The 54,524-nt window shown below is 30.7% G+C and carries 70 protein-coding genes and 1 pseudogene; 35 read left to right on the plus strand and 36 right to left on the minus strand.

Annotated elements, in window-relative coordinates; genetic code table 11:
* Nucleotides 1-17 precede the first annotated feature (17 nt).
* Nucleotides 18-392 carry a hypothetical protein gene (locus EU96_RS08890; RefSeq protein ID WP_032525642.1) on the minus strand — a complete coding sequence of 125 codons (375 nt, stop codon included), beginning with the start codon at nucleotides 390-392 and terminating at the stop codon, nucleotides 18-20.
* 47 nt (nucleotides 393-439) lie between these two features.
* Nucleotides 440-832, minus strand: a complete 393-nt coding sequence (locus tag EU96_RS08885) for a hypothetical protein (protein WP_032525643.1) — start codon at nucleotides 830-832, stop codon at nucleotides 440-442.
* Nucleotides 833-1,010: 178 nt separating this feature from the next.
* Between EU96_RS08885 and dusB the strand changes: the two genes are divergently transcribed.
* The gene (gene dusB / locus EU96_RS08880; RefSeq protein WP_032525644.1) at nucleotides 1,011-2,018 is read left to right on the plus strand and encodes a tRNA dihydrouridine synthase DusB; all 1,008 of its coding nucleotides are present in this window, start codon (nucleotides 1,011-1,013) and stop codon (nucleotides 2,016-2,018) included.
* Nucleotides 2,019-2,036: 18 nt separating this feature from the next.
* Complete coding sequence (locus EU96_RS08875) at nucleotides 2,037-2,291, plus strand: DUF2470 domain-containing protein (protein WP_032525645.1); 255 nt, start codon at nucleotides 2,037-2,039, stop codon at nucleotides 2,289-2,291.
* 27 nt (nucleotides 2,292-2,318) lie between these two features.
* Here EU96_RS08875 and EU96_RS10085 read toward each other — a convergent pair whose 3' ends face one another.
* Nucleotides 2,319-2,483 carry a translation initiation factor IF-2 N-terminal domain-containing protein gene (locus tag EU96_RS10085; protein WP_193741282.1) on the minus strand — a complete coding sequence of 55 codons (165 nt, stop codon included), beginning with the start codon at nucleotides 2,481-2,483 and terminating at the stop codon, nucleotides 2,319-2,321.
* 36 nt (nucleotides 2,484-2,519) lie between these two features.
* A complete protein-coding gene (locus tag EU96_RS08870) occupies nucleotides 2,520-2,756 on the minus strand; it encodes a hypothetical protein (protein WP_032525646.1) in 237 nt (78 codons plus the stop codon).
* A gap of 445 nt (nucleotides 2,757-3,201) precedes the next feature.
* Between EU96_RS08870 and EU96_RS08860 the strand changes: the two genes are divergently transcribed.
* The 4 genes from EU96_RS08860 to EU96_RS08850 are packed head-to-tail and all read left to right on the plus strand — an operon-like array spanning nucleotide 3,202 to nucleotide 5,046.
* Entirely contained in the window at nucleotides 3,202-3,621 is a 420-nt protein-coding gene (locus EU96_RS08860; RefSeq protein ID WP_032525648.1) for an acyl-CoA thioesterase, read from the plus strand.
* A gap of 42 nt (nucleotides 3,622-3,663) precedes the next feature.
* Nucleotides 3,664-3,861 carry a hypothetical protein gene (locus tag EU96_RS10690; RefSeq protein ID WP_032525649.1) on the plus strand — a complete coding sequence of 66 codons (198 nt, stop codon included), beginning with the start codon at nucleotides 3,664-3,666 and terminating at the stop codon, nucleotides 3,859-3,861.
* Nucleotides 3,862-3,901: 40 nt separating this feature from the next.
* Nucleotides 3,902-4,153 (plus strand): hypothetical protein, encoded by a 252-nt coding sequence (locus EU96_RS08855; protein ID WP_032525650.1) that lies wholly within the window; start codon nucleotides 3,902-3,904, stop codon nucleotides 4,151-4,153.
* Between the two features lie 20 nt (nucleotides 4,154-4,173).
* Nucleotides 4,174-5,046 (plus strand): restriction endonuclease, encoded by an 873-nt coding sequence (locus EU96_RS08850; RefSeq protein ID WP_032525651.1) that lies wholly within the window; start codon nucleotides 4,174-4,176, stop codon nucleotides 5,044-5,046.
* Nucleotides 5,047-5,051: 5 nt separating this feature from the next.
* Here EU96_RS08850 and EU96_RS08845 read toward each other — a convergent pair whose 3' ends face one another.
* On the minus strand, nucleotides 5,052-5,456 hold the full coding sequence (locus tag EU96_RS08845) for an MAPEG family protein (RefSeq protein ID WP_032525652.1): 405 nt from the start codon (nucleotides 5,454-5,456) through the stop codon (nucleotides 5,052-5,054).
* 677 nt (nucleotides 5,457-6,133) lie between these two features.
* A pseudogene (locus EU96_RS10605) lies at nucleotides 6,134-6,271 on the minus strand (PAP/fibrillin family protein); the annotation flags it as partial.
* Between the two features lie 172 nt (nucleotides 6,272-6,443).
* Here EU96_RS10605 and EU96_RS08835 point away from each other — a divergent pair.
* Nucleotides 6,444-6,728, plus strand: a complete 285-nt coding sequence (locus EU96_RS08835) for a DUF1330 domain-containing protein (protein WP_032525655.1) — start codon at nucleotides 6,444-6,446, stop codon at nucleotides 6,726-6,728.
* A 138-nt stretch (nucleotides 6,729-6,866) separates the two neighbouring features.
* Nucleotides 6,867-7,046: a hypothetical protein gene (locus tag EU96_RS08830; protein ID WP_032525657.1), complete on the plus strand. Its 180-nt coding sequence runs from the start codon at nucleotides 6,867-6,869 to the stop codon at nucleotides 7,044-7,046.
* A gap of 3 nt (nucleotides 7,047-7,049) precedes the next feature.
* Here EU96_RS08830 and EU96_RS08825 read toward each other — a convergent pair whose 3' ends face one another.
* Together EU96_RS08825 and EU96_RS08820 are read right to left on the minus strand one after the other, a co-directional pair.
* Nucleotides 7,050-7,229, minus strand: coding sequence for a hypothetical protein (locus EU96_RS08825; RefSeq protein ID WP_032525658.1), 180 nt, complete (start codon nucleotides 7,227-7,229; stop codon nucleotides 7,050-7,052).
* A gap of 411 nt (nucleotides 7,230-7,640) precedes the next feature.
* Nucleotides 7,641-7,820, minus strand: a complete 180-nt coding sequence (locus tag EU96_RS08820) for a hypothetical protein (protein ID WP_032525659.1) — start codon at nucleotides 7,818-7,820, stop codon at nucleotides 7,641-7,643.
* 233 nt (nucleotides 7,821-8,053) lie between these two features.
* Between EU96_RS08820 and EU96_RS08815 the strand changes: the two genes are divergently transcribed.
* The 3 genes from EU96_RS08815 to EU96_RS08805 all read left to right on the plus strand — a co-directional run bounded on the left by EU96_RS08815 (nucleotide 8,054) and on the right by EU96_RS08805 (nucleotide 9,547).
* A complete protein-coding gene (locus EU96_RS08815) occupies nucleotides 8,054-8,236 on the plus strand; it encodes a Nif11 family protein (protein ID WP_032525660.1) in 183 nt (60 codons plus the stop codon).
* Nucleotides 8,237-8,321: 85 nt separating this feature from the next.
* On the plus strand, nucleotides 8,322-9,092 hold the full coding sequence (locus EU96_RS08810) for a pilus assembly protein (RefSeq protein ID WP_032525661.1): 771 nt from the start codon (nucleotides 8,322-8,324) through the stop codon (nucleotides 9,090-9,092).
* Nucleotides 9,093-9,232: 140 nt separating this feature from the next.
* The gene (locus EU96_RS08805; RefSeq protein ID WP_032525662.1) at nucleotides 9,233-9,547 is read left to right on the plus strand and encodes a hypothetical protein; all 315 of its coding nucleotides are present in this window, start codon (nucleotides 9,233-9,235) and stop codon (nucleotides 9,545-9,547) included.
* An 18-nt stretch (nucleotides 9,548-9,565) separates the two neighbouring features.
* Here the strand turns inward: EU96_RS08805 and EU96_RS10090 are convergent, their stop codons facing one another.
* Together EU96_RS10090 and EU96_RS08800 are read right to left on the minus strand one after the other, a co-directional pair.
* Nucleotides 9,566-9,727, minus strand: coding sequence for a hypothetical protein (locus EU96_RS10090; RefSeq protein WP_193741283.1), 162 nt, complete (start codon nucleotides 9,725-9,727; stop codon nucleotides 9,566-9,568).
* A 96-nt stretch (nucleotides 9,728-9,823) separates the two neighbouring features.
* Nucleotides 9,824-10,198, minus strand: a complete 375-nt coding sequence (locus tag EU96_RS08800; protein ID WP_032525663.1) for a hypothetical protein — start codon at nucleotides 10,196-10,198, stop codon at nucleotides 9,824-9,826.
* Between the two features lie 179 nt (nucleotides 10,199-10,377).
* Here EU96_RS08800 and EU96_RS08795 point away from each other — a divergent pair, with 179 nt between their 5' ends.
* The 3 genes from EU96_RS08795 (at nucleotide 10,378) to EU96_RS0108900 (ending at nucleotide 11,520) form a co-directional block, all read left to right on the plus strand.
* Complete coding sequence (locus EU96_RS08795) at nucleotides 10,378-10,584, plus strand: hypothetical protein (RefSeq protein ID WP_025891758.1); 207 nt, start codon at nucleotides 10,378-10,380, stop codon at nucleotides 10,582-10,584.
* Nucleotides 10,585-10,733: 149 nt separating this feature from the next.
* Entirely contained in the window at nucleotides 10,734-10,976 is a 243-nt protein-coding gene (locus tag EU96_RS08790; protein WP_032525664.1) for a hypothetical protein, read from the plus strand.
* Nucleotides 10,977-11,112: 136 nt separating this feature from the next.
* Nucleotides 11,113-11,520 carry an OsmC family protein gene (locus EU96_RS0108900; protein WP_032525665.1) on the plus strand — a complete coding sequence of 136 codons (408 nt, stop codon included), beginning with the start codon at nucleotides 11,113-11,115 and terminating at the stop codon, nucleotides 11,518-11,520.
* Nucleotides 11,521-12,158: 638 nt separating this feature from the next.
* On the opposite strand, the gene EU96_RS08780 is transcribed toward EU96_RS0108900, so the two are convergent.
* Nucleotides 12,159-12,542: a DUF1499 domain-containing protein gene (locus EU96_RS08780; protein ID WP_032525709.1), complete on the minus strand. Its 384-nt coding sequence runs from the start codon at nucleotides 12,540-12,542 to the stop codon at nucleotides 12,159-12,161.
* Between the two features lie 869 nt (nucleotides 12,543-13,411).
* Between EU96_RS08780 and EU96_RS08775 the strand changes: the two genes are divergently transcribed.
* Together EU96_RS08775 and EU96_RS10095 are read left to right on the plus strand one after the other, a co-directional pair.
* Nucleotides 13,412-13,660, plus strand: a complete 249-nt coding sequence (locus EU96_RS08775) for a hypothetical protein (protein WP_032525666.1) — start codon at nucleotides 13,412-13,414, stop codon at nucleotides 13,658-13,660.
* An 83-nt stretch (nucleotides 13,661-13,743) separates the two neighbouring features.
* Nucleotides 13,744-13,890: a hypothetical protein gene (locus tag EU96_RS10095; RefSeq protein WP_193741284.1), complete on the plus strand. Its 147-nt coding sequence runs from the start codon at nucleotides 13,744-13,746 to the stop codon at nucleotides 13,888-13,890.
* Here the strand turns inward: EU96_RS10095 and EU96_RS08770 are convergent, their stop codons facing one another.
* A complete protein-coding gene (locus EU96_RS08770; protein WP_032525667.1) occupies nucleotides 13,891-14,676 on the minus strand; it encodes a metal ABC transporter permease in 786 nt (261 codons plus the stop codon).
* A 17-nt stretch (nucleotides 14,677-14,693) separates the two neighbouring features.
* Here EU96_RS08770 and EU96_RS08765 point away from each other — a divergent pair, with 17 nt between their 5' ends.
* Nucleotides 14,694-15,128, plus strand: coding sequence for a Fur family transcriptional regulator (locus EU96_RS08765; RefSeq protein ID WP_032525668.1), 435 nt, complete (start codon nucleotides 14,694-14,696; stop codon nucleotides 15,126-15,128).
* A 14-nt stretch (nucleotides 15,129-15,142) separates the two neighbouring features.
* Here EU96_RS08765 and EU96_RS08760 read toward each other — a convergent pair whose 3' ends face one another.
* Complete coding sequence (locus EU96_RS08760; RefSeq protein ID WP_032525669.1) at nucleotides 15,143-15,913, minus strand: ABC transporter ATP-binding protein; 771 nt, start codon at nucleotides 15,911-15,913, stop codon at nucleotides 15,143-15,145.
* Between the two features lie 128 nt (nucleotides 15,914-16,041).
* Here EU96_RS08760 and EU96_RS08755 point away from each other — a divergent pair, with 128 nt between their 5' ends.
* From EU96_RS08755 to EU96_RS08745, 3 genes are all read left to right on the plus strand, one after another.
* Nucleotides 16,042-17,166, plus strand: coding sequence for a metal ABC transporter substrate-binding protein (locus tag EU96_RS08755; protein WP_032525670.1), 1,125 nt, complete (start codon nucleotides 16,042-16,044; stop codon nucleotides 17,164-17,166).
* Nucleotides 17,167-17,250: 84 nt separating this feature from the next.
* Nucleotides 17,251-18,600: a CobW family GTP-binding protein gene (locus EU96_RS08750; RefSeq protein WP_032525671.1), complete on the plus strand. Its 1,350-nt coding sequence runs from the start codon at nucleotides 17,251-17,253 to the stop codon at nucleotides 18,598-18,600.
* Entirely contained in the window at nucleotides 18,588-19,661 is a 1,074-nt protein-coding gene (locus EU96_RS08745; protein ID WP_032525672.1) for a WD40 repeat domain-containing protein, read from the plus strand. Before EU96_RS08750 ends, EU96_RS08745 begins: the two co-directional genes overlap by 13 nt.
* A 17-nt stretch (nucleotides 19,662-19,678) precedes the next feature.
* Here EU96_RS08745 and EU96_RS10100 read toward each other — a convergent pair whose 3' ends face one another.
* From EU96_RS10100 to EU96_RS08730, 3 genes are all read right to left on the minus strand, one after another.
* A complete protein-coding gene (locus EU96_RS10100) occupies nucleotides 19,679-19,834 on the minus strand; it encodes a hypothetical protein (protein ID WP_193741285.1) in 156 nt (51 codons plus the stop codon).
* 860 nt (nucleotides 19,835-20,694) lie between these two features.
* Complete coding sequence (locus tag EU96_RS08735) at nucleotides 20,695-20,928, minus strand: hypothetical protein (RefSeq protein WP_032525674.1); 234 nt, start codon at nucleotides 20,926-20,928, stop codon at nucleotides 20,695-20,697.
* A gap of 31 nt (nucleotides 20,929-20,959) precedes the next feature.
* Nucleotides 20,960-21,196: a hypothetical protein gene (locus EU96_RS08730; RefSeq protein ID WP_032525675.1), complete on the minus strand. Its 237-nt coding sequence runs from the start codon at nucleotides 21,194-21,196 to the stop codon at nucleotides 20,960-20,962.
* A gap of 127 nt (nucleotides 21,197-21,323) precedes the next feature.
* Between EU96_RS08730 and EU96_RS08725 the strand changes: the two genes are divergently transcribed.
* The 5 genes from EU96_RS08725 (at nucleotide 21,324) to EU96_RS08705 (ending at nucleotide 25,828) form a co-directional block, all read left to right on the plus strand.
* Nucleotides 21,324-22,766: a circularly permuted type 2 ATP-grasp protein gene (locus tag EU96_RS08725; protein ID WP_032525676.1), complete on the plus strand. Its 1,443-nt coding sequence runs from the start codon at nucleotides 21,324-21,326 to the stop codon at nucleotides 22,764-22,766.
* Nucleotide 22,767: 1 nt separating this feature from the next.
* Nucleotides 22,768-23,709 (plus strand): alpha-E domain-containing protein, encoded by a 942-nt coding sequence (locus tag EU96_RS08720; protein WP_032525677.1) that lies wholly within the window; start codon nucleotides 22,768-22,770, stop codon nucleotides 23,707-23,709.
* Between the two features lie 11 nt (nucleotides 23,710-23,720).
* On the plus strand, nucleotides 23,721-24,578 hold the full coding sequence (locus EU96_RS08715; protein WP_032525678.1) for a transglutaminase family protein: 858 nt from the start codon (nucleotides 23,721-23,723) through the stop codon (nucleotides 24,576-24,578).
* A gap of 174 nt (nucleotides 24,579-24,752) precedes the next feature.
* Nucleotides 24,753-25,226 (plus strand): hypothetical protein, encoded by a 474-nt coding sequence (locus EU96_RS08710; RefSeq protein WP_032525710.1) that lies wholly within the window; start codon nucleotides 24,753-24,755, stop codon nucleotides 25,224-25,226.
* 83 nt (nucleotides 25,227-25,309) lie between these two features.
* Nucleotides 25,310-25,828 (plus strand): pentapeptide repeat-containing protein, encoded by a 519-nt coding sequence (locus tag EU96_RS08705; protein ID WP_032525679.1) that lies wholly within the window; start codon nucleotides 25,310-25,312, stop codon nucleotides 25,826-25,828.
* 9 nt (nucleotides 25,829-25,837) lie between these two features.
* Here the strand turns inward: EU96_RS08705 and EU96_RS08700 are convergent, their stop codons facing one another.
* Both EU96_RS08700 and EU96_RS08690 read right to left on the minus strand, forming a co-directional pair.
* A complete protein-coding gene (locus EU96_RS08700) occupies nucleotides 25,838-26,191 on the minus strand; it encodes a hypothetical protein (RefSeq protein WP_032525680.1) in 354 nt (117 codons plus the stop codon).
* 211 nt (nucleotides 26,192-26,402) lie between these two features.
* Nucleotides 26,403-27,272 (minus strand): carbohydrate kinase family protein, encoded by an 870-nt coding sequence (locus tag EU96_RS08690; protein WP_032525682.1) that lies wholly within the window; start codon nucleotides 27,270-27,272, stop codon nucleotides 26,403-26,405.
* Between the two features lie 41 nt (nucleotides 27,273-27,313).
* On the opposite strand from EU96_RS08690, the gene EU96_RS08685 reads away from it, so the two are divergent.
* On the plus strand, nucleotides 27,314-27,685 hold the full coding sequence (locus tag EU96_RS08685) for a DUF2834 domain-containing protein (RefSeq protein WP_032525711.1): 372 nt from the start codon (nucleotides 27,314-27,316) through the stop codon (nucleotides 27,683-27,685).
* Here EU96_RS08685 and EU96_RS08680 read toward each other — a convergent pair.
* Nucleotides 27,682-28,911: an MFS transporter gene (locus EU96_RS08680; protein WP_032525683.1), complete on the minus strand. Its 1,230-nt coding sequence runs from the start codon at nucleotides 28,909-28,911 to the stop codon at nucleotides 27,682-27,684. The two genes, EU96_RS08685 and EU96_RS08680, sit on opposite strands and share 4 nt — an antisense overlap.
* A gap of 2 nt (nucleotides 28,912-28,913) precedes the next feature.
* On the opposite strand from EU96_RS08680, the gene EU96_RS08675 reads away from it, so the two are divergent.
* Nucleotides 28,914-30,464, plus strand: a complete 1,551-nt coding sequence (locus tag EU96_RS08675; RefSeq protein ID WP_032525684.1) for an alpha/beta hydrolase — start codon at nucleotides 28,914-28,916, stop codon at nucleotides 30,462-30,464.
* Here the strand turns inward: EU96_RS08675 and EU96_RS08670 are convergent.
* The 10 genes from EU96_RS08670 to EU96_RS08630 all read right to left on the minus strand — a co-directional run bounded on the left by EU96_RS08670 (nucleotide 30,461) and on the right by EU96_RS08630 (nucleotide 38,580).
* Entirely contained in the window at nucleotides 30,461-31,483 is a 1,023-nt protein-coding gene (locus tag EU96_RS08670) for an ABC transporter permease (RefSeq protein WP_032525685.1), read from the minus strand. The two genes, EU96_RS08675 and EU96_RS08670, sit on opposite strands and share 4 nt — an antisense overlap.
* Complete coding sequence (locus EU96_RS08665; protein ID WP_032525686.1) at nucleotides 31,476-33,047, minus strand: ABC transporter substrate-binding protein; 1,572 nt, start codon at nucleotides 33,045-33,047, stop codon at nucleotides 31,476-31,478. Before EU96_RS08665 ends, EU96_RS08670 begins: the two co-directional genes overlap by 8 nt.
* Nucleotides 33,048-33,064: 17 nt before the next feature.
* A complete protein-coding gene (locus tag EU96_RS0108905) occupies nucleotides 33,065-33,316 on the minus strand; it encodes a hypothetical protein (protein WP_032525687.1) in 252 nt (83 codons plus the stop codon).
* 70 nt (nucleotides 33,317-33,386) lie between these two features.
* Complete coding sequence (locus tag EU96_RS08660; protein ID WP_032525688.1) at nucleotides 33,387-34,688, minus strand: homoserine dehydrogenase; 1,302 nt, start codon at nucleotides 34,686-34,688, stop codon at nucleotides 33,387-33,389.
* 44 nt (nucleotides 34,689-34,732) lie between these two features.
* Nucleotides 34,733-35,152, minus strand: a complete 420-nt coding sequence (locus EU96_RS08655; protein WP_032525689.1) for a SufE family protein — start codon at nucleotides 35,150-35,152, stop codon at nucleotides 34,733-34,735.
* A gap of 39 nt (nucleotides 35,153-35,191) precedes the next feature.
* A complete protein-coding gene (locus EU96_RS08650; protein ID WP_032525690.1) occupies nucleotides 35,192-35,749 on the minus strand; it encodes a 5-formyltetrahydrofolate cyclo-ligase in 558 nt (185 codons plus the stop codon).
* 9 nt (nucleotides 35,750-35,758) lie between these two features.
* Nucleotides 35,759-36,232 carry a crossover junction endodeoxyribonuclease RuvC gene (ruvC, locus tag EU96_RS08645; RefSeq protein WP_032525691.1) on the minus strand — a complete coding sequence of 158 codons (474 nt, stop codon included), beginning with the start codon at nucleotides 36,230-36,232 and terminating at the stop codon, nucleotides 35,759-35,761.
* A 5-nt stretch (nucleotides 36,233-36,237) separates the two neighbouring features.
* A complete protein-coding gene (gene bchI / locus EU96_RS08640; RefSeq protein ID WP_032525692.1) occupies nucleotides 36,238-37,326 on the minus strand; it encodes a magnesium chelatase ATPase subunit I in 1,089 nt (362 codons plus the stop codon).
* Nucleotides 37,327-37,447: 121 nt separating this feature from the next.
* Nucleotides 37,448-38,197 carry an RNA methyltransferase gene (locus EU96_RS08635; protein WP_032525693.1) on the minus strand — a complete coding sequence of 250 codons (750 nt, stop codon included), beginning with the start codon at nucleotides 38,195-38,197 and terminating at the stop codon, nucleotides 37,448-37,450.
* On the minus strand, nucleotides 38,194-38,580 hold the full coding sequence (locus EU96_RS08630) for a c-type cytochrome (protein ID WP_032525694.1): 387 nt from the start codon (nucleotides 38,578-38,580) through the stop codon (nucleotides 38,194-38,196). Before EU96_RS08630 ends, EU96_RS08635 begins: the two co-directional genes overlap by 4 nt.
* A gap of 54 nt (nucleotides 38,581-38,634) precedes the next feature.
* Between EU96_RS08630 and petG the strand changes: the two genes are divergently transcribed.
* Nucleotides 38,635-38,754 carry a cytochrome b6-f complex subunit V gene (gene petG / locus EU96_RS08625; RefSeq protein ID WP_025926645.1) on the plus strand — a complete coding sequence of 40 codons (120 nt, stop codon included), beginning with the start codon at nucleotides 38,635-38,637 and terminating at the stop codon, nucleotides 38,752-38,754.
* Here the strand turns inward: petG and rsmD are convergent.
* The 4 genes from rsmD to EU96_RS08605 form a co-directional block, all read right to left on the minus strand.
* Nucleotides 38,731-39,330, minus strand: a complete 600-nt coding sequence (rsmD, locus tag EU96_RS08620) for a 16S rRNA (guanine(966)-N(2))-methyltransferase RsmD (protein WP_032525695.1) — start codon at nucleotides 39,328-39,330, stop codon at nucleotides 38,731-38,733. The genes petG and rsmD overlap by 24 nt on opposite strands.
* Before the next feature lie 12 nt (nucleotides 39,331-39,342).
* Nucleotides 39,343-39,960 carry an imidazole glycerol phosphate synthase subunit HisH gene (gene hisH / locus EU96_RS08615; RefSeq protein WP_032525696.1) on the minus strand — a complete coding sequence of 206 codons (618 nt, stop codon included), beginning with the start codon at nucleotides 39,958-39,960 and terminating at the stop codon, nucleotides 39,343-39,345.
* An 11-nt stretch (nucleotides 39,961-39,971) separates the two neighbouring features.
* Nucleotides 39,972-40,295 (minus strand): thioredoxin, encoded by a 324-nt coding sequence (gene trxA, locus EU96_RS08610; protein ID WP_011376622.1) that lies wholly within the window; start codon nucleotides 40,293-40,295, stop codon nucleotides 39,972-39,974.
* A gap of 231 nt (nucleotides 40,296-40,526) precedes the next feature.
* On the minus strand, nucleotides 40,527-41,690 hold the full coding sequence (locus tag EU96_RS08605; RefSeq protein ID WP_032525712.1) for a GuaB3 family IMP dehydrogenase-related protein: 1,164 nt from the start codon (nucleotides 41,688-41,690) through the stop codon (nucleotides 40,527-40,529).
* Between the two features lie 179 nt (nucleotides 41,691-41,869).
* On the opposite strand from EU96_RS08605, the gene gyrA reads away from it, so the two are divergent.
* Nucleotides 41,870-44,467 (plus strand): DNA gyrase subunit A, encoded by a 2,598-nt coding sequence (gene gyrA / locus EU96_RS08600; protein WP_032525697.1) that lies wholly within the window; start codon nucleotides 41,870-41,872, stop codon nucleotides 44,465-44,467.
* 24 nt (nucleotides 44,468-44,491) lie between these two features.
* A complete protein-coding gene (gene crtL, locus EU96_RS08595; protein WP_032525698.1) occupies nucleotides 44,492-45,703 on the plus strand; it encodes a lycopene beta cyclase in 1,212 nt (403 codons plus the stop codon).
* A gap of 4 nt (nucleotides 45,704-45,707) precedes the next feature.
* Here crtL and EU96_RS08590 read toward each other — a convergent pair whose 3' ends face one another.
* Nucleotides 45,708-47,291, minus strand: a complete 1,584-nt coding sequence (locus tag EU96_RS08590) for a glycoside hydrolase family 57 protein (RefSeq protein ID WP_032525699.1) — start codon at nucleotides 47,289-47,291, stop codon at nucleotides 45,708-45,710.
* 227 nt (nucleotides 47,292-47,518) lie between these two features.
* Between EU96_RS08590 and EU96_RS08585 the strand changes: the two genes are divergently transcribed.
* Together EU96_RS08585 and EU96_RS08580 are read left to right on the plus strand one after the other, a co-directional pair.
* Nucleotides 47,519-49,147, plus strand: a complete 1,629-nt coding sequence (locus tag EU96_RS08585) for a 2-isopropylmalate synthase (RefSeq protein ID WP_032525700.1) — start codon at nucleotides 47,519-47,521, stop codon at nucleotides 49,145-49,147.
* Nucleotides 49,148-49,240: 93 nt separating this feature from the next.
* Complete coding sequence (locus EU96_RS08580; protein WP_032525701.1) at nucleotides 49,241-49,633, plus strand: hypothetical protein; 393 nt, start codon at nucleotides 49,241-49,243, stop codon at nucleotides 49,631-49,633.
* 8 nt (nucleotides 49,634-49,641) lie between these two features.
* Here EU96_RS08580 and EU96_RS08575 read toward each other — a convergent pair whose 3' ends face one another.
* Nucleotides 49,642-51,114, minus strand: coding sequence for an HDIG domain-containing metalloprotein (locus EU96_RS08575; protein ID WP_032525703.1), 1,473 nt, complete (start codon nucleotides 51,112-51,114; stop codon nucleotides 49,642-49,644).
* Nucleotides 51,115-51,188: 74 nt separating this feature from the next.
* On the opposite strand from EU96_RS08575, the gene folD reads away from it, so the two are divergent.
* The 3 genes from folD to EU96_RS08560 are packed head-to-tail and all read left to right on the plus strand — an operon-like array spanning nucleotide 51,189 to nucleotide 53,517.
* A complete protein-coding gene (gene folD, locus EU96_RS08570) occupies nucleotides 51,189-52,085 on the plus strand; it encodes a bifunctional methylenetetrahydrofolate dehydrogenase/methenyltetrahydrofolate cyclohydrolase FolD (RefSeq protein ID WP_032525705.1) in 897 nt (298 codons plus the stop codon).
* Nucleotides 52,086-52,121: 36 nt separating this feature from the next.
* The gene (locus EU96_RS08565) at nucleotides 52,122-53,024 is read left to right on the plus strand and encodes a polyprenyl synthetase family protein (protein WP_032525706.1); all 903 of its coding nucleotides are present in this window, start codon (nucleotides 52,122-52,124) and stop codon (nucleotides 53,022-53,024) included.
* Between the two features lie 13 nt (nucleotides 53,025-53,037).
* Nucleotides 53,038-53,517 carry a divergent PAP2 family protein gene (locus EU96_RS08560; RefSeq protein WP_032525707.1) on the plus strand — a complete coding sequence of 160 codons (480 nt, stop codon included), beginning with the start codon at nucleotides 53,038-53,040 and terminating at the stop codon, nucleotides 53,515-53,517.
* Here EU96_RS08560 and EU96_RS08555 read toward each other — a convergent pair.
* Nucleotides 53,514-54,524, minus strand: a 1,011-nt coding sequence (locus tag EU96_RS08555; protein ID WP_032525713.1) for a cobyrinic acid a,c-diamide synthase, incomplete at its 5' end; no start/stop codon positions are given. The two genes, EU96_RS08560 and EU96_RS08555, sit on opposite strands and share 4 nt — an antisense overlap.

Genomic DNA, 54,524 nt, shown 5'->3' on the forward strand with positions numbered 1-54,524 from the left:
CTTCTATTGTATTTAATCTATTCTTTAACTTCACTTTTTTTGGGTTCCTCTGATTTTACCTCTGCCTCTATTGTTTCCTTTTTAACTTCACTTTTTTTGGGTTCCTCTGATTTTACCTCTGCCTCTATTGTTTCCTTTTTAACTTCACTTTTTTTGGGTTCCTCTGATTTTACCTCTGCCTCTATTGTTTCCTTTTTAACTTCACTTTTTTTGGGTTCCTCTGATTTTAATTTTGAATTTTCTAAAGTTTTATTTTCTTCTTTACTTAAAAGGAACTTTAATATTTTTTTTAATAATAAGAGACCTTTTTCAATTCTTTTTGGACCTAAAATTGATAACAAAACAACCAGAATTATGAATATTTCAGGTGAATTTAAACCTAATAGTTTCATAAATTTTCACATTCTATTTTTATTTTAGTACATGCTTAATATTAAATCTAATTATTCTCAAAAGTTGGTAAATAAAGATCCCTATTTGATGCAATTAAGCCCTCTTCTTTAAAAAACATTTCTAATTCATTGAAATCATTTATATCTACATATTCTCCACAGTTATCTAATATATTGTTTTGAGTAAATTCCCACAAATTGTCTAAATATTCATCGTCGTCTGGGAAAGCTACAAATTTTAAATATGTATTATTTAAAGCATATTCACTAGCGAATTCAGAATCTAATCCTTCTCTTTTAGCATCACAAAAAACTTTAGCAAATCTTTTACCTACTGATGTCTGAGCAGTTGACAAATCTAAATTATTTTGGAACGCTTTGACATTTATTGGGGCAATAAAAAAGATTATTGGAAGAATAAGAGATATTAAAATAATCAAGTAATAATCTCCTTTATTTTAGAACTTTAATTCAATATAAACTAGCAAAAAATGTAAAGAATTAGGCGTATTTATGTAAAAGGACCTTTTATAAATATAAAGAAATAAAATAATAAAGGTAAGTTCAACTTTCAATTAGAATTTATAATAAATTAAAAATAAATAAATTTAAAATTATATGTCTTCAAATATAAAGCTAAAAGGAAAAGGTGTTACCAGAATCATTAAAAGTAAAGTAATGCTCTCGCCCCTAGCAGGAGTTACAGATAACATTTTTAGGCGACTTGTTCGTAAATGGGCACCTAACTCCTTACTTTTTACAGAAATGATAAATGCCACGAGTCTTAAAAAAGGATTTGGGACTCAAAAAATCAATCAAATAGGTTTAGAAGAAGGTCCAGTCGGAGTTCAAATATTTGATAATAGACCTTATGCTGTTTCCGAAGCTGCAAAACAAGCTGAGGACTTTGGAGCTTTTTTAATTGATATAAATATGGGATGTCCAGTAAAAAAAATCGCAAAGAAAGGGGGCGGCAGTGCTTTAATTAAAGACCGTAAACTAGCTGTAGAATTAGTAAAAAAAGTCGTAAAAGCTGTTAAAGTTCCAGTTACAGTAAAAACACGACTCGGATGGGATAGTAAAGAAGAAAATATAGAAGATTTTTTATTTAAGCTTCAAGAAGCTGGAGCAACAATGATTACAATACATGGAAGAACTAGAAAACAGGGTTTTTCTGGTAAGTCAGATTGGGAAATGATCGGGAGACTTAAAAAATTATTGGAAATACCAGTAATTGCTAATGGAGATATCAAAAATCCAGAAGATGCTCTTAATTGTTTAAAAAAAACAAATGCTGATGGTGTAATGATTGGAAGAGGAATTTTAGGATCACCATGGAAAGTAGGCGAAATAGATTATGCAATCAGAAACATTAAAAATTTTAAAGAACCAAATGTTGAACAAAAACTATATTTAATAATTGATCATCTTGATGAATTAATAAAAGAAAAAGGTGATCACGGCTTGTTAATAGCTAGGAAACATATTTCATGGACATGCAAAGATTTTAAAGGCGCTTCAAATTTAAGAAACAACTTGGTTAGAGCTGTTGATAAAAATGAAGTTAAAAAATTAATAACAAAAATGATTAATTCTTTTAATAATGAGAAAAATCCATTAACTTAAAATAAATTTTCTGTCCAAATGAAAATAATTAGTAAAGAAACAAGTAAAAGAATTTGTGATCATATGAACAATGATCATCTTGATTCAGTGCACAAATATCTTATTCATTATGGGAAGATATCAAGCTTTGAGAATGCTCATATGGCAGAAATTAGTAATAATTATATAAAAATCAATTACGATGGCCAATCAGCAATTATTAATTTTAAAAATGAAATATCTGAGAAAGAAATTCATTCAACTTTGGTATCAATGATTAAAGAGATTAAATAAAAAAATATTATTTATTTAAGAAAAAATCTAATTATTATTTTCATAATAATCAGTAATCTTTTTACATTCTTCAAATGTAAGCATACTTAATCTAGAAGTAGCTTTAAATTTTAGAATTGCACAAACCGCTAATAAATCAGAACTATCAACATTAAGCGCCTCAGAAAGTTCTAATACCCTTAGACCTTTCATTAGTAAGGAAAAATATCTATATCAAGAACTTTGAAATCAATGAGCTGCATTCTTACCAAAACCTGCTACGAATGGAAATGTTTGTTCATCACCAAATATATCTTCTGATGAGGACTTAGAAATAATAGTATTTTCATTATCCGGTTTAATTTCCTCAATTTCATTAGAAATAATATCATTGTTATTATTTTCAATTTCTTCTGCTAATGAATTACTCGTACTAGAAAATATTGAAAAAACTAATATACATAAAAATAAAATAATTCTTTTCATATAAATAATGTATTTAATACTATTTTCTTATGAAAATAAAGTTATTTTAAAAAAATAATTATTTTAAAACAAATCTATATAAATCAATTTTAAAAATATTCATCTTTTTAACTTATTTCTATTTTTAAATCTAATTAGAAAATAAAGACCTAGTAATAAAAGAATAGCAATTGAGTACTGATTAAGAAAAACATAAATCATATAAACGAGAAATGGGAATAAGCATGCCCTCTTGAAATTTAACTTTTGGTCTTTTGACATTTTTCTCCAATTTAAATATTCTTCCCATTGAAAAATCTTCTTCATTTTTCTACGACTATTATTTTTATTAAACATAAATTTATAAATATAATTTTATGATTCTTATTTTAATTAAGAATAATAACCTAAAATATCAAAATAAACCTTTTTCTTTTTAAATAAAATATATTTTTTTAATTAAAATATGAATTCAAAGCCAGTTTGGAAAATAGAAAAAATTGTTTTACCTCAACATGCAGACCATGCCGGAGTAATGTGGCACGGTACATATTTTAATTGGCTTGAAGAAAGCCGAATAAATGCACTTTTAAAAGTAGGGGTAAGCTATTTTGAACTAACAAAAAAAGGATTGGATTTACCCTTAATCAATACTTCAATAAATTATAAATTGCCTTTATTTCTTGGTGAAAAAATAACAATTGAGAGCGAATTTAATATTCGAAAAAGTCCAAAGATAAATGTAATTTCAAAATTTCTTAATAAGAAAAATCAAACCTTAACTATTGCTGAAGTCAATTTAGTGCTTATAAATAAACTTAATTTTTCTATAATAAGAAAAAGACCAGATTTCTTATCTGAAGCCTTTATTAGATTAAACGGTTGAAATTATTATCTTTTAATGGAATCATTTATTTAATTTTTAATTATGAATATATTTCAAGTTATTGACTCATACCAATATGAAATGGAATCAAGATATCAAGAAAAATCAATGCTTACAAATCTTTTTACAGAGAACAAATTCATAGGTTGGCTAGCACTGTTTATAATTTTTTTTTCCATCTTTGCAATTTTTGTTTTTCAATTTCTTGAATGGGAAAGTAATGACAATAATAAAAGTTAGGGAAATTTATTGCTTATAATTCAATTGAATGATTTTTAAAATGGCTATTTACTTAAAAATAACTAACTCGACAGAGGTTGTAAAAAAAAAGACATCAAAATGGCTTACAGATATTACACCTGAAAGGATTGATAGAAAATTAGTCGAGGATGAAGTAATCAAAGGCATTATTGAGCAATTAACATTAGAAGGTATTAAAGGAGAAATATCAGCAATTAATGGTTTTGAAGTACAAGAATCTGAGGTAATAACAAAAAATAATTTTGTTATAAGAAAAACTAAAACTTTTTAGACCGAAAATAAAAATCCTTAATGAAAAATATTTTTATTATCTTATTAATTTTTATCAGTTTTTCAATTTTTGTAATTATTAGGGATTATCAAATTAAAAAGAAAAGGCTTAAATTAAATAATGCCTTAAATTCAAATTTCTTTATTCAGGTAATTAATAATTTAATTGAAGAAAATAAATACAACTTGTTGGAGGAAAGGATAAGATTAAGAGATATTGATGCCTACGGTAACGAGGATTATAAAAAATGGATTGGCAATCCACCTCTTGATGAAAAAGCTATTGAGAAAAATATATTAAATGGCTCAAAACGATTTAGAGAAGGGATTCCATACTTTTGGGAAAAAGTAATATTAAAAAAATTTGGAAGTACAGAATTATTTTTCGAAAAGTGGATATCTTATTGTTCTGAAAATCCCAATATTGAAGATGAGATACAAGGAACAATTAGAAAGCTAGAAACTGAAGATTGGTTTTTATTCATAGCAAGTCAAATAGAGAAATCATGCCTAAAACTAATAGAAAACAATTACTCAAAAACAATTAAAGAAAACTACAAAAAAGGCATTAAATTTGAAAATCATTGTAAAGAAATTCTCAAACAACATGGCTGGGAGGTAAAAGAAACTCCTAATACTGGAGATCAAGGGGTTGACTTAATTGCATCAATTAATGATTTGAGAATATGTATTCAATGCAAAGATCATGAAAAAGCTATTGGGAATAAGGCCGTTCAGGAAATTTCAGCAGGTAAATTATTTTGGAAAGGTACTCATGCAATATTAGTTTCAAAATCAGGCTTTACAAAGTCTGCCCAAGAACTAGCAAACTCAAATAACGTAAAACTAATTAATGAATTTCAACTGAAAAATTTAGAAAAGTTTATTTTTTAAATAGTTTATATTAACTGGGTTAAACCCTCTTTGTAGAGTACTAGTGTTGCAAAAATCCCTGTAGCCCAAATTAGACCTCTAGCGGTTGGGATATTAAATATATATGCACCAATATATAAAAAACGTAAAATAGGATGACTCCATGCTGCAATAATTGCAATATTTGAATCAGTTAGGGTAATCAAACAAAGAAGGCATGCAGGTGCATGTAAGCAAATACTTTCCCAACAATTTTGATGACACCAAACTGCTCTTTTCCCAAAAGAGGGTAGTTCGTCAAAGAAAGCCCTTGGAGCTGACATGTTTTTAATAGAATATCCTGCTTTAATCCTTCCTATAGTTAATGGAATAATAGATAATAAAACTACACCCACTGAAAGAGAAAGGCTCCAGGCAAAAACTACTTGCATCCGATTATAGTAATATTATTAGATTAATAATTTCTGATTGTTATCGTGATAAATAAATCATTACCTTAGATAAAAATTCTCAAAGAATGATTTAGGTTATATTTGAAAAAAATTATTTTATGGATATCACAAAGCTTCTTTTAACTATTGGAATTAGTTTACTAATATATTTTGCTTTTCTCTTTTTAGGATTTTTTCTTAAAAATAAAAATCTAAAAGCTCAGAATCTACAGAAAGACGAATAACTGCGTATATTATCAAAATATTCAATTTTTCCTCAATATTTTTATATCTTTTTGGATATATTCTATGGAAATTAAATTTGATCCTAATAATAATTAATGGGATATTGAAAATTATTATACGGCAGCTTATATATGAAAAAATTCTCTAAATTTCTTAAAAGTTTTCTATTTATATCATTTTGGCTTATTTTATCTTCATTTTTAACCCAATATTGGAATACCTTTCATTGGAAATATATTTACTTAAACTTAAGAATATTTGATAAAGAATTTTGGTTTGTTGTAGAAAAGATTCTTTTTGGCTTTGATATTAGAAACTTTTTAAAAGAATCACTAAATTTCTTAAGTTATGAAATACCAAAAGACTCATTTAAATATTTTCCAATTTATTTCGTTTTAAAGTCTATTTGGATAAAGAATTGACTTAAATGTTTAAAAGCTTTTAATAAATTCCTTAAAATTTTTTAATAAAGTTGGTTTATTTATTTTTCTTAAGAGAAATAATTTGCCTTTATCACCTCTGTAAATTCTAATTCTATTACTTAAAAAAGTTATTTCTAACCACCCTTTTTGTTCATTACTTACCTAATTCATAGAATTTATATTTTTCCTTCCATATTTTGGACAATAGAAGTAAATTTAAAAATTCATCTTCTAATTTCATCTAATAACTGTTGAATAAAAAGATAAGAATAAATACTTACCTTAGTATGCTATATTCTACCCAGAATATGTTGATTTGATGACAAAGAGCTATTGGCTAAAGAAAATTTCAATTCCAAATGCTGATTTATTTCTGGAATATATAAGAACGGTGTTGCCATGGATTAAATCTGTTGGAGGAGTGATAGTAAAAAGAGATTTAATACAAGAATCAACCTCAAATGAATGGGATGGAGGACAGCTAGGGCTGGTAATAGAATTTGAATCAAAATTTGCTGCTAAAAAAGCTTTTTATTCAGAAGTTTTTCAAAAATATTTACAGACTAGAAATTTAATGGAACTTGTTACCATAAGTACTCTTTAAAAAAATTCAAGCTATAGAAATCTTAAACAAACCTCTTATAAGTATTTATTACTATTAAATTATTTATGTAATATTTATCACTTCATTATCAATTAGATATTTTGCAAAATTTGATTATAAAAATAATTTTTTAGTCAAATGAACTATTCAACAGAAAAAGATGATTATTTGATGAAAACACCATATACAAAAAAAATTCAGCAAAAATTTGAAAAGGTTAAGTCATTTTTAGAGCAAAATGGATTTAATTCATCATCAGAAAGCTTAATTCAAGATATTGTTAGTTCAGAAAAATATATTTCTAAAAATGGTTTATAAAAGTCAGAATAAATTAAGAGTCCTTAAGTAATAAAAACCACCTATTAAGACAGGTAATAATATTCCAATAAATAAAAATAGGGACTTTTTTGATTCGCCTTCAGATATAGGTATGATTTCTGGCTCTATTGAAAATCCATTCTGTCTACCACCACTTTCTGTTGTATAACCTTTTTTATTCATGAGAAAAATAATTTATCGAAATTATCTCATGTAAAAAGTTATTTAAAAAATCTTTTTACATTTAGAATTATACTAATCTCAAGTTCTATTAATTGATTTCGATCTGAGATTTCAATTTGGCTGCTTTTTTTAGCAGTCCTACTACTTCCTTTCGACCAGTTGCAAATTCAGCCTTATTAAGTAAATCACTATATTTTTTTGAGATTTCCCTGTGGTTCATTTTTATTGATAACTAATTTAAATTATAAAGTTACTAAAAATATTTTTTGTATAAAAGATATCAAAATAGAGATTTAGTACCTTTACCTATTTAAACTAAACTTTTTTCTTTGATTTAATATCTTATTTAATAACTTCTTTTTTACTACTCAATAAACCCTTTTAATCTACAAAAATTACCACTTTTTATAACTATTTGTAGTAGTTCACTAAGTCGATAATTAATATTGCTAATAATGAAAAACCTAAAATAATCGGTAAATAAGGAAATTTATTCAAAATTTTATTTAGTTGATTTTTCGATATTTTTTCCCCTTTTTTCTTTTCTCTAGGTGGCAAACCTAAATCTTCCCTTCTCTTAGCTTCTCCCATAATTTTTAAAAGTGATTAAAACTATTTTATACATTTAGAAATAGTAATGTATTATACGAGATTTAAATTATTAACCATTAATTTAGTATATATTTTGGATATATTTAAATAAAAACAAAAAATGATGGAAGTTGTTTGGTCAGTAAATATAATGATTGCAATTCTGATTATTGGTGTTGCGTGGATTCTTTACTACATATTCACTTATGATCAAAAATTTAGTTCCTAGATAAATGTCAGATAAAGATCTATGTAATTTTCTAAAAAAAATAGACCAACTAAATCAAATTGCTGAGCTTATTAAAAATAATCCGAGTAAAAAGTTTTCCCTTTCAAAATGCAAGAATCATGATGAAGTAATTAGATTAACCTCTTCATGGGGTTTTGATATTGGTAAAAGGTGGGGAGAATATTAATTGATATTATTACCAGCATTATTAAAATTGTCATCAACTTCAAATTAAATTCCTAAGATTAATCAATATTCCTTATATATGAGTTATGAGAGAAATTGAAGAGATAAAAGCAAATATATATAAAATAGCTGCTTTGACGGATAGGGGCCAACGACTAAATAAATTAGTTGCTCCTATGTATGAGGAAAAAGCAAATGAAATGGGAGATTTGGTTGAAACTCTTAAAAGTTTAAGTTTCGAAATATCAGAAAAATTATTATCTGGAGATTGGGAATTGATTTTTTCTAACGTTGAATTATTCAGAAGTTCTCCTTTCTTCCTTGCTATTGAAAAGGCATTAAATAATGAATTCAAAAGTAATCTTTTTTTTAAACTTCATCAATTACAAGTAGGATCCTTTGGAATATCTACTATTGGGAAAATTGGTCAAAAGATTGATTTTAATAAAAAAGAATTTATATCTACTTTTGACACTACGATATTTGGGCTCACAACAGTTCCTATCTTAGGTTGGTTCAAACTTTTACCTACTTTTGGTGGAAGAGTAATAACCCTATCAAGTGATTTAGTTTTAAAAAATAATTTACTTGATATGAACGTACAAAAGACTAAAGTTTCCAAAGTTGATGGACTTAATAAGATTCCATTATTTAGTGAATTACTGATGGATAGATGGTATCCAGTTAAAGAGGTATGGAATAAATTGCCTTGGAATAAAGAATCACCAAATTGCCAAGTCTCAATTATATTTTTAGATAAAGATATGAGAATTATGCAGGATATGTATGGGGCTATTTTTATTTATATAAGGCCTTCAATTTCTTTATTGAGTCAAAATACATTATCTAATAATTAATTGAAGTTTGACTAATATTCAATATTCTTAGTAATTTTCAGAAGAAATCTATTAAAAAAATTATTTTAAAGATTTATTAATAAATACATGTCGAGTGTCAAATACGAATAGGTTATGTTCGTAATGAACAATTTTTTATTATGCTTAGGAATCAAGAAAAAAGCTCACTTGTTAGAGGAATTTTTTTAATAGTGGGATGGGGCTTAGGTTTAGACCGATTCTATGAAGGAGATAAAAAAGGTGGTTTTTTATCAATCATAGGTTGGAGTCTCACATTTTTTAGCTTATGCTTTTTTAAATGCTCAGGATATGAATATGTTGATGGAGTAAAAAATTATTCAGAATATTCTCCTAATCCTTTAATAGTATTACCTTTACTTGCTGGAGCATATGGTGGCTTTCTAATAATTAAGAAGGCATTTAGATTAGCAAAACAATTTGAGAATGCTGAATAATACTACAAGTAAGGAAATTCAAGATAATAATCCAGTACCTTTCAAATAAAATTTAAATAAAAGAATTACTAAAAGGTTTATTATTGCTAAGGCTACCAATCCATTTCTGTTATTAACATCTAACTTCTTAACTAAATTAGAAAGATAAACTACTGGATTTTCAGGCTCTTTATTATCCAAATTTTATTTAAATATTAATTTGAGTCGAAAATATCACAGTTTCAATAGAAGAATCAATATTGTAAAGATGAATATCCAAAAAGAAAGAAATAATTTCTAATCCATAATTCCTGCATTTCTTAAAAAAGCTTTACCAATATTGCCAATCAAAAGAAATGCAGACAAATTAATTAAAAGGATTATTAATAATGCCAACATTTTGTGGTTTGGATTAGTTGAAATGCCATCAAATCCCTTATTAAGAACTCTTTCAAAAAGTGATTTAGCTTTGTTTAGTTTTTGTTGCGTTGAATCAAGATTAATTTTTTCTTTAGAAGAATCTTGATTACTTGCTTTCTCTAGGAATTCTGTAAAGGCCTTAATATTCTCTTCTTTTTTATTCCCCTCATAAAGATCTTTATTATCTTCATTAAGATTGGAGGACGATTCGATTGAATTATTTTCCTCAGGATTAAGATTTGAATCTTCCAAATTAGTAGTAAATGCTAGGTGTATATTACACCATAAAAAAAACCCACTCGATCAATTGAAGAGAGGGTTAGCTAAGGTTAAAGTTCTTATAAAGATAATAATTTATTTTAATTAACTTTGCTTTAGTAGCATTCTCTAATTTTAACTTAGTTTATAGTAAGCTTAATTTTCTATTAGATATGCTTGATGCGAATACTAAAAAAGCATGTAAAGATGATCCCTCAATAAGAGAAATTAAAATTAGAAATATAGAACATGCTATTGAACAAGCAGAATTAATGATAAAAGAATCAAAAATGAGCCAAGAAGAATTAATCTTCTTAAAAAGAAAAATATCGGACTCAAGACAGGATTTAGAGATACTTTATTTAATGAAAATTCAATAAATAAAATATTTATGTATAAATCTTTATTTCAATTACTGCTATTGGAATAACAGCAGCTACTTATATAGTTACTTAGTTCTCCCTGCTATTTAAATTCTTTGAATATTTTAGATACTAAATAAATTAAAATATTTTTAAAAAACAATTTTATGAATAAAGTCAAAATAGCAATTTCTGCAATATCGATAATCATATTATCCTTTATCGGAATAAAAAAATTAATTTATATAAATCAAGCTAAAGATTTAAAAAATAAAGAAGAATCGATCTTAAATGAATATACTCGTGTTTTAAGTGAATGCTTTGATCTAGAAAATAAAAATAAAAGAACTCTTAATAAATCAATTGAATTAGTTGAATATTGTTTAGAAGAATATGGATATAAAAACTGATTTCTAAATTTGAATGATGAATTTCTTTAATACTCCACTAATATGCAGAATAATGCAATTATTTTTGATCAATTAGCTTGGTATTCTCCATGATTTTTTGTTACTAATGATATTTTCCTAATTTACTGTTTTTAAAATGACTAAAGTCAAATGTTCTTATTTAGGAAATTTAAATTGTGAGGCTATTCATATACAGTCAGGAAGTCTTATTAGAACGGATGCACCTTTAGATCACTATGGTAATGGTGAAAGTTTCTCTCCAACAGATTTATTAGCAACATCTCTAGGTACTTGTCTTCTAACCATTATGGCAATTAAAGCTAAATCTAAAGGGTTTGATTTGGATGGTATTTATTTAAATATTGAAAAATTAATGACACAAAATAGCGAGAGAAAGATAAAAGAACTAATAATAGATATTTTCATCCCAGATAACACCCCTATTGGAAATATTAATTTTTTGAAAAAAGCTTCCGAAGATTGTCCAGTCACAAGAAATTTATCTGAAGAAATAGATATTAAAATTAGTTGGCATCATAAATAAATTACAAAATAATAACTACTTAAAAACTAATGAAATACTTTTTAGGAATAATCATTCTAGTTTTTGGAATCTATATAATTACTGATTTAGCCTTAAAGACTAGATATACAAGAAAAAGACTTTCTAATAAACAATAAAAATTTCTTATTTTTATTGTTTAATATCAAACAATTAGCTTAATTTTTATACATAGAAAAAAGTCTTATATTAATTTTATTTTTTAACTATATTCTGATCAATCAAACCAATAAAAGGGATCATGAAATTAACATTAATTCCAATAGTACACCAAATATAAGTAATAAGAAAAATTATTTTTATATATAAATTAGGGGGTAAGGTGAAAAATAGTTTGAAAAAACCTCCAATAAATAATACTAATATTCCAATTTGAAAAAGACCTTTGACTATCCATATAGGTCCATTTTTTTTAATGTTTTTATAAAACCAATAAAAAACGAAACCAAATAACAATAAATATATAAGATTTATAATCATCATTTTAAAGAAAAACTAACAAATTAGTCCTTAGAAAGGTGTGATCACAATTATCACTTTTTTAGCTGAGATATTTTTTGTAAAATTGAAAAGTTATACAAAAAAAAATAAAAATAATTTTTAATTCTCAAAACTTTATCCTAAAAGATTTTGGATTTTAATAAATCAACTCTTTTTTGATTTACTCCTAAGTCACTTTCTCCAACTCTTGATTCTGATCTTATTGATAAGATGTTAGATTTAGATAAAAAGGATACTTCTAAGTCGTCTATATACTTCATCCATTTACTGGTTACCTCCGCATGAAGATAATCTCCATCAATTTCTACTATCTCTGTTCTTGGAGTATTCTCGATTAATGTTTTAATCTCTTCAAAAGGTTCTTCAATATTGTTAACTTCCCATTCTTCTCGTACACAATGAGCTACTTCGATACAGGGTTTTAATTCTAAATGTGAGGCAAATGATGAAGAAGGGAATAAAAAGCTTGAACAAATTAAAATTGATAGAAAAATTATTTTCATTAACATAAGAATTTAATAAGGCTTAATCTAACGAATTAAATCTCTAATTTGTAATGTTGGTTCTATTTATTGTAGAAGAAAACATTTAATTCTTTATGTCCAGGTATTACAAAGTATTTTATATATTTCTAATAAATCAAAAAAAAAGATCCCTCAAAGAGAGATCTTTTAAAAAACTGATTTATATTTAGTGTTTCCTTGTTTCCACTAAATTAAATCAATTCCTCCTACACACAAATCTAATATCACACCTAAATTTGAAAAATGTAATACCTATTAGACCTCTATCTTAACTGTCACACTGCTAAAAAATACAAAAAGTACCCGAACAATTTCATTCGAGTACTTTTAAATTTATCAGAAAAAAGTGTGTGAGGAGTTTCTGATATATTTAATCTACTCCTTAAGTAATCTAAAAGGCTACAGTATAAATTACTAATTATTTAAATCCTTCAGTAAAATTTGGGGTTAATGAAAAAATAATCAGAAACATAAAAAATTCATGAAAAGCATTTATACAAAAACCATCTTTATAATCTCAGTAATTGCTCTTTTCTCAATAATAGTAGGAGTTGTCAAATATTCGCTTACTTATATTGAGAATAATCCCGAAAAATACTTACCCATAAATAAGTAAGACAAAATTAAGTATAAATTCACTTCAAAAAATCGATAAACTGTCTTAAATATGTCTTAAATATATAGATTGAGAAATGAAAATCAAAAATACTTCAGTTATTAATAAAAATAGTATTCCTTTAAATCAATTTATAAGTAATCATAAATATCAAATACTTGAGAATTACTGGAAGAAAAGAAAGAAAGAGTGTGATAAAAATCTTTCAAAATTTTGTTAACTGATGAGGATTATGAATTTTATTTTTTCTTTTTTATTAGCTTCTGTAATGTGGGTGCAAGTTCCTCAATGGGAAGCTGACTGGTCAAAATGTGCGGTAGATGTTCCCGATTCCTCATGTCACTGGTACGTAGCTGCTCCCGATAATACCTTTGGGGAAGGATTTAATTGGGAAAACGCTCCTTGGTTTGACGCTAATGGACTGCAGGATGTAGCTAAGATTGAGAAAGAATCAGTAGTAGAAAAGCTTCAAAAAAACTAAAGTTTCTATTTCATCAATTAACTTTTAAAAGTATTTAAATCTAATTGCCTAAGGGTTATGGTTTGAATAATTGAAAAAATTTAATGCGTTTCAAGGTAAGTCTCATAAAAAACGGAAAGGAATTTGATGAGGTTGTCATAGCTAATAATAAAAAAGAAGCTATGCAAGTAGCTTTAAAAAACAATCCAGAAGCTCAGGCATTGAAATCTGATTGGACATTTAAGATTTAATTATTTGCGCAGTTTAGGAATCAAAAGAGATGCTACACAAATAACACTAATTGCAGGCCCAGGCGACAGATTAAAGACTATAGAGAGAATAAAGCCCAGAAGTGAAATGCATAATCCAAAAAATGAAGACCTCATCATTGCAATTCTTAAACTATGAGCCTTATTTAGCCCTAACAAAGTTGGGGTAGAAAGAAGAGCAATTACAAGAATTACTCCCACCGCTGACATTGAACTAACAATTACTAATGCCGTCGTAAAACTCAAAGCAAGATTTAATAAAGAAACGTTTATACCACTTGCGGATGCACCTTCTGGATCTAATCCAACATAAACAACCTTTTCATATCCAAAAGTCATTAAGAGTATAAATACTAAAAAAGCAATTATTGTTCTAAGTAAATCTCCAAAATTTGCTGTCAATAAATCTCCAAATAAAACTGCCTCCAAATCAATCCTTATTTCTAGTAGAGGAATAATCAGGACTCCAAACCCAAGCATTCCCGCTAATATTGTGTTCATTATTGCTTCATAGTTTTCACTCTTTTTATTAGTTAAACTTTCCGCAATTACAGAACCTAAAAGACCACTGATCACCCCACCAATTGAGGGGTGAATTTTAAGCGCTAAGGCTAAAGCTAGTCCTGGCAAAACGCAGTGAGAAATTAAATTTACTTGAAGTAATCTCCTATGTGTTATTAATACAGTTCCCATTGCTGGACATAGAATTCCTGAAAAAATAGTTATTATTAAAGGAATAAGCCACCAACTGCTATTAATAAAAGACATTAATCTAAAGATTCGGTATGATCAAAAATACGGGACAAAAAAAGATTTCGGAAACAATGGTAACTAAGCCTGACATTACCAAAAGACAAGAGCAACTTCTTGAAGAACTTAATAAATGTGATGATGAACTGAGCGGTCAAGAGTTGCATAGACAATTGATTGAAAGCGAAAAAGCTATGGGACTGACAACTGTTTACAGGAATCTTCAAGTTCTTATAAAGCATGGTTTAATACGTTCAAGACATCTCCCAACTGGAGAGGTTCTTTACACTCCCGTAGATAGAGACATTCATCATTTGACCTGTGTTCAATGTGGTGAGACATCAAAAATGGAAGGATGTCCGGTAAAAGATATTCATACACCCAAAACAAATCCAAAGAAATTCCAATTGTTGTTTCATACCCTCGAATATTTCGGACTTTGCCAGAACTGCTATCAAGCACAAAGTTAAAACTAAATATTTTTTTAATCACAACAATTATTATCCTCAATTGAGCTGATATTTATATCCTCTAATTTATCTTTTATAGAATCAGGGCTTCCAGAGGCCAATACAGCTTTATCCAAAACAATAACTTGATCATAACTATTTAACGAGGTACCCCAATCATGACTGCTTACCAATAAAGAAAGACCAGCATCAGCAAGTTGACGAACAATTTTTAGAAAATCCTCCTTTGCAGGTGGATCTAAAGCTGCACAAGGTTCATCAAGAAGGTAAATTTTAGCTGGAGACATTAATGTTTTGGCTAATAAAGCTCTTTGTTGTTGTCCACCGGATAAAGAATCAAGCCTTCTGTTAGCAATATTTGCAATGCCGACTCTTTGCATTGTGGCCTCCAATTCACAGCATTTATTAATCCATGCATTAGGGTTGGCAAGAAGAGCTTTTATTTGAAAAGGACTACTTCTTTTTGATTTTGAGTAATTTATTTGTCCTAATGAAACTAGTTTTTCTACAGTTATTGGAAATTTCCAATTCATTGAGCTTCTTTGTGGCATGAGTGCCACCTGAGATCTTTGTCTAATTAACTTCTCCCCGTCAATTGTTATTTGGCCATTATCAGGAATACATTGTCCCTGCAATAATCTTAAAAGAGTAGATTTGCCAGCTCCGTTTGGTCCGACTAGAGCAGTCAATGTACCTGGTTCAACTGTCACGGAAACTTTACTTATAGCCGGGCTTACATTTTTCGCATACGAATAAGATAAATTTTCTGCTACGAGTAGTGACATTAATGCGTGAACTTACAACCCCATAATATTTTAATTATGGTAAATAATTTACTTTAAGAACATTTTATACCTAAACTTGCATATAAATATGAAAATGATTATCATTTTAAAATATCTATCATTTTTATATGTCAATTTTTAAGAGAATTTTTTCAAACTATATATCTCATAAAAAAGTATCTATCCGAAATTCACTCATCGCTAGTACGGCATTATTCTCAATAAATACAAACGTTGCCTTTGCTGAAAGTAAAAACTATGTAGCAGTTGAGCCTCTAACCTGCGATATCGTTAAATCTATAGCACTCCCTTCGGATGAAGTTACGTGTCTAGTAGACAGAAAACAAGATGTTCATGATTTAAAAATTTCGCCTAAACAGGCAAGATTATTAAAAAAGGCAGATAAAGTTTTTACTTTAGGGACAGAAATGACACCCGCAATGAGGAATTGGGTGAAGAAAAATAGCACTGTTGTTTTAGGTGTAAGCGCAATTGATATTGACGATCATAGTGACCATGATGACCATGATGATCACGATGACCATGGACACTCAGCAAAGAAACATAACGACCATGATGACCACGATGACCATGGACACTCAGCAAAGAAACATAACGACCATGATGACCATGATGACCATGATGACCACGACCATCATGATCACGGAGGCGTAGATCCACATGTCTGGCATGATCCTCATAACATCATCAAGATGAGTGAAGTCGTATCAAAAAGTCTTATAAAAGATGTGCCTGAAAGAAAACTACGTAAAGCTATCTCTAAAAGATTCAAAACTGTTGATAAAACACTAGAAGATCTTGATAAATGGATTGTTAAACAAGTATCTACTATCCCTTCTTCAAATCGTGTAATTGTCTCAAAGCATAAAGCTATGGATTACTATAGCGATGCATTTGGTTTTAAAACGATAAGTTTATTAGATTTCTTGGGTCATTCATCTAGCCTAAGGCCTCAGAACATATCAAAAGTTTTAAATGAGTTAAAGGAAGAAAATGTCAAAGTCATATTTAAGGAGCAAGAACCTGCTTCAAAATTAGTCAATAATTTAAGCAAGCAAAGTTCTATCCCACTTTCTTCTAATCAAATTTTTGTAGATGGACTAATGATGAAAGGAAACACTATCACTGTGGCAGTTCATAACACATGCACTATCGTCAATGAACTTGGTGGCTCATGTGATGAGACAACAGGTTTTGATTTAGCAAGTAACTGGGGATCACTTAATCAATAAAATTTTATAGATAAAAACGGTTTTCATTTTGATTTTTTGATTATTATATTGATAGTTAGCATTACATTTTAAAAACAGAGAGAAATGAGTATTAAGGAAAAGGTACCTGTCACCATACTTACTGGATTCTTAGGATCAGGGAAGACTACTTTGCTTAATAGAATACTAAGTGAAGAGCATGGTAAACGAATAGCCGTTATCGAAAATGAATACGGTGAAGTTGGTATAGATCAAGGACTCGTAATAAATGCAGATGAAGAAGTTTTTGAGATGTCAAACGGCTGCATTTGTTGTACTGTTCGCGGTGATTTAATAAGAGTCCTTGGCAACCTTATGAAGAGAAGAGATAAGTTTGACTATGTTTTAGTAGAAACGACAGGATTAGCAGATCCAGGCCCAGTCGCTCAGACTTTTTTCATGGATGAAGAGATTAGTTCTGAATTTACTCTAGATGGAATTGTGACTTTAGTTGATGCTGCTCATATTGATCAGCAACTAGGAAGGAGTGATGAAAGTTCAGAACAAGTGGCATTTGCAGATGTTCTGGTCCTTAATAAAACTGATTTAGTCTCTGATGATGCACTAGATACTCTTGAATCGAGATTGAGAGATATGAATCGAATGACTCGAATTATTCGAGCCGAGAATGCCAAAGTACCAATTGAAACAGTCTTAAATCTAAGTGCATTTGATCTCGATCAGATCCTTAAACGCAGACCAACATTTCTTGAACCAGAATATCCTTTTGAATGGACAGGTGTTTACGATCTTGATGCAGGTAAATATGAATTAATGATAGAAGAAGGACCAGATCCAGAAATGTCCCTAGTAGCTCTTTCTAACCAAGGCGAGAGTGAGGAGGAACTTAAAGATGGTGCTGAATCCTCCGTTAGACTTTATGCAGAAAAAGCTAATAGTTTAGATCCTGGAAATACTATCCCATATGGAGAACATATAAATCTCAAATTGGAGGAACAAGGAACTAAATCCTTCATCCTGAACATAGAAAAGCCAACAAAAATAGGTTTATTTACACAGCACACTGCTGAAGAATTCAATATGAAAGTCATTAAAAGTGACGAAAATAAAGAGATTTCATTTAATACTGAAAGGTTCTGGCAAGCAGAGCATGAACATGATGATGAAGTAGGCTCAATTGCAATAGAGCGTTTTGGAGATGTTGACCCAGAAAAACTAAATACTTGGATGGGAAGACTTCTCTCAGAAAAAGGAGTGGATATATTCAGAACTAAAGGTTTCATAAGTTACTCAGGTAACCCAAGGCGAATAGTTTTCCAGGGAGTACACATGTTATTCACTGCACAACCTGATAAAGAATGGGGTAACGAACCTCGTAGAAATCAACTTGTTTTTATCGGTAGAAATCTAAATGAGAAAGAAATGCAAGAAGGCTTTGATAAATGCCTGATATAGAACCATTTAGCCCAAGAGGCATGTTCCACGAGGGATGGACAGCTGAAGTTAGCGATTATGCCATAGCATGTGGCTGGGCTCTTAAAGGAAAACAATTTATTGTTGGCGACGTGGTAGGTGGTATTTTTGCATTCGAAGGAGATACTGGAAAAATTATTTGGGAAAAAGAAAATACTCACTCTGGAGGTCTACTAGCAATGGCAATTCATCCAGAGGGTGAAATTTTTGCAACATCAGGTCAGGATGGAAATGTTCAAATTTGTAATTGCCATGAGGGTAAAGTTATTAAAACACTTGATATTGGCAAAGGTTGGGTAGAACACCTCAAGTGGTCTAATGACGGTTTATTTCTAGCGATAGCTTCCTCAAAAAAAGTATATGTTTTTAATCAAATTGGTGAAGAGAAATGGATCTCAGAAGACCATTCAAGCACAGTAAGTGCAATAACATGGTCAAATAAAAATGAGCTAGCAACTGCCTGCTATGGAAGAGTGACATTCTTTGACATAGTTAATAATAAAACGAATCAAAAACTCGAATGGCAAGGATCATTGGTATCTATGGAATTAAGTCCTGATGGAGATATAGTTGCCTGCGGTAGTCAAGACAATTCAGTTCATTTTTGGAGAAGATCAACAGGAATGGATGCTGAAATGACTGGGTATCCTGGGAAACCTAGTCACCTTTCTTTTGATGACAGTGGGAAATTACTAGCAACTAGTGGTAGTGAAAGAATTACAGTATGGAGCTTTATAGGAAATGGTCCAGAGGGGACTATGCCAGGAGAACTATGTCACCATACAGAACCCATTTCGAGCCTAGCCTTTTCAAATAAAGGTATGCTTGTAGCCTCAGGATCTAGAGATGGTTCTGTTGTCGCAAGTTTTCTAAAAAAAGACGGTAATGGAGACCCTGTTGGGGCTGCATTCGCTGGAGATTTAGTAGGGGCAATATCCTGGAGACCTGATGATTGTGCACTTGCAGCAGTTAATGCAAAAGGTGTTGTAAATGTATGGAAATTTAAAGTTCGTACAAACCTTTTTTCTAAGGGCTTTAAGTAAATTAGAAATTTATAAAATTACCAATAGTTAGCTTTTAAATGTCTTTCCATACAAATGACTTCACAGTCATTATCTATACCTTTTGGGTGAATATCGCAATATGAGAGACATTGAAAATATTCGTCTATAGGATTAGATTGATCAGTTTTCCTAAATTCTTTCGAATGATTCATAGAAAGAGTTCCTCAATTATTTAAAATTAAGATAATCGAATTAAATATCAAAAGAAATAAGCAAAACTTACTAAAAATATCTCAAAAAAATTAACGCGATTGATTACTACTTTCGGACATTTTTAATTAAAAAGCAATGCGTATAAAAACGGATTGTCTTTAGCGAAATATTTCCCTAATTTTATATTGTTGAGTTCTAGGAGGTCTTTCAAAATGATCGATAGCCTGCCTGAAATTTCGGAATAAACCGAACTAATTTAATTAACTGCTCCAATTATTTTTTATTAATGTCTAGGCTTCCTTCTTCTGCATCGTATAGGTGCCCTTTAAGAAACAAGCTTAATTCTAGAGTTTTTGCCCCAGTTAAAGACAATTAGTTAATTTTGGTGAGCATTAGCTTAAAAGAAGTTAGTAACAAGGATCCATGATTTAGGTGCGTTAATAACTTCAGTAAGAAATATAAGTAAGAGATAAAAGAGGGCTTAAATTAGCCCTCTTTTTTTAATAAGATGACTTTCTTCTAGTTTTATAGATAATGATTAAAACAATTAAATTTAAAAATGGTTCGATATTATTGCCCATATTGCAATCCTAAATATCAATTTCAAAAACAATCTTCAAAAGGTAATTTGATTTGTGGATTATGCGGAGAGGATCTCGTAAAAAAACCATATATTAGGTTAAACCAGATAATCGCTTTAGTTGCTGCTTCATCATTACTCCTACCGTTGATATATACTTTTATTTTTTTAATTAAAAATCAAATAAATCCTCCTAATAAAAATTATCAAGCGATTAAGAATTATTTGACAATCATCAAAGATAAAATTTCATAAAACAATTAAAAAATTTACCAGAGGTCAACCTCTACATAGTGATTTATTTAAACAAGAATTTTTACTCTCAATATTTATTTGATCATCAATATTTTTTAATTTGTTTTTCTTACTTATTACTTTAACTTTTTGCCCACAATGTTCTTTGCAACCACCATTAAATAAATTATGTGCATATAAATTGGAAATATTCGTAAGTAATAAAAGAAAAATTATTTTATAAATCTGATAAAAATAAGACTTCATTTTTAATATCATTTCCCCAGAATTAATAAATAAATAATACCTGTTAATTCCAAGGAGTGTTTATAAGACCCCAGATATCGAAGAAGAAAAATAAAACTGCAATAACCACAAGATCCCAAGCTCTTTCCCTAAAAGCCCAAGGAGCAATAAAAACCTCCCCAAGTCCATGAAGTGCCGCTCCAACGGGTAAATGATCAAGGACCAGCAAACTATGAGAGAGAATAAAAAGAAAGCTTGCAAAATATCTAAAAAAAACAAATTGCCAATTACCAGAACTCATACTTTTAGATTTTTAAGAAATATACTTCAATGATCAAAATAATGAAATAGATCAAGTTAAGAGATATTTTTTTTTGTATCTATAAATACGAATTAAGATTCGAAGCTAAAGTAAAAGTTATAAAACGATGAAATATATGTTTTCAAGTTATCGTCCTAAAAATAGTTTTGATGAATACTTTAAGGATAATGTTAACTCTGCTAGAGAAATATTAATTCCACTTCTGTCCTCTTTAGATAATATGGGTCTTGAAGAATTAAACAGAAATCATTCTGCAGCAAAAAAATTATTACTAAGACATGGTGCAACTTTTAGATTAAACGATACTGGTTTAAAAGGTACTGAGAGAATATTGCCTTTTGATCCACTTCCAAGAATAATTAGTAAAGATGATTGGGTAACATTAGAAAAAGGTCTAAAACAAAGGCTTGAGGCAATTGATTTATTCCTAGATGATATTTATAATTCTCAGAATATAATTAATGATGGAATAATTCCAAGAGAATTAATAGAAAGTTCAGATGGTTGGAGACCTCAGATGTTAGGTTTCAAGCCTCCATTAAATAAATGGTGTCAGATTTCAGGACTTGATTTAATAAGGGACAGAAAGGGAGATTGGCATGTTTTAGAAGATAATTTAAGGTGTCCTTCTGGTGTTGCTTATTTTTTAGAAAATAGATTAGTTATGAAAAATATTTTCCCTAATCTTTTCTCTGGAAGAATAGTAAAACCAATTGATGAATATCCATCATATCTTCTCAAAACTCTTCAAGAACTTGCTGTTTGGACAGACACTCCCAAGATAGTTCTACTAACCCCAGGAATTTTTAACAGTGCGTATTTTGAACATAGTTATTTAGCTCAAGAAATGGGCATTCAACTTGTTCAGGGTCATGACTTAGTTTGTAATGATGATTATGTATATTTAAAAACTACCTCTGGATTAAAAAGAGTAGATGTTATTTACAGAAGAATTGATGATGACTTCTTAGATCCTCTTAATTTTAGAAAAGATTCCTGCCTTGGTGTCAGAGGATTACTTGATGTTTTCAGGGCTGGTCATGTTGCCTTAGCAAATGCACCTGGAACTGGAATAGCAGATGACAAAATGATTTATTCTTTTGTTCCAAAAATGATTAAATATTATCTTGATGAAGAAATTATTATAAAAAATGTAGAAACATATATTTGTCATTACCAAAAAGATCGGGAATATGTTCTAGAAAATTTGCCAAAACTTGTTGTTAAGTCTGTTTCTGAAGCTGGAGGATATGGAATGTTAATTGGACCTCACTCAACAAGCAATGAAATAGAAGAATTCGCTAATAAAATTAAAACAAATCCTAGAAATTTCATAGCTCAACCAACATTAGAATTATCTACTGTGCCATCGATATGTGATGGAGAACTATATCCATGTCATGTTGATTTAAGACCCTATATATTGAGAGGAAAAGATTCATGGGTTAGCCCTGGAGGGCTTACAAGGGTAGCATTAAAAAAGGGATCATTAGTCGTTAACTCTTCTCAAGGTGGCGGATGCAAAGATACTTGGGTAGTAGGGAAATAATATGCTTTTAAGTCGTGTAGCAGAATCTCTTTATTGGATCAATCGTTATTTAGAACGTGCAGAAAACATATCTCGTTTCGTGGAAGTAAGTGAAGCAATGTCATTAGATTGTCCACCAGGAAGCGCAGAACCTTGGCTCCCATTAATTGACGCTTCAAGTGACAGAGAATCTTTTGATAAAAGATTCCCAGAAAAAAAACCTGATGACGTTATTAATTTTTTAATAAGAGATCGTTTAAATCCAAACAGCATAATTTCTTGTATTCAGTTGGCAAGAGAAAATGCAAGACAAATCAGAGATGTTCTGACCACAGAAATGTGGGAACAAATAAATATTTTATATTGGAATATGCAAGAAGGAGAAGCAATATGGAATAAGCCAAGACAAGAACAATTAAGTGAAATAAGAAGAGAATGTCAACTTTTTTATGGAATTACAGATGCAACTCTAAGCAAAGACCTTGCATGGAGATTTAGTATACTTGGAAGATTAATTGAAAGAGCTGACAAAACTTCTAGAATTTTAGATGTTAAATATTATTTACTTCTACCCAGCCTGGATAAACTTGGAGGAGTTCTTGATGAGTTGCAATGGATTGCTCTATTACGCTCAGCTGGAGCTTATCAAATGTTTAGAAAAGCAGAGCAAAATTCTATAAAGCCTAATTCAGTAGCAAGATTCCTTTTACTGGATCCTATTTTCCCTAGATCAGTAAGATACTGTTTAGATGGGATAAGCAATACTCTTAAAATGATAGATTCCTCCCCTCCTCCTGAAAACCCTACAGCATTAGAGTGTATGAGAGGTTTGCTTAAAGCAAAGTGGAGTTATATCAGAATTGAAGATATAATCAATGATGGTTTGCATGAGGCAATCGATTCATTGCAAATTGATTTAAATAAATTAAATGATCTCATTCAAGAAAAATATTTTATTAATTAATTAATTTATTAATGAGAATTAAATACCTTCACAAACTTGAATATAAATATAAAGAACCTGTTCAATTAGGCGAGCATAGATTGTGTATAAAGCCAAGGTCAAATGGATTCCAAAAGCTGAAGAATTTTGAATTAAAAATAACCCCAGAACCAGAAATTATTTATCCATTACTGGCTGCCAGTGGCGAAGAGATTAATAGAATTAGATTCAATGGGGTAACGGATAACTTAATTATTGAATCAACTAGTGAAGTTGAGACTATTAAACATCCAAACATTATTGATGGGGTTAAAAATAGAGATTTAACGTTACCTTTTTGCAGAAGTATTATTAATAGAGATTTACAGGGCGCATTAGAAGGGTGGATGCCAAATGGTCAACATGAACCCTCTGCCGTAGAACTTGCACAAGAAGCTTTAGCAGGAAGCATTAATAACGCATTATCATTTACATACCAACTAATAGAGATCATTCAAGATCGGGTTAAATATACCAAAAGACATACAGGTCCAGCATGGCCAGCCAGCAGAACACTTAGAGAACGTATAGGATCATGCAGAGATTTAGCAATGCTAATGGTTGAAGCTTGTAGGTCTATTGGTATCCCTAGTAGGTTTGTAAGTGGTTATAATTTTGAAGACCCGTTGCCTTCTGAGTTAGATTTACATGCTTGGGCTGAGTTATATATTCCAGGAGCAGGTTGGAGAGGTTTTGATCCAAGCGGGAAAGGACTAATAGACGAAAGATATTTAACATTGGTATCTTCATCTAAACCCAATTTAACTTCTGTAATTACAGGAAACTTTATAGGGAAAAATAATCTAGAAAATACTTTATCCTGGGAAATCCGCCCTCTTGAAATCAAATAAAAACTAAATTTTTAATCTTTAAAAATAAAGAAAAAAGATAAATAAAAATATGTTTCTTTTTTAGTGTTAATTGATACGTTCTAAGAGCTATATATCTGTTTTCATTTGTTTAATCTTTAAAGAAAATTGAATTCAAGTTTAGAAATTCCTGTAATCAAACCAAACAAATCAAAAATGTTTGAATTGATTAGTTATGAAAAATTTCGCGACACAAAAGATGTCAGATTCTTCGATATTAGTATTAATGAATCAAATTATAGAGATCTAGTTATTCACAGTGGTCCTGCAGTTAGTCCGCCAAATGATGAAGATTTTAACAATTGGCAATTTTACATACATCACAATCAAGAAGATAATCTATTAGCTATCTCTGGGGGGAGAACATTTTTTCTTGTAAATTTTGGATGGGATTATCCTTTTTATAAAGTTAGATTAGAAACTTGCGGTTACATTTTAAGAATACCTAGAGGAACTTTTCATAGATCATTATCTGACGAAAACGGTTCCATAGTTTTAAATCAAGCCGTTAGAGATAAAGGAGGTACAGTTGAATCTGAATTTAAGGTTACGAATAGCAAAGAGAACAAAAAACTTCTAGATTGTATAACTAATTTAGAGCCTAGATTTAAAATTTATAGTGTTAAATAATCTTAAAAAGGAGTTCTAAATTTATATATCAACTTAAAATTTTATCTAATTGTTATAGGATAAAATTATTTAAATTTTTTAATATGAAATTTTTTAGATTTTTAAAATATTTTTTATCTATAATTTTTTCTTTCTTAGTTTTATCCTCTCCAGTTTTTGCTGGGGCTAATGTTGCTGTTAAGGGAGAAGGAGATGAAGTCCCAAGTTACGTAAGATCTAATATTACAGGGTTTGATTTCCATGGAGAGGATCTTCATTTGTCTTCTATAGCTGGAGCAGTTGCGAGAGACGCAGATTTTAGTGATGTTGATTTACATGGAACTACATTAACCCTATCTGATTTAAAAGGTTCTAATTTAAATGGAATTGATCTAACGGATACTCTTTCTGATCGAGTTAATTTCCAAAAAACAGACCTTAGAAATGCTGTTTTAATAAATATGATCGCATCGGGCAGCAGTTTTGCAGGAGCTCAAATAGAAGGAGCAGACTTTTCTTATGCCATTCTTGACAGCGAAGATCAAAGAAATCTTTGTGAAATTGCTGATGGAATTAATCCAACAACAGGAGTTTCAACAAGAGAAAGTCTTGAGTGCAGTTAGAGAATTAAATTATAAGTAAACTTTATTTCCTTTGTTAAATTTATAAATTCTTTGTTCATCATCTTGAAATATCATTTCATCATTTAATTTGGATTTCTTAAATTTTGAAAGTCTTGCTCTGTGTATATTAGATTTTCTTTTTATATTATCTTCGTCATCATAGATTCCAATATAGATATTTATATTAGGGTTTGAAAAAGTTTTTTCTTCCTCTCTTAAAAAAATTCTTTCAATATTTGTTTGAGTGCTCTGCAGTTTATTTTTAAATTTGTTTAATTTAAAATTCTTAGGTTTTTTAGAATTAAATTTTTTGTAAGCTAAAAAGATAATTCCAAAAATTAAAAACACTGAAAATATTTTCATTACCTATTGAATTTTTATTTTTATATCTACGCCTAAGTTACTTTTAGTAGTTAATATTTCTTTTTTTAAGATTCCATAAGTAAAAATTCTAAATAAAGTTTGCAAAGATTTAAAAACCAAAAAAACAGTAACTAAAAAGAAAAAAATAAGGTTTTCTACAAGAATATTTTTATTTTTTTTATCTAAGTTACTCATGAAAGTATTAATTCAATTATTTTTTATCATTATTTGCATATGGGCCTAAAAATTCACTAGCGTCTCTTCCCATTACTTTAGCAAGATTTAAACTTTTATCTATATCCCATTTAGATGCCATTCCATAAAGAATGCCCGCAGCGAAAGAATCGCCACATCCATAAGAATCAACCTTTAATTTTTTATTTTTAAGAGCCTTATATCTTCCTCCTGGAAATATTATGCCTCCCTTCTCTCCTTCGGTTTTAATAGTATATTTAGGCATTACAGATAATTCGGAAAAAGAAAAAAATTCCCCTGGATCAAGATTACTGCATATTAATCCATCTAAAAGGACATTTGATTTATTAATTGTATTCAATCCCACCCTTGGTGTTGTACACAGTATTGAAGCTGATCTAGCTATTTTAAAAATCTCTGAATCAGATGCAGTAATAAAAATTCCGTCCATTTTTTTTAAAATGCTCCAGTCTAAGTTGTCTTTATAATTTGGAGCTAACCTTTCTCCAATAACTGTTATTGCTCTATCCTCTCGATAATCAACCATACTAAACCCTCTTCTAGTAGGTTTATCACGCCATGCCACATGTAACTTAATTCCCATATTTGAGAGAATTTTGAAGCATCTATCTCCATATTCATCATTACCTAATGCAGTAAAAAAATGAATTTGGTTTAAAGTTAGTTCAGAAAGTCTTTTTGCGATAACAGAGCCTGCACCAGCTGGATTTTCGAGGGACTTTTCAGAATGAGAAATAACTCCCGGTTTTGGTAATTGATCGACCTTTAAGAAATTCATCCACTCAACGTGACCAACTACAGCAAAATTTAAATTTCCTTTTTTAAATTTATAGTCTGCAAATTTATCATTCTTTTCAAACGCCATAAGCTTTTAAATACTATTATTAAATGAAATATTTTTCACTAATGAATTCATTTAACATTTTAAAAGAAAATAAACAGATACTTTCTTATCTTTACCTTTTTCTATCTATTTTAGGCGCTGTCCTTCCTATGATGGCAAATTTCGAATTTGCTAGGGAATATGGCAATAGTTTTGATATTAATAACTTCATTTCCTTAGCTAATGCCAACCCTGCAGCTCAGTCAATATCTAGAGACTTATTAGTAGGTGCAAGCGCTATTTTCATATGGATAGTAAATGAATCAAAAAAATTAAATATTAAGAATATGTGGATTGTTTATATTGGAACTTTTCTTATTGCATTTGCATTCTCTGCCCCTTTATTCTTATTTCTAAGAGAGAGAAGAATTATGGAATTAGAAAAGATTAATTAAAATAATCTTCTAAAAAGAATTGCAAATAAAATAAAGCAAAAACATGAGATAGAAAACCAGATTATTGAAGCATAACCAAATAGATCTAATATTCTTCCCGAAATAAATGGTCCAAAAAAATAACCCATAGCGAAACACTGTGACAATAGAGCAAGCGCAAAACCTTTTTTGTTTGAAGGGGCTATCCTGAAAACAACATCTGTGGATGTTGGTAGAAATGAAGCAGTCCCTAAACTTACTAATATCAAAGAAAAAGAAATCAAATAAAAAGCTGGGATATTTAAATAACTAGAAATAAATAATAAAAACGAAGCAAAAGAGAAGTTTATCAAACTAAATTTCAAGCCAAATAATCTTCCTTTCTTTGATATCCAAGCACCTACAGGCCATTGTAAAAACAATAATAAAATTAATTGAATAGAAATTATAAGACTAGTAATTTCTTTACTTAACGCATTGCGATATACTCCACCTTTAACAAGATCCAAAGGCAAAGTTACTTGAATCAAAGCTAAAAACGTAGTTATCAATAAGATAGATATAATTATTATTAAGGAATTTTTGTTCCATTTCAATTGTCCCTGATTTGTTGGATCTTCCAATTTTTTTTGGAAATTTTCTAGGTTTCTTTTTATGGAATAACTATTTCTTGATATTAAATATGTAATAACTAACATACAAAATATATCATTAATAAAAATTGACTTGGAGTACAAAAAATTCGTCATAAAACCACCCAAGAATACCCCTAAGAATATTCCTAAAGCCTCCGAACTTCTAACAAGAGCATAAGCTTTTCGTGTGTCGATCGATTGGCAAAAATAAGGCACTCCGAATTCCGCAGCAGGCCAATATATTCCTGCAGCTGCCCCAACTAATGATTGTCCAATTATGTAAAAAAAAGTATCTCTTGAAAAAATGAGGAATAAGCTAGCTGCAATACTTAATATTGATGAAGCTATTAATGGAGATTGTATTTCCCCTGTTTTATTTAGATAATTACCTGTGAAGAGTCTTGTTATGGTTCCTATTATTGCTGATATAGTAAACCCCAAGCCAATATCTGTTGCCGAAAAGCCAATGTTATTAAAAATGATTGATGTTAAATAAATTACACCTCCGGCACCAAATGCAGCATAAAATCTTATCTTGGTTATTAACCTCAAATGATATGGAAATTGAATCCACCAATTTTTGCTAATTTGAAAACTGTTTGGACTGATCACAAGTGAAACACTTTTTTGTAATTTTTTTAGGTTTTTGTGGTTTATTTTTTAATAATGGTTCAAAGGCTGCAGAAAAAATAAATATTAAGTTTGAAGAAATGAATATCCCTCTTACTATAGAACAATTATCAAAATTAGAAAAATACAAAGATGATTCAACAGAATTAATAGATTGGTTAAAAAAAAATGGGTTTAAAAGAGTTTTTGAATTATCAAAATTTTTAGAATTTCCAATTTTCAAGGAAGAAGGATTAAATAGAGAAGTATTAAGAAGTTGGATAGGGCGTAGAATCCTCTCAGAATTAAGCAAAACTATTACAGTTTCAAATGACAATAATGGAATAGAAATTTATAACACTATAGAAAAGTTATTAGATGAAAAAAAAGAAGTTTCAACTATAGAAATCATAAAGGGATTACCTTCAGAAGAAATTTCACTGGATATTGATAATTTAATTTTAATAATTTCATCTTGGAAAAATGAATTATCAATGCAAAAAGATCTCATATCCAAATTAAATAATCTTGAAAGAACGAACCAAAATGCCTTTAAAAATATTGAAAAAAAATCAACTCAAGATCTAATAAAGATTGATAAAAAAATTTATGCTCCTCACAGAGTAAAACCTTTTGAAATTGAAATATGGAAAAACAATAAAACAAATGATGATAAAGAACTAATAATTTTCATGCCAGGACTTGGAGGCGAAATTAATAACTTCAAATGGATAGGCAACGAATTGACTAAAAGGGGATGGCCAATTGCATACATAGACCATAGAGGGAGTAATTTAGAATCCTTCATAGAAGTAATCAACGGTAAGGAAGCAATCCCAGGAAGTGCAGACTTTTTCTTATATAGAATTAAAGATTTAGAGGCTGTATTAAAAGCTCATGAAAATGGGGAATTTGATTTAACTAATAATTCTTATATCTTAATGGGACATTCACTTGGTGCTTTAATAGCACTTTTATATGAAAGCAATAAACCAACCTATAAACTTGAGGAAATATGTAATTCGGCATTAAATGACTTTGCACTGACAAATTTATCAAAATTACTTCAATGTCAATTGAGCGAAATCCCATTCAATGAGAGAAATAACACTAATAAGGCCAGTGCGATAATAGGTTTTAATTCATTTGGCAGTTTATTATGGCCAACAGAAAAAATTTCTGGGATCAAAACACCAACTCTCCTTATAGGAGGAACATATGATCTGATTACACCCTTAATGAATGAACAATTTATAGTTTTTTCGGCTTTAAATAATCCATCAAATAGGTTTCTAATTATTGAGGGTGCAAGTCATTTCTCACCCATAAGAATTAATGATAGTAATAAAGAGACTAATGACGTCTTCAAAATAAGTGAATCTTTTATTGGTTCAGATCCAATATTAGTGCAAGATTTATCTGCGAAATTTATAGTTGAATTTTTAAAAAATATTAAGGAGAAAAAAATACCTACAGTTGTTAAAAATCAAAGAGATTTGGGACTTGATTTCCATCTTTTGGATCTTGAAACTATTAAAGAAGTTTCTAAAAATTAGTACTCTATTCTTGGATCTAAATAGGCAATTAAAATATCTACAAAGAGATTTAAAGAAACTATAAGCATAGAAGTAAAAATTACAATACCTTGAACCAAGGTATAGTCTCTCTGAGAAATTGCTTCATGTAATCTTAAAGCAATACCTGGCCATGAAAAAGTTACTTCAAATAAAAGAGCACCTCCTGCTAGTGAAGCCATTGTCAAACCAGAAATAGTGACAATTGGTAATAGAGCGTTAGGCAAAGCATGGTTTAAAAAAATTTTTTTTCTCGATATTCCTCTACATATAGCAGCATTAACATAATCACTTTTTAATGTCTTATCCAAATTTACTCTTAATGACCGGCTGAATATACCACTTAATAGAAAGCCAAGAGTAATGGAGGGAAGTGAGAGATGATAAAGGCTATCTTTTAAAGCAATAATATTATTTGAAAGAATACTATCTAAAACTAGAAAACCTGTAATTTGAGGTTGTTGCTGAAAGATTGGAAATCTACCCCCAATTGGGGAAATATTAAAATATACAGAAAATAATAATTGAACTAACATTGCTCCCCAAAACGGAGGAATTGCATATGTTGCCATTCCAAATATTCTAACAATATAGTCAGTTTTTTTACCTCTATTTCTTAAACCAATAAATCCCAATAGAAATCCAATTAGCATGGCACTCAATATTGAAAAGAAACCAAGTTCAAGACTTGCAGGCAATGACTTAAGAATTATATTTAGGACTGGCTCTTGAGTACTAAGAGATTGGCCAAAATCTAAATGTAATACATCGTTAATGTAGGAAAAATATTGATTTATTAAAGATTCATTTAGCCCCAATTTATTTCTTAGAAATTCCCTTGAAACCTCATCTGCTCCTGATCCAAGAATGGCATCAACAGGATCACCTGGAGCAACTCTTAATAAAATAAACACTAATGAAGAAATTATCCACAACATTATTGGAATTAATGAAATCTTTAATAAAGAATAATTTAGTAATTTATTTAAATTTCTACTCATCAATAATTTTTAGATCACTCAATGAAATTATTCCTGCACCATTAAAAATAGGTTTTGATATTTTATTTTGAGACCATGCTTTTTGAGAAGATATCCAAATAGGAATATAAGGGATTGAATTTGCTGCTATTTTTTCAATTTCAACAAGCTTATCTAGTCTTTTATCTCCACTTATTTTTTCACTCTCAAGAAATAAACTTTCAACCTTATTTGATCCCCAAAAACTACCGCTGTAGAATGATTCTCCTTTTTTACATATTCCATCAACTATTTCATTACAACTTAAAAGTGGTTTGAGATAGGCTTCTGGGTCTGAATAAGCTCCAGTCCAATCGAGAATAACTGCTGTATAAATTCCTAAACTTAGATTCTTATAAATTGTTGTAGATTCAACCCCGTTGAGTTGAATATCAATACAATCTTTCAAATAATTTTTTATTTCTTCCTGCCATGTCAAGGCAATAAGTTTATCAGCAGGTACATTCGATCTATAAGTAAGAGGTATTTTAAGTATGTTTCCATTGCAATAATTTTCTTTTTGCAATAACTTTCTCGCTTCTAAATAATCATATTTAGGCCACATACCTTGATTATCTTTTTTTAATATTGGAGGAATAATTGATCTAGATGGCTTCCTTAGCCCATAACTTACTTTTTCACTAATTAATTTTCTATTAAGACTTTTTGCTAAAGCTATTCTTAAATTAAGATTACTTAACGGGTAAGAACTAGTTTTAAGGCTTATAAAACTTAATTCGGTAAAAGGACTATTACCTTCTTTAAACTTTTTATTTTTACTTAAATTCTTTAGACTATTTCTTTGACTATCATCAATTGAATTTGATAAGAGTACGTCAATTTGTTTGCTTTTTAAAGCCCCAAAAAGAGAAGATGAATTTGAATATCCTACAAAATTAATACCCTTATTTAAGGGCTTTTCACCCCAATAATTCAAATTTGGATGAATTAATTGGACTTCATTAGAAAAACTGCTCAGTACATACTTACCCGTACCAACAAATTTCTCATTTAAAAACTTATTAGAATATTCTTTATAAAAGGTGGGAGATATTGGTGTTAAATTTACTGATGTAAGTAAACCATTTAAAGAACTTGATGGTTTATTTAAATTTATTTTAACTGAATATTCACTTGGAGTTTCTATTGATTTAATCTTATTTCCTAAAATATAATTCATCGTTCCAATCCTTTTGAATCTATCAAAAGTAAACTTTATTGCATTTGAGTTAAATGAAGTTCCATCGTGAAAAAAAACATTTTTTCTTAAGTTGATAATTATTTGAAGTCTATCCTTTGAAATAATTGGCATCCCCGATGCCAATTCAGGGATTAATTCTCCGTTAGAATTTAATTCATATAATGTGTCTCCCAGAGAACTAATTAATTGAATTGCTTTAAGAGTATTAGCTCTAGCTGGATCTAAAGATTCAATTTTTCCAGAACTTGCTACTGTTATTTTTTTAGATACTCTTTTTGAGCCGCAAGAATTGTTTAGCAAAGAAATTAAAAAAATAAATATTGATAAAAGAACTTTTTTTTTCATATTTCTAAAGTATTAAATTATTCAGAGGATTCATTTGAGCAAAAAATTTGTAAGGTTATTTGACTTATTTCTAAAGCAAATGTTTTTTTAGAATTACAGGCAAAAGGCCACTCTCTCACCCAACAAATTTTTTTACCTATATTTATACCAATTACTTGAAAAGTCTTATTACTATTTTTAATTTTCACACAAGCACCCTTATAAAGGTTTTCAGAACAAGTTAAATTATTATTATCATTTTTATTATGTAATAGTTTTGAATGAATCATTAAGGGGCTAAAACAAAAAACTTACTTTCTTCGGTTTAACAAGCTATTAAGAAATTTGCAAACTATTTTTTTAAATACAACTTAATTGACTTGCAATAATTTTGACTTCATTTAGAGAATTTATTTCATCTTTCGATTTCTCAAAATTTCCATTATTCACCTTATGAGTTATAACAACAATTTCAGCTTTGTCCTCACTTGCATCTAGTTGAACAATTGATTCGATTGATACATTATTATTTCCAAAAATATCTCCAATCTTTCCTATTACGCCTGGACTATCAAGACAAATAATTCTAAGATAATTTTTTTTATTTATTTGAGAAGATCCAATAATATGACAGTTTCTCCAGAAATCAAAGGATAATAATGGATCGATTGAATTATTGTTTTTTACTGAGGCGGCATGCAGATTTAATATATCTGATACTACTGATGCAGCAGTTGGGCCACTCCCTGCACCTGGACCATACAACATTATTTCTCCAAGAGGGTCAGCCTCTATCAATAAGGCATTGTTAACTCCCTTGACTGTTGCTAATGGATGAGATTTTGGAATCAAGGAAGGGCCTACCCAAATATTCAAAGCAAGAGAATCATTACTATTAATTTGTCGCCTTTCTGAGAGGGCCAAAAGTTTTATTTCAAAACCTAATTTATTGGCATATTCGATATCCTTGAGATTAATTTTACTAATGCCCTCAGAATGTATCTCGTCTCTTTTGATTTTACCTCCAAATGCGAGTTCACTAAGAATTGAAATCTTATCAGCAGCATCATGTCCCTCAACATCTGCCGTTGGATCAAATTCTGCATACCCAAGGCTTTGGGCCAATTTCAAGGTCTCCTTATAATCAGCTTTTTCATTGGTCATCTTTGAAAGAATAAAATTTGTTGTACCATTTATTATCCCAACCATTTTTTTTATGCTGTTACTTTTTAATGATCTTTTTAAGGGTTCGATTATTGGAATCCCACCGCAAACTGCAGCCTCTGACAATATATAAACTCCTTCTTTAGCAGCAGTCTTATATATTTCTTCTCCATATCTTGCGATAACTGCTTTATTTGCTGTAACAACAGATTTACCTGATCTTAATGATTGCAGAATAATATCTTTTGCTAAATCAACCCCACCCATTACTTCAACAATTACATCTATAGAGGTGTCATTAATTAATTCAAATGGATCATCAGTTAATAAATTATTTTCTAGCTCAATATCTCTTTTTTTACTTAGATCTTTAACTGCTATTTTTGCAATTTCTATTTCTTTTAGAATTGGATGTGAATCAATTTCAGAGCTTAATATTTTAAAAATCCCTGAACCTACAGTTCCAAAACCTACAATACCAATTTTGCATTTTCTCATTTTTTATTTCTTTTGGATTTGAATTTAATTTTATATTATTAGACCTACAAAAATTCATTTGCTTGAGACTGCATTTTCAATAGTATGTTTAAAAAACCATTTGACCTTGAAGGGGTTAAGCTTGCTTTTAAACCAGTATCTTCAATAAATTTCTTATTTATTTTAACAACCTCATTTGGGGTTAATTCATTTAATCCAGTAATTAGAAATGCCAATAAACCCTTGGTTATTAGGGCATCAGAATATCCTTCCCAAAATAGTCTACCGCCTTTAATATTTGCCTTAACAAAAACTTCTGAAACGCATCCTTTAACCTTATTTTCTTCAACAAGGACTTTGCTATCTGGTGCTTTCAATTTTTTGCCTAACCATAAAATGAACTCATATTTTCTTTTTGGATCTTCTGATTTCTGCAACTTTTCGACTAATTTTGATAAATTTTTATATTTTTCTTGATTTTCCATTTTTATAAAACTATTAATAAACCACTTGTAGATCTCTTATTATACAAATATTTCTTTTTCTGTGATAAAGCCTGATAAGGGAATATCCCACTCAGCTCTGGCTAATGGAATCGTACTTACACAATTAGAAGTTAAAACTCCAATGCATGGTACAGTCCTCCAATTTTTATTTATCCTTAATTTATCAAAATAACCTCCTCCATAACCTAATCTTATTAAATTTTTATCTACAGAAAGACATGGAACAAGTATCATACTTATCTGCTTATGACTTAATGAGAAAGAGTTATTTGGACTTAGTATCCCCTCAGAGTCTTTTGTAAGAGGTTTTTCATCCCATGGATAAAATAACAACTCTTTTTTATCTTTACATCTGGGCAAAGCTAAAGAAATTTTTTCCTTTAGACTTCTAATATCTACTTCATTTTTTAGAGGCCAATATATTGCTATGTAACCAATATTTTTATATTCCTCAATAAATGAATCAACATATAATTTTACGTTCTTTTCTACATTTACTCTTTGATTAAGAGAAATCTCATCTCTAAGTTTTCTGAAAGTATCCCTCTCCAATTTCTTTTTTTCAAAGATAGTCATATTGAATCTTCAGTTGAATCCTTCTTCATTTAGTTTTGTGAGTGCTATGGCCAATGCATCTGCTGAATCATCAGGCTTTGGAGGCTTGTTAAGTTCTAAGTTATGCATAACAGCATCAAGAACTTCTTTCTTAGATGCTTTTCCAGACCCAGCAATGGTTAACTTTATCTGAGCAGGAGAATATTCACTAACAGGGATTTTTTTAGAGGCCAATACCATCATAATTACTCCTCTAGCCTGCACCACACTAATAGTAGTACTTGATCTATAAAAGAAAAATTTTTCTACCGCCGCTACATTTGGATTCCAATGATTTACCAATTCATTAAGATCTTTGAAAATCTCATAAAGTCTATCTTCTTCTTTTTTATCTTTACCTGTCTCAATAACTCCACAATCTAGTAATATCTTTTTTTCATTTTCTATTTCAATAATTCCATAACCAACTCTAGCTAATCCAGGGTCAATCCCAATTATTCTCACTGTAATTAAGCTTCTGCAGACAATTGGAATTTTGAAATATTTTCTTTTTCATCTAAATCAAATACTTTACAAAAAGCTTGAATAACTCTTTCACCTGAATCAACTTGTTCTAAAGGATCTTTTCTTAGCCTATGTCTTAAAGAACAAGAAATAACCCTTGCTATGTCATCTTCTTGCACTTCAGTTCTGCCCTCAAAGGCTGCAATTGCCCTTGCCGATCTATTTGTAACAATATCTCCACGTAACCCATCAACATCAAGTTCTCCGCAGATTGCAGAAATATTCAATCTAAGATCATCGTCCATCTGAACAGAATTTAATATTTCTTGAGCTTTAATAACCTTTTGTTGAAGTTCATCCTGTTGTTTTTCAACACTCAATGAAAACTCATCAGGATTATCATCAAAAGAAGTTCTTTGATCAACTACTTGAACTCTTAATTCTGCATCTCTAACTGTCTTAACCTCAACACTCATTCCAAACCTGTCCAATAGCTGAGGCCTTAATTCACCTTCTTCTGGGTTACCTGAACCAATAAGAACAAACCTTGCAGGATGTCGAACTGAGACTCCCTCCCTTTCAACTGTATTCCATCCGGAAGCAGCCGAATCTAACAGTACGTCAACTAAATGATCATCTAGCAAATTAACTTCATCAACATATAGTAAACCCCTATTAGCCTTTGCCAATAATCCAGGTTCAAATGCCTTAATACCTTCACTCAAAGCCTTCTCAATATCAATAGTTCCGCAAAGCCTGTCTTCAGTAGCCCCTAAAGGTAAATCAACCATAGGCACTTGTTTTTGAATACTCTCTAGATTTTCTCCTTGAACAACTTTTTCCAAAACTTCTTTACTCTGCAAATCAGGATCAATTAGAGAACTATTATATGGATCATCTTTAACAACTTCTATTGCTGGCAACAAATCAGCTAAGGCTCTTATTGTAGTAGATTTTCCAGTCCCTCTATCACCCATTATCATGACTCCTCCAATTCTTGGATCAATAACATTTAACAAGAGTGCTAATTTCATTTCTTCCTGACCAATTACAGCTGTAAAAGGAAAAACTCTTCTTTTCTTTGTTGTTGTCACAGTTTTAGTTTTCTTAAATAATCAAATAATCAATAGATGCTACTTCAGAAAATGTTTTTAGTAAATATCCCTATCAAATTTAAACTAGAGAGTAATAAAATCTAATTTAATTTATAAGATCCTAATTTTTTTTTGAATTATTCAAAAACCAGTTTATTTGATGGACAACTCCTCTTAAAACATTTATTTCGTGCATTGATGTATTTGCTCTTAAGATGTAACTCTTAAATTTACTTATTTTTGCCCTTGAGGTATGTTTTAAAAGATATCCAACTCCCAGAAGCATTTCCTCTATCTCAACAAATGAATCATGTATTTGTTTTGATGATGCAAGATTAAAAACATCTAATTCCCTATTGAAATTTTTTTTTGAAGACTTATTTAATTCATACAAAACTATTGAAACTGCGTGAGAAAGATTTAAAGAAGGATTATTTTGAGAAGTAGGAATATTAAAAGTCTTATTAGCCAAAAGTAATTCACTATTAGTTAAACCTCTATTTTCTCTGCCAAATATAATTGCTAAATTATTTATCTTTTTAAAAGATTTAGTCCAATTAAATATATCTTCTGAAGATTCAAAAAATGAATCTTTACTTATATCAATCCTTCCACAAGATGCTAGAACTAAATCACAATCAAAAATTGCTTTTTCCAGATTATCAAAAATCTTACAATGTTCAAGAAACTTTTGACCTTTAAGGGCCATTTTTTTTGCTTCTAAAGAAAATATATCGCATTTTGGAGAAACAATTCTTAACTCTTCAACTCCAAAGTTTGAGCATAATCTAGCAACGCTCCCAACATTTAAAGGGCCATTTGGTTCAACTAATATTACCTTTAAATTAGAAAAATTTTTCTTCAAAATCATTCAAGGCTATGAAGATATTTTAATAAATTGGACATATTTACAGGATCAATTTCAAAACTTGGCATTGGGGGGGTAAGGCCTCCAGTAACTTGTTTTATTATCTCTTTATCATTTAAACGTTGAGTTATTGAGTGTAAATCTGGCCCCACTAATCCTCTTGCTGTAATTCCATGACATCCAACACAATTTATTTTAAAAAGAGCATCTCCTTCCTCAACAGATCCTTTAAGCTCAAGAGTTTCAATAATATATTTGTTGTTATCACGATGATAAAAGAAAAATATTGAAAAAAATACCAATAAAACTGCAAAAATAATTAAAAAAATTTTCAATAGTTCTCTTTTATAGTCTTTTTCTGCTGCAGATGATGAAGATGTTGACACAAAAAATAGTCTCTATGTAACAATTGTGATTAAGAAATTATAAAAAGGCAAAAAATGATCGAGCCTCTTCTATGTGGAATTGTTTTAGGGTTAGTTCCAATAACTCTTCTTGGATTATTCGTAAGTGCATGGAATCAATACAGAAGAGGTTCAGGGATTTTGGACATTGATTAAAAATGTCAATCTTGATTGTCCATAGTCTCTGACATCTATAGTTTCCCATAAAGTATTTTTTTTAATACAAAGTTTTGGAGAATGTTCACAAATAACTATTGAATCTTTTTTTAAAAAATTACAATTAAAAATTTGATTTAAAACTAATTCATGATAATTCAGATTATATGGAGGGTCTAGATAAACAAAGTCAAATTTTAATTTGTTTAAATCCATAATTTTAGATGATAAGTTTCTCTCGTGATTTGGTTTTGTCCAGTTCAAGACGTCTTTACAAATAACCTCAATATCATTTTTTCTGTCCTCTTTATCCTGCAACGAAAGTAGGTTTTTTAAGCAAATTTTTGAGTTGTTTTTGTTTTTTTCTATTGCAATTATTTTTCTTGCTCCATGATTATATGCTTCACAAGATATGGATCCTATGCCACTGAACAAATCTAACCAGTTACTATTTTCAACTCTATTGTTCAATATATTAAATATAGCCTCTCTAACTCTCAAAGTTGTAGGTCTCGTATAAGTATTATTTGGACTTTGAAGTCTTTTACCACCTATTAATCTTAAGTTTGTCTTCATCAGTAATATCAGTTATTGAATATTACTCAGCCATTTTCTTAAAAGTTTTTCTCCAGTTTTACCAGATTTTTCTGGATGAAATTGACAGGCCATCAAATTATCATTTTCAATCATAGCTGTTAATTTTTCAGTACCATAATTAACCTGAGCTGAAATAAGACTTAAGTCATCTGGAATAGCATGATAGGAATGTACAAAATAGACCCAATTATTTAATTCCTCTAGTTCTAGTAAAGTATTTGGTTTTGTAGGTAAAAGTTTGCACCAACCCATGTGTGGGATTCTTTGGTTAGCTATATTAGGAATTTTTTGTATTTTCCCCTTTAAAATCCCTAGTCCTTGAACTTTCCCTTCATCACTAGATTCAAAAAGGAGTTGAAGACCTAAACAAATCCCTAAAAAAGACTTTCCACTATTTATCCAATTTTCCAAATCAGTTATCAAATCCGTATTTATAAGATTAATCATCGCAGGATCAAAAGATCCAACCCCAGGAAGAATTATCGCCTTACAAGCCTTTGATTCCTTAAAGTTTTTAATTAGTAGTATTTCTTCTCCAAGACTTTCTAGAGATTTTGTTACGGAATGAATGTTACCCATCCCATAGTCTATAAGTCCAATTTTATGCAAAGCTCTTTATTTTATAAATGCTTAGTTAAGGTGCTTGAAAGAGTTGCTTTTGGTACAGCTCCAACCACAGTATCAACCTTTTGACCACCTTTAAAGATCATTAATGTTGGGATACTTCTAATTCCATATTGACTGGCAACATTTGGGTTCTCATCTGTATTTAATTTAAAAACTTTAATTTTCCCTTCAAAGTCTTTTGAGATTTCTTCTACGACTGGTGCAACCATCCTACAAGGACCACACCATGGTGCCCAAAAATCAACCAATACTGGTAGATCACTTTGCAGTACATCCTTGTCAAATGAAGAATCAGTTACGGCTGGAGCTGATGACATAATTTAAGTATTCCTTTAAGAAAATTTAGCAGGCAATTCTTTTAAGTGATGATTTCATTACAGATAAAATAATATAAGTAACAAAATATCTAAAAAAGCCCGATATAATCGGGCGATTTAGTGTGTGAGGAGTATGGGGTTTCCCCCATCATTTAATAATAACTCCTAATACGAAATTTTTCAGTTTAATAGTTAATTCACAAAGGTTTTATAAATTTTATCTAAAATAAATTACTTACCCATCCCAAGCTGCTGTGCTTTTTGATAAACCTTACCCTCTGTAAGAAGGGATGGTGCAATAACTATTTCAACCTCTTGCATTTCTTGGATGTTTTTAGCCCCAAGAGTACTCATTGATGTTCTAATAGCTCCTAATAAATTATGTGTCCCATCATCAAGTAAGGCAGGGCCTTTAATTATCCTTTCTAAAGATCCTGTAGAGCCGACTTCAATTCTAGTTCCCCTTGGCAATATAGGACTTGGAGTAGCCATACCCCAGTGAAATCCTTTACCTGGAGCATTTGAGGATTTAGCTATTGGAGAACCAATCATTACTGCATCTGCGCCACATGCTAAACATTTACAAATATCTCCACCAGTCACAATTCCTCCATCTCCGATAATGGGAATATAATGACCACTTTCTTTAAAATAATCATCTCTCGCCGAACTACAATCAGCAATTGCGGTTGCCTGAGGGATTCCAATTCCCAGCACCCCTCTTGAAGTACACGCTGCTCCAGGGCCTATACCAACCATCAACCCTGCGACCCCAGCCTGCATAAGAAGTTTAGCAACTTCGTAAGTAACACAATTGCCAGCGACAACAGGGACTTTCATAGATTGACAGAGATCTTTAATATTTAAGGTTTCCTTACCTTCCATACCGATATGCTCAGTTGAAACAACTGTTCCTTGGAGGAAAAATAAATCTATTTTGGAATTATTAAGTGTTTCTTGAAATTTAATGGCAGCTTGAGGCGTTCCACTAAACGCAGCAATGCCTCCTCTTTCTTTAACCTCATTTATTCTCTGTAAAATCAATTCCTCCTTAACGGGTTCACTATATATCTTCTGCATTAATGGAACAAAATCATTTTTTCCAACTGATGCAATTTTACTTAATATTTTATCAGGATTTATATATCGTGTTTGTATCCCCTCCATATTAATAACCCCTAGGGCACCTAATTTGGTAAGTTCTACAGCCGTATTAACATCCACAACGCTGTCCATAGCACTAGCTACAATAGGAACTTCTCTCTTTAAATTACCTATCAACCAGGAAGGATCAGTCAAATCGTAATCAAGTGTTCTTTTGCCAGGGACTAAAGCTATTTCGTCAATGCCATATGCCCTTCTGACTTTTTTGTTCAAACCAAGTTCAATATTCACGAATTTTTTATTTATTTTGATTAAATTAACAACTAAAGGGGTAATAAGCCAAGGTTTATTCAAAAACATCAGGTTTTTTTCTGAATTTGTGTGTAAATGTCAGTATTTGGGTATTAATTATATCTTTTTTTTTATTCATTATGACAATCAGCGATTATTATTAAATAAAGCTTTTATGTATGTCTGATATTGTAGATCCCGGGAACTCTGGATTAAGCGAAGATAACGATCGAATTATTCAGACCGACTTAAGAAATGAGATGTCTCGCTCTTATCTCGAGTATGCAATGAGCGTTATAGTTGGTCGTGCTCTTCCAGATGCGAGGGATGGATTAAAGCCTGTTCATAGAAGAATTCTTTATGCAATGTATGAACTTGGTTTAACTAGTGGTAGGCCATACAGAAAATGTGCAAGGGTTGTAGGAGAAGTACTTGGTAAATACCATCCCCACGGTGACACTGCAGTCTATGATGCTTTGGTAAGGATGGCTCAGGATTTTTCTATGAGGATGCCACTAATCGATGGTCATGGAAACTTTGGTTCTGTAGATAACGATCCTCCCGCAGCAATGAGATATACAGAATCTCGTCTACAGTCTCTTACTGATGAAAGTTTATTAGAGGATATTGAATCTGAAACTGTAGATTTCGCTGATAACTTTGACGGTTCTCAACAAGAACCAACAGTTTTACCCGCAAGAATCCCTCAACTACTTTTAAATGGATCATCTGGTATAGCAGTAGGAATGGCAACTAATATTCCACCCCATAACTTAGGAGAATTAATAAATGGTCTCAAAACAATAATCAGAAATCCATCGATTGAAGATAGAGAACTTTTTGAAGTAATTAAGGGTCCTGATTTTCCCACGGGCGGTCAAATCTTAGGAAGAGATGGAATTAGAGAAACTTTTAAAACGGGAAGAGGTTCGATAACCATGAGAGGTGTAGCAAATATTGAGCAAATTAAATCAGCTGGCAGATCAGAAAAAGATGCTGTGATAATTACAGAACTCCCTTTTCAAACTAATAAAGCGGCCTTGATAGAGAGAATTGCAGATATGGTTAATGAAAAAAAATTAGAAGGTATTTCTGATATTAGAGATGAAAGTGATCGAGATGGGATGAGGATTGTTATCGAGTTAAAAAGAGATGCCTATCCACAAGTAATTTTAAATAATTTATTTAAATTAACACCGCTACAAAATAACTTTAGTGCGAATATTCTAGCCTTGGTTAAAGGAGAGCCCACAACTCTTTCTCTTAGAAAAATGTTAGATGTATTTCTAGATTTTAGAGTAGAGACCATAAAGCGAAGAACAGGATTTTTATTAAAAAAGGCAGAAGAAAGAGATCACATCGTAAAGGGTCTTTTATTAGCCTTAGGTGCTATGGATGAAATTATTAATCTAATAAGATCAGCAAAAGACACAACTTCAGCTCGAGAAAGATTAAAAACTGATCATGAATTATCTTCCACACAGGCAGACGCAATCTTACAAATGCAGTTAAGAAGATTAACAGCTCTTGAGGCAGATAAAATCAAAGCAGAACATGAAGAATTAACTCAAAAAATTAACCAATATAAGCAAATATTAAATAGTAAAGAAAGAATTCTTGAAATTATTCTTGAAGAACTTAATAAAATTGATGAAAGATTCTCTTCGCCTAGAAAAACAGAAATATTAGACATTGGTGGAGGACTAGATGATATTGATCTAATAGCAAATGACAGATCAGTAGTTCTATTAACCGAAGCAGGTTATTTAAAAAGGATGCCTGTTAATGAGTTTGAATCTACCAGTCGTGGGTCTAGGGGTAAAGCTGGAACAAAGACTCAAGGAGATGATGACGTTAAATTATTTATAAGCTGTAATGATCATGATACTTTATTACTTTTCAGTGATAGAGGAGTAGCTTATGCTCTACCAGCATATCGAGTTCCTATGAGTAGTAGAACTGCAAAAGGTACCCCATCCGTTCAACTTCTCCCAATACCAAGAGAAGAAAAAATAACTTCACTATTAGCTGTAGATTCTTTTAATAACGATTGTTATCTATTAATGCTAACAAAGGCTGGCTTTATAAAAAGAACTGCTCTTTCTGCTTTCTCCAAAATTCGCTCAAATGGACTAATAGCAATTAATCTTGAGGATGGAGACGCCCTAACATGGGTTAGATTATCAAAAGAAGGAGATAGTGTTTTAATTGGATCTAGAACAGGAATGGCGATCCATTTCAGATTAGATATCAATGAATTAAGACCACTTGGCAGGACAGCAAGAGGGGTTAAATCAATGAACCTAAGAGAGGGAGACAATCTAGTTTCTATGGATGTTTTAACATCTGATTTAGTTGATCAATTAGCTAAAATTGAAGACCTCAACAAAGAAATTGATGAAAATCCTGAGGTTAACTCTTCAGAAGGTCCCTGGGTATTAATAGCTAGTGCATTTGGACTAGGGAAGAGAGTACCTGTAACTCAGTTTAGATTACAAAAAAGAGCTGGGATGGGTTTGAGAGCTATAAAATTCAGAATTAAAGATGATGTACTAGTTTGTTTGAAGGTCCTTGGTGAAGGAGAAGAATTACTTTTTGTCACAGAAAAAGGTGTAATTGTTAGAACAAACGCAGATAAAATATCTCAACAGTCTAGAGCCGCTACTGGAGTGAAATTACAAAGATTGGATGAAGGTGATCATTTATCAGAAGTGGTATTAGTTCCTCGTGAACAAATAGAGGACCCAGACCAACTTAACTCAGGGGAAGAAAATTAAAAGGCTAATGGTGAATTAAATAATATGGAAATACTTGATATTTTAATTTTAGGTTCCGGACCTGCAGCATTATGTTTAGCTTCTGAATTAGCAAAGCAAGATCTAAACATAAAGGGCATATCAACAAAATCTCCAAATGAAAAATGGGAAAACACATATGGCATATGGGCATCTGAATTAGAGGAATTAGGGTTAGAGTCCTTGTTATCACACCGATGGTGTAAAACAGTAAGTTTTTTTGGGAATGGGGAAAATAAAAAAGGAAACATTCCAACAAAACATAACTATGATTATGGTTTAATAAATCAAGAAGCCTTTCAAAATGAACTTTTAAAAAAATGCAAAGGTATTGAATGGTTGAATGAAACAGCTAAACATATTTCAGAGAAAAACAAAATCTCTGAAGTAATATGTTTTTCAGGTCTAAAAATAAAAGCAAGGTTAGTTATTGATGCAAGTGGACATAAAAGTAATTTTGTAAAAAGACCAGCTCAAAATGAAATCGCTCAACAAGCTGCCTATGGAATTGTGGGGAAATTCTCTTCACCCCCTGTTAATAAGGAACAGTTTGTATTAATGGATTTCCGTCCAAATCATTTAAACAATGAAGAAAAGTTATACTCTCCTTCTTTTCTTTACGCTATGGATCTAGGAGATGAAACTTTTTTTGTTGAAGAAACTTCATTAGCTAGTTATCCAGCATTATCACAAGAGAATCTTAAAAAAAGACTTTTTAAAAGACTGAATGGTAAGGGGATTAAGGTGAATGAAATTTTTCATGAAGAGAATTGCCTTTTCCCAATGAATTTACCCCTCCCATTTAAAAAACAATTTGTTCTTGGTTTTGGAGGGGCCGCAAGTATGGTTCATCCTGCATCAGGATACATGATCGGATCTTTATTAAGAAGAGCTCCACTCCTTGCAGAAAAATTAGCAATCTTTTTGAAAGAACCTCATCTAAGTTCTCTTGAGCTAGCAACAAAAGGTTGGGATATCCTATGGCCTTATGAGTTAACACAAAGGCATAAGCTATACCAATATGGCCTAAGAAGATTAATGAGTTTTGACGAAAGTAGATTAAGAAGCTTTTTCTCAAATTTCTTTAAATTATCGACAAAAGAATGGGTAGGTTTTCTTACTAATACACTTCCACTTCCAAAACTAATTTACGTGATGAGTAAGATGTTTATAAATTCTCCTCTAAAAGTAAAATTAGGAATGCTTAAGTTAAATTAGTATCTTAATTTCGCCAATCATCAATATTAATATTAGGAAAAACATTATCTTCTTCCTCAATATCTTCAAGAAATTCTAAATTAATATTGGAATGATTTTTAATCATTTCAACTAGTTTCCAGAACCTTAACAAATGTCTTTCTATTCTCTCTTTTGCAAGCTCAGTTGTAGTTCCAGCTCTTAGGATAAAACTCCAATCTGAGGACTCAGAGAGAAGTAGTTCTCTTGCTGCCTGCTTGAAAAGTCTTGAAGATAAGTCATTATTAAAATTTTTCGAGCATAAATCAATAAAAGTTGAGCCTGCTTTTGTAATTTCTGGAACGATCCAAGCATTTGAATCATTAATCCAGTAATTATGGTAACCACCTTGCCCCCAGCTAGATGGCGATGGATCACAAATCTGAAGATTTGGCTTTAGAAGTAAAAATTCTTTTAAATTTGTAAGCTTAATTGAATATTTACGAGAGTTCTTTAAAATATATTCAATAAATAAAGGCCCCTCATACCACCAATGCCCAAATAACTCTGCATCAAATGGAGCTACCAATAAGGGATTAAAGGAAGAGGATAAAGTTAATTTTTCTAACTGTTTAGATCTTGCTAGAAGATAAGCATCAGCATGTTCCGCAGCCTTCTTTTTGGCTTCATTTTCTAAGTAAAACTCCTTTTTACCTAATGGTACTCTTTCATCCGTAATCTTATGAAACTTTAGACCCAAAGGTCTTTTAGTTGAAATACCCTTCTTTTGGAGCTCAGTAATAGGTAATTCCCAACCCAAATCTTTATGAAATTCCCTATAAACTTTGTCACCCGGGAATCCATCCTTAGCAGACCAAACGGGCAAGGTTGACTCACTATCTCTTCCAAAGAATGCAACTCCTTTTTTCGAGCAGATTGGAGCATATACACCATATCTAGGCCTTGGTGTGGAATTTAGAATCCCATGACCGTCTAAAATTGCATATCGAATTCCAGAATTAAATAGTTTTTCATCTAAATTTTCATAATATGCACATTCAGGTAACCAAATACCTAAAGGCTTAGTTCCAAAAATATGTTCATGACTCCTAATAGCTGTGTTAATTTGTCCTTTAACAGTTTCAGGATTCTCCCTTAGAATTGGCAAATATCCGTGTGTAGCCGCACAAGTAAGAATATCCAAATTTCCAGAGGCATTTAAAACTCTAAACTTCTCAATTAAATTTCCAGAACATTTTTGCCAGTATAAGTATTTGTCATTAAGATTTTTCAATAAAAATGCAGAGGCATTTTTTTCCTCTTGTGGCAGTTCATTTAAGAAATCATTCCTTGTTTTAATCCAGCTTGGGAAAGTTTCTTGAGTTTGTTTATTATCTAGAAGTGATAATAATGTTGGAGACAAACTAATAGTAAGTTTTGTATTTAAAGGATTTTCATTTTTGGAAGATTCTATTGATTGAAGTAGTGGTATATAACATTCCAATATCGCCTGAAATAACCAATCTTCTTCTAACGAGTTTTTTTCATTTTTTCTGACATAAGGAAGATGAGCATGTAAAACTATCGCTAACTGGCCTAAAACATTTTTTTTTGGGTATTGCCCATTCATACTTTTTATAATTTATGCGTGTAATTCTATAAAAAATCAAAATTAACCTTTTATAAAAAGGAAGCTTTAATCTTAAAACAATACTTTAATAATTAAAGGATTTTATTTTTTTTTTCAGAATTTTAACCAATATTGTTAAGTAATAAGCATGCATCAAGTTTTTATTGAACAAAATCTAGTCATTTTTTTTTAATTAGCTTAATATAAAGTTTAAGTGATTCCTGCTAATGTCCAAAGATCCTGGAAGAATTTTGATCTTTGATACAACTCTTCGTGATGGAGAGCAATCTCCTGGTGCTAGTTTAAATCTTGAAGAAAAGCTTGCTATCGCGCATCAATTAGCAAGATTAGGAGTAGATGTTATTGAGGCTGGATTCCCTTACGCAAGTCCCGGAGATTTTAAAGCAGTTAATAAAATTGCCAATGCTGTAGGGAAAGAAAATGGTCCTATTATATGCGGTTTAGCTAGAGCGTCCAAGGCTGATATAGAAGCATGTTATGAAGCAGTAAGTCCAGCTCCCAAGAAAAGAATACATACTTTTATTGCTACAAGTGATATTCACCTTAAACATAAACTTAAAAAATCCAGAAAAGATGTTCTTCAAATAGTCCCAGAAATGGTTAATTATGCTAAAGGATTGGTAGATGATATCGAGTTTTCTTGTGAAGATGCCTCAAGGAGTGATCCTGAATTTTTATACGAAGTAATTCAACTAGCAATTTCTGCAGGAGCGACAACAATAAATATCCCTGATACTGTTGGGTTTACAACTCCAAGTGAATTTGGCAAATTAATAGCGGATATTAATAAAAATGTTCCAAATATTGATGAGGCAGTAATCTCGGTTCATGGTCATAATGATTTAGGCTTAGCAGTTGCCAATTTTCTAGAGGCAGTAAAAAATGGGGCAAGACAACTAGAATGTACTATTAATGGAATTGGTGAAAGAGCCGGGAATGCCTCTCTAGAAGAATTAGTAATGGCATTGCATGTTAGGAAAAGTTTTTTTAACAGTTTTTTCAAAAGAAATTCAGAGTCTCCAACTCCTCTTACAGCTATAAGAACAGAAGAAATAACAAAAACATCTAGGCTCGTTTCCAACCTTACTGGAATGACTGTTCAACCTAATAAAGCAATTGTGGGAGCTAATGCTTTTGCACATGAGTCAGGCATTCATCAGGATGGAGTCTTAAAAAATAGACTAACTTACGAAATTATCGATGCAAAAACTGTTGGTTTGAGTAACAACAAAATATCTTTGGGAAAACTCAGTGGAAGAAGTGCAGTAAGAGCAAGATTAGAAGAGATGGGATATGACTTGAGCCGGGAAGACTTAAATGATGCTTTTGCTCGTTTTAAGGATTTAGCTGATAGGAAAAGAGAAATTACTGATAGAGACTTAGAAGCAATTGTTAGTGAACAAGTACAGCTTCCAGAAGCTAAATTTCAATTAAGTCTTGTACAAGTAAGTTGCGGTAACGCATCTAAACCTACTGCAACAATCACTCTTTTAAACACGGAAGATAATACTGAGGATACTGCTGTATCATTAGGTACTGGACCTGTTGATGCTGTCTGCGAGGCTTTAAATAAATTAGCTAAAGTTCCTAATGAATTAATTGAATTTTCTGTAAAGTCGGTGACAGAAGGTATTGATGCTTTGGGCGAAGTAACCATAAGAATTAGAAGGGATAATAAGATATATTCTGGTCATTCTGCTGACACGGATGTTGTAGTTGCTGCTGCTAATGCTTACGTTAATGCTTTAAATAGGCTTGTATTCTCTGAGAAAAAAAAATCAATTCACCCACAATTTGATAATTTAGAAAATTCTGAGAAAAATATTTCTATATAATCCTGCAAATTAAATTATTTCTTAGGATTATTAAGTAGCATTAAAAATAGTCTCTCAATACTGTAGATTGAAAAATAACTAAAGCAGTAAATAATGAGAGAAAGGTTACTAGGATATTGGGTACTTTCGTGGGTTGGGTTAATAAGCAATATAATTGCACTTCCAATAATCGCATTAATAATAAGTTATGGGCCTCCACTAAAAGTTGCGAATATAACTCTTGCTATAAGTATTGGTTGGCCTGCTGCGATCGTTGGAATAGTTTCTTCAGCAGCTCTTTTAGCAGAGAGGAAATGGGGAGTAACTTTAACTCTAGTATCTCTATCAATGGTAATTTCTGGTATGGGTCCTTACTCAGTAGTAAGGCTTATAACTCTTCAAGACATATTTGGAATTGGTGGGTTTACACTTTTTACAACATTATTAAGTACGTTGGCTCTTCTATATTGGTGTAATCCAAAACATCGAAGAAGTATCAGGCTATAAATTTAGAATTAAGAAAAAGTATTGTTCTTGCTAGTTGGATACTGAATTCTTCTATGTCTAATTCTTTTCCATACATTCAAAAATGCCCTTTTTATTAAAAAAATTTCTCCCTTTGATAAATTACTATCATCTAATTGGCCATCTTTTTGACGTGAGTAGATAATTTTAGATATTGTTTCCAAAGCTTGTTTATCAGTTGCATTAATATTCATAGCTCTTAGTGCTGCTTCACATCCATCAGCAAGCATTAAAATAGCTGTTTCTTTTGACTGAGGAATAGGACCATTGTATCTAAAATCATTTTCATTAATCTTGATATTTTTTTCTTTAGCTTTATGAAAAAAATATCCCATTTTTAGAGTGCCTTGATGTTCTGGGATAAAATTTGCAATTGGTTTAGGGAGCCTATTTTTTCTTGCATACTTTAATCCTTCATCAACATGTGCCTGTAATACCTCTGCACTTCTAATAGGATCATCTATTTCGTCATGTGGATTTTTTGATCCATCCTGATTTTCAATAAACCAATTAGGGGCATGTAATTTACCAACATCATGATATAACGCTCCAGTTTTAATTAGATCGATATCACCACCAATCATTCTTGTTGCTTCCTCTGCTAAACCACAGATAAGTAAGGTATGTTCAAAAGTACCAGGAGCTTCAAGAGACAATCTTCTAATAAGAGGTTTCTCTTTATCAGCCAATTCGAGTAATCTAGCTTTAGTTAACAATCCAAAAATCGATTCAAAAATAGGAATAAATAATATAGTAAAAAGCATTACTATTGCTAATAACAGAGAATCTGAAAATATATCTCCTTTAGCAAAAACAAATTCTTGTTTGTCAACAAGAGATATTTTATCTTTACCTATTAATATCCATTGACTTAAAAAAGATCCAATGGAAACAAAAATTGAGAGTTGAAGTAACTGAGCTCTACTTCTTATTCTTCCTCCAAGTAGAGATACTACTGAAGCGCAGACTAATAAAATAAAAAATAAATTATTATTTATAGCAATTGCTGGGTTAGGCCAAATAAGGCTCGCTGTTGAAACCCAACTTAACGCCGTTATGCTTCCCATACCTTGAGATATTATTAATGCCGGTGGAATTATAATAGATAATGGACTTATGGTTGAAGCCAAGGATAATTTCGAAGCTTGTACTGCTAAAAGAAGAGTTATGATCAAGATAATCTGTCTTGAAGAAATTGTAGGATTCTCTTTTTTTGCAACTAATATCAAAATCCCAGAACTAATAAGTGCTTCAGTAAAGGTCAAAAACCAAGAAAAAATATCTGAGATATTTAAAGGCGAAAAAACAAGTAATTTATAAGAGGAAATTATTGAAATTAAAATGCATATTAAAAAAATTATGAGATTATCAATTTTTGAAATTCTTGTTGGCTGCTTTATTGGAACTTGACTCCTCCTCCACAGATAAAACAATTTTTTTAAGGTAGATGTAAGGTTTTGCACAGAATATAATTAAATCTATTTGATTAATTTAAAATTATAGGCATGCTAGGTGTAAAAAGGAGATGTTTTTCTAAATGTCATTAAAATTAGACGGTAAAAAATTATCTCTTGAAATTGAGGAAAAATTAAATAACTATATTTCCAGTAATAAAAAAATTGCCAAAAGATCTCCTGGTTTAGCTGTAATAAGAATAGGAGAAGACCCTGCGAGTGGTGTTTATGTTAATAACAAGGAAAAAGCATGTTCAAGGGTTGGAATAAAGAGCTATATCTTTCATCTAAAAGATAATGCAGAGCAAAAAGAAGTAGAACAATTAATAAAAAAACTAAACATTGACAAAGATATTGATGGGATATTGCTCCAACTCCCCATCCCAATGAAGTTTGATGAGCAACGACTGATAAGTTATATTAATCCAGACAAAGATGTAGATGGATTAAATGAGATAAACATTGGCAAATTAGTGAAAAATGAGCCTGCGATGAGATCATGTACACCAGCAGGAATTATCAATTTATTAAGATCCCAAAATATTACAATTGAAGGAAAGAAAATTGTTGTTATCGGAAGAAGTTTACTAGTTGGGAAACCCCTTTCGCTTATGCTTTTAAACCTTAATGGGACAGTAACAATGACTCATTCAAAAACATTAAATTTAAATAAAGTCTGTAAAGAAGCTGACATATTAATTGCTGCTGCAGGGAAACCTAATCTTGTAGATTCTAGTTTTATAAAAGAGGGAGCAGTGATTATTGATGTTGGGATACATAGATTAAAAATTTCTGATAAAAACAAAACCAGATTATGTGGCGATGTATTATTAGAAGATGTCATTCCTAAAGTATTTGCTTACACACCTGTTCCAGGAGGTGTAGGCCCAATGACCGTAACAATGTTACTGGTAAATACTATTTTTAGCTGGCAAAAAAAATTTGGTTTATCATCAACCCTAAATGACCTTTTGCCATAAATCTAAGATGAAAAAAATTATTTTTAAAGGTATGAAATGACTGACGTTTTAAATAACATTTCAGATTTTGAAAAATATCTTAAAACTGCAAAAAAAATTGTAGAAGAAGCACTTGATTTCTCCCTAGGACCCGAAAACCCAGAAATACTTAGGGAGTCAATGAGATATTCTCTTTTGGCTGGAGGAAAAAGAATACGTCCTATTTTATGCTTAGCCTCTTGTTCACTGGCCGGAGGAGAACCTTCTCTAGCTGTTCCTACGGCGGTAGCGATAGAAATGATTCATACAATGTCCTTGATTCATGATGACTTGCCCTCTATGGACAATGATGACTTGAGGAGAGGTAGGCCGACTAATCATAAAGTTTATGGAGATGCATTAGCTATTCTCGCAGGCGATGCTTTATTAACTAGAGCCTTTGAAATGGTCTCTTTAAGAAGTCCAGGAGTTGATCCAACTAGATTATTAAATGTAGTTGGTGAACTTTCCTTGGTTGCAGGTGCACCGGGTCTAGTAGGAGGACAAGTTGTTGATTTAGAATGCGAAGGCAAAGAAGTAGACCTTAAAACCCTAGAGTATATTCACCTTCACAAGACTGGGGCTTTATTAAAAGCTTGCGTAAGAACAGGCGCGATGATTGCAGGTGCCAACGAAAAACTATTACAAGCTCTGACAACATATGCAGAGGGAATCGGATTAGCCTTCCAAATTATAGATGATATTCTTGATTTAACTTCGAGCAGTGAAAAACTTGGTAAAACGGCAGGTAAAGATCTTTTAGCTGACAAAACTACATACCCTAAATTACTTGGGATGGAGGAGTCAAAGAAAAGAGCATTTCATTTAGTAGAAAAAGCAAAAAATGCACTTGAACCTTGGGGTTCAGATGCAAAGTATTTAATATCCCTAGCTGACTTTATTACAAATAGAGACAGATAAATAGTTTTAATTTATGTCTGAGTTTTTTGCCTTTTTTAATAATTCAGTTCTTTTCTGGAGTTTATTGTCCTGTTTACTGGCTCAATTTTTTAAAATTGTATTCAATTTCTTTTCAACTGGAGAGATTAAATTTAGAATTATGTTCGAGACAGGAGGGATGCCTTCGAGTCATTCCGCCTTAATAACTGGTGCTTCATCTGGTATAGGTTATGAATTAGGATTTGATAGCTCAATATTCGCATTATCAGTTGCAGTCGCCCTTATAGTTATGTATGACGCTAGTGGTGTTCGAAAATCAGCTGGTATTCAAGCTGCAGAAATCAATAAGCTATCAAAGAAACTAGACCCTAAATCTGAATTACTTCTAAAAGAAACCCTAGGTCACACAAAATTTGAGGTTATTGTGGGGAGTTTTTTGGGACCATTAATTACTTTGCCTGGAATGTTTTTTTTAGGTTCCCCTCTTAAAATATTTGATTTGATAATAAATTAAGAATCCATTGAATAAATAATTTGAGTCGCATTTATAAAGTTTTTTGCAACTTCTTGAGAACTAGGCAAATGTAAGTGAATCCAACTTGCATGTAATTTATCATCAAAAAAGCCTTCATTTTTGTATTCAGTTTCCCAAGATTTAATTTTCCACGGAGAAGAGAGTTTACGCTGATAATCAGTTTTTTTTAAATCAAATTCAGATAAATAATTATTTTCAATTTCCCAGTAATGAAATTCATGTCCCCTAATTAATTGATTTTGTTTAATAATCGGAGTATCTTTTAAACCCTCAATATATCTATAACCTACTGAAAGTTTACTTTTTTTTGATTTAAAAGGTAGGATGCCACTCATTTTATGATTATTACCATTTTCATCTTTTATTAAGTCTCCAAGAATCATCATCCCACCGCACTCTGCATATATAAATCCATTTTTGCGGAATTTCCTTAACGAATTTAAACTTTTTCTAGAGTTACTTATTTGCTCAGCATATTTTTCAGGAAACCCACCAGGAATAATTAAAGAAGAAGCCTCGTTAGGTATTTCTTCATCATCATAAATACTCCATGAAATCAAAGGTATGCCTATTTCACTCAAAAACTCCTTAGTTTCAGGGTATTGAAAATGAAAGATTTTATCTTCTGCAATTGCGATAGGTTTACTTTTGTCAATTTTAAAATCTTCAACACTAACCGATTTAAATATTTTCTTTTGAGGAGATATCAGAAATTTACTTAGAGAAAACATATCAAGATTTCTTTCGGCGAAACTTGCAAAATATTCAACATCAATTTCTTCGCCATTATCGAATGGAGATATCAAACCTAAATTTGCTTTGTTTAAAGTTATTCTTGAATCAGATGGTAAAAAACCAAGGATTTCTATATCTTCATTTTTAAAAACCTCTTCGATTAATTTTTTATGTCTAACCGAATTAACGTTGTTAAAGATAATTCCTGCTATCGACAACTCACTATCGAAATCTCTAAAACCTCGAATGGT

This window comes from Prochlorococcus marinus str. MIT 9302, assembly GCF_000759975.1.
Taxonomy (GTDB): Bacteria; Cyanobacteriota; Cyanobacteriia; order PCC-6307; family Cyanobiaceae; genus Prochlorococcus_A; species Prochlorococcus_A marinus_M.

Excerpts from the sequence above, each read along its gene's own strand:
- dusB (WP_032525644.1), top strand. The coding sequence starts at position 1,011 with ATGTCTTCAAATATAAAGCTAAAAGGAAAAGGTGTTACCAGAATCATT.
- EU96_RS10690 (WP_032525649.1), top strand. The coding sequence starts at position 3,664 with ATGAATATATTTCAAGTTATTGACTCATACCAATATGAAATGGAATCA.
- EU96_RS08770 (WP_032525667.1), bottom strand. The coding sequence starts at position 14,676 with ATGTCTTTTATTAATAGCAGTTGGTGGCTTATTCCTTTAATAATAACT.
- EU96_RS08670 (WP_032525685.1), bottom strand. The coding sequence starts at position 31,483 with ATGAGTAGAAATTTAAATAAATTACTAAATTATTCTTTATTAAAGATT.
- EU96_RS08685 (WP_032525711.1), top strand. The coding sequence starts at position 27,314 with ATGAATTCATTTAACATTTTAAAAGAAAATAAACAGATACTTTCTTAT.
- EU96_RS08835 (WP_032525655.1), top strand. The coding sequence starts at position 6,444 with ATGACAAAGAGCTATTGGCTAAAGAAAATTTCAATTCCAAATGCTGAT.
- EU96_RS08745 (WP_032525672.1), top strand. The coding sequence starts at position 18,588 with ATGCCTGATATAGAACCATTTAGCCCAAGAGGCATGTTCCACGAGGGA.
- EU96_RS08565 (WP_032525706.1), top strand. The coding sequence starts at position 52,122 with ATGACTGACGTTTTAAATAACATTTCAGATTTTGAAAAATATCTTAAA.
- EU96_RS08725 (WP_032525676.1), top strand. The coding sequence starts at position 21,324 with ATGAAATATATGTTTTCAAGTTATCGTCCTAAAAATAGTTTTGATGAA.
- EU96_RS08755 (WP_032525670.1), top strand. The coding sequence starts at position 16,042 with ATGTCAATTTTTAAGAGAATTTTTTCAAACTATATATCTCATAAAAAA.
- EU96_RS08870 (WP_032525646.1), bottom strand. The coding sequence starts at position 2,756 with ATGAAAAGAATTATTTTATTTTTATGTATATTAGTTTTTTCAATATTT.
- EU96_RS08795 (WP_025891758.1), top strand. The coding sequence starts at position 10,378 with ATGCTTGATGCGAATACTAAAAAAGCATGTAAAGATGATCCCTCAATA.
- EU96_RS08815 (WP_032525660.1), top strand. The coding sequence starts at position 8,054 with ATGTCAGATAAAGATCTATGTAATTTTCTAAAAAAAATAGACCAACTA.
- EU96_RS08580 (WP_032525701.1), top strand. The coding sequence starts at position 49,241 with ATGAGAGAAAGGTTACTAGGATATTGGGTACTTTCGTGGGTTGGGTTA.
- EU96_RS08660 (WP_032525688.1), bottom strand. The coding sequence starts at position 34,688 with ATGAGAAAATGCAAAATTGGTATTGTAGGTTTTGGAACTGTAGGTTCA.
- EU96_RS08855 (WP_032525650.1), top strand. The coding sequence starts at position 3,902 with ATGGCTATTTACTTAAAAATAACTAACTCGACAGAGGTTGTAAAAAAA.
- EU96_RS08705 (WP_032525679.1), top strand. The coding sequence starts at position 25,310 with ATGAAATTTTTTAGATTTTTAAAATATTTTTTATCTATAATTTTTTCT.
- EU96_RS08585 (WP_032525700.1), top strand. The coding sequence starts at position 47,519 with ATGTCCAAAGATCCTGGAAGAATTTTGATCTTTGATACAACTCTTCGT.
- EU96_RS08790 (WP_032525664.1), top strand. The coding sequence starts at position 10,734 with ATGAATAAAGTCAAAATAGCAATTTCTGCAATATCGATAATCATATTA.
- EU96_RS08810 (WP_032525661.1), top strand. The coding sequence starts at position 8,322 with ATGAGAGAAATTGAAGAGATAAAAGCAAATATATATAAAATAGCTGCT.
- EU96_RS08720 (WP_032525677.1), top strand. The coding sequence starts at position 22,768 with ATGCTTTTAAGTCGTGTAGCAGAATCTCTTTATTGGATCAATCGTTAT.
- gyrA (WP_032525697.1), top strand. The coding sequence starts at position 41,870 with ATGTCTGATATTGTAGATCCCGGGAACTCTGGATTAAGCGAAGATAAC.
- EU96_RS08845 (WP_032525652.1), bottom strand. The coding sequence starts at position 5,456 with ATGCAAGTAGTTTTTGCCTGGAGCCTTTCTCTTTCAGTGGGTGTAGTT.
- EU96_RS10095 (WP_193741284.1), top strand. The coding sequence starts at position 13,744 with ATGCGTTTCAAGGTAAGTCTCATAAAAAACGGAAAGGAATTTGATGAG.
- EU96_RS08750 (WP_032525671.1), top strand. The coding sequence starts at position 17,251 with ATGAGTATTAAGGAAAAGGTACCTGTCACCATACTTACTGGATTCTTA.
- EU96_RS08805 (WP_032525662.1), top strand. The coding sequence starts at position 9,233 with ATGCTTAGGAATCAAGAAAAAAGCTCACTTGTTAGAGGAATTTTTTTA.
- EU96_RS08665 (WP_032525686.1), bottom strand. The coding sequence starts at position 33,047 with ATGAAAAAAAAAGTTCTTTTATCAATATTTATTTTTTTAATTTCTTTG.
- EU96_RS08890 (WP_032525642.1), bottom strand. The coding sequence starts at position 392 with ATGAAACTATTAGGTTTAAATTCACCTGAAATATTCATAATTCTGGTT.
- EU96_RS08635 (WP_032525693.1), bottom strand. The coding sequence starts at position 38,197 with ATGATTTTGAAGAAAAATTTTTCTAATTTAAAGGTAATATTAGTTGAA.
- EU96_RS08775 (WP_032525666.1), top strand. The coding sequence starts at position 13,412 with ATGAATTTTATTTTTTCTTTTTTATTAGCTTCTGTAATGTGGGTGCAA.
- EU96_RS10100 (WP_193741285.1), bottom strand. The coding sequence starts at position 19,834 with ATGAATCATTCGAAAGAATTTAGGAAAACTGATCAATCTAATCCTATA.
- EU96_RS08760 (WP_032525669.1), bottom strand. The coding sequence starts at position 15,913 with ATGTCACTACTCGTAGCAGAAAATTTATCTTATTCGTATGCGAAAAAT.
- EU96_RS08715 (WP_032525678.1), top strand. The coding sequence starts at position 23,721 with ATGAGAATTAAATACCTTCACAAACTTGAATATAAATATAAAGAACCT.
- EU96_RS08560 (WP_032525707.1), top strand. The coding sequence starts at position 53,038 with ATGTCTGAGTTTTTTGCCTTTTTTAATAATTCAGTTCTTTTCTGGAGT.
- trxA (WP_011376622.1), bottom strand. The coding sequence starts at position 40,295 with ATGTCATCAGCTCCAGCCGTAACTGATTCTTCATTTGACAAGGATGTA.
- EU96_RS08700 (WP_032525680.1), bottom strand. The coding sequence starts at position 26,191 with ATGAAAATATTTTCAGTGTTTTTAATTTTTGGAATTATCTTTTTAGCT.
- petG (WP_025926645.1), top strand. The coding sequence starts at position 38,635 with ATGATCGAGCCTCTTCTATGTGGAATTGTTTTAGGGTTAGTTCCAATA.
- EU96_RS08655 (WP_032525689.1), bottom strand. The coding sequence starts at position 35,152 with ATGGAAAATCAAGAAAAATATAAAAATTTATCAAAATTAGTCGAAAAG.
- EU96_RS08650 (WP_032525690.1), bottom strand. The coding sequence starts at position 35,749 with ATGACTATCTTTGAAAAAAAGAAATTGGAGAGGGATACTTTCAGAAAA.
- EU96_RS08735 (WP_032525674.1), bottom strand. The coding sequence starts at position 20,928 with ATGATATTAAAAATGAAGTCTTATTTTTATCAGATTTATAAAATAATT.
- EU96_RS08690 (WP_032525682.1), bottom strand. The coding sequence starts at position 27,272 with ATGGCGTTTGAAAAGAATGATAAATTTGCAGACTATAAATTTAAAAAA.
- EU96_RS08860 (WP_032525648.1), top strand. The coding sequence starts at position 3,202 with ATGAATTCAAAGCCAGTTTGGAAAATAGAAAAAATTGTTTTACCTCAA.
- EU96_RS08710 (WP_032525710.1), top strand. The coding sequence starts at position 24,753 with ATGTTTGAATTGATTAGTTATGAAAAATTTCGCGACACAAAAGATGTC.
- EU96_RS08820 (WP_032525659.1), bottom strand. The coding sequence starts at position 7,820 with ATGGGAGAAGCTAAGAGAAGGGAAGATTTAGGTTTGCCACCTAGAGAA.
- crtL (WP_032525698.1), top strand. The coding sequence starts at position 44,492 with ATGGAAATACTTGATATTTTAATTTTAGGTTCCGGACCTGCAGCATTA.
- EU96_RS0108900 (WP_032525665.1), top strand. The coding sequence starts at position 11,113 with ATGACTAAAGTCAAATGTTCTTATTTAGGAAATTTAAATTGTGAGGCT.
- EU96_RS08850 (WP_032525651.1), top strand. The coding sequence starts at position 4,174 with ATGAAAAATATTTTTATTATCTTATTAATTTTTATCAGTTTTTCAATT.
- EU96_RS08765 (WP_032525668.1), top strand. The coding sequence starts at position 14,694 with ATGATCAAAAATACGGGACAAAAAAAGATTTCGGAAACAATGGTAACT.
- EU96_RS08780 (WP_032525709.1), bottom strand. The coding sequence starts at position 12,542 with ATGAAAATAATTTTTCTATCAATTTTAATTTGTTCAAGCTTTTTATTC.
- EU96_RS08875 (WP_032525645.1), top strand. The coding sequence starts at position 2,037 with ATGAAAATAATTAGTAAAGAAACAAGTAAAAGAATTTGTGATCATATG.
- EU96_RS0108905 (WP_032525687.1), bottom strand. The coding sequence starts at position 33,316 with ATGATTCATTCAAAACTATTACATAATAAAAATGATAATAATAATTTA.
- EU96_RS08830 (WP_032525657.1), top strand. The coding sequence starts at position 6,867 with ATGAACTATTCAACAGAAAAAGATGATTATTTGATGAAAACACCATAT.
- EU96_RS08825 (WP_032525658.1), bottom strand. The coding sequence starts at position 7,229 with ATGAATAAAAAAGGTTATACAACAGAAAGTGGTGGTAGACAGAATGGA.
- EU96_RS08730 (WP_032525675.1), bottom strand. The coding sequence starts at position 21,196 with ATGAGTTCTGGTAATTGGCAATTTGTTTTTTTTAGATATTTTGCAAGC.
- EU96_RS08590 (WP_032525699.1), bottom strand. The coding sequence starts at position 47,291 with ATGAATGGGCAATACCCAAAAAAAAATGTTTTAGGCCAGTTAGCGATA.
- folD (WP_032525705.1), top strand. The coding sequence starts at position 51,189 with ATGTCATTAAAATTAGACGGTAAAAAATTATCTCTTGAAATTGAGGAA.
- EU96_RS10085 (WP_193741282.1), bottom strand. The coding sequence starts at position 2,483 with ATGAAAGGTCTAAGGGTATTAGAACTTTCTGAGGCGCTTAATGTTGAT.
- rsmD (WP_032525695.1), bottom strand. The coding sequence starts at position 39,330 with ATGAAGACAAACTTAAGATTAATAGGTGGTAAAAGACTTCAAAGTCCA.